The 47,039-nt window shown below is 71.5% G+C and carries 42 protein-coding genes and 1 pseudogene; 15 read left to right on the forward strand and 28 right to left on the reverse strand.

The window, feature by feature from the left end:
* Positions 1-61 precede the first annotated feature (61 nt).
* Positions 62-553, forward strand: coding sequence for a MarR family winged helix-turn-helix transcriptional regulator (locus ACIBJG_RS09680; protein WP_399306145.1), 492 nt, complete (start codon positions 62-64; stop codon positions 551-553).
* Positions 554-698: 145 nt separating this feature from the next.
* Positions 699-2,372, forward strand: coding sequence for an alpha-L-fucosidase (locus tag ACIBJG_RS09685; protein ID WP_399306147.1), 1,674 nt, complete (start codon positions 699-701; stop codon positions 2,370-2,372).
* A 241-nt stretch (positions 2,373-2,613) separates the two neighbouring features.
* Here the strand turns inward: ACIBJG_RS09685 and ACIBJG_RS09690 are convergent, their stop codons facing one another.
* Positions 2,614-3,261 carry a response regulator transcription factor gene (locus ACIBJG_RS09690; RefSeq protein WP_359081137.1) on the reverse strand — a complete coding sequence of 216 codons (648 nt, stop codon included), beginning with the start codon at positions 3,259-3,261 and terminating at the stop codon, positions 2,614-2,616.
* A complete protein-coding gene (locus ACIBJG_RS09695) occupies positions 3,246-4,514 on the reverse strand; it encodes a sensor histidine kinase (protein WP_399306150.1) in 1,269 nt (422 codons plus the stop codon). The genes ACIBJG_RS09690 and ACIBJG_RS09695 overlap by 16 nt, the downstream gene beginning before the upstream one ends.
* A gap of 229 nt (positions 4,515-4,743) precedes the next feature.
* Here ACIBJG_RS09695 and ACIBJG_RS09700 point away from each other — a divergent pair, with 229 nt between their 5' ends.
* Entirely contained in the window at positions 4,744-6,873 is a 2,130-nt protein-coding gene (locus ACIBJG_RS09700; protein WP_399306153.1) for an MMPL family transporter, read from the forward strand.
* 17 nt (positions 6,874-6,890) lie between these two features.
* Here ACIBJG_RS09700 and ACIBJG_RS09705 read toward each other — a convergent pair.
* The 3 genes and pseudogenes from ACIBJG_RS09705 to glnII form a co-directional block, all read right to left on the reverse strand.
* Positions 6,891-7,496: pseudogene (locus ACIBJG_RS09705) on the reverse strand (winged helix-turn-helix domain-containing protein); the annotation flags it as partial.
* Between the two features lie 302 nt (positions 7,497-7,798).
* Positions 7,799-8,710: a DUF6891 domain-containing protein gene (locus tag ACIBJG_RS09710; RefSeq protein WP_399306156.1), complete on the reverse strand. Its 912-nt coding sequence runs from the start codon at positions 8,708-8,710 to the stop codon at positions 7,799-7,801.
* Positions 8,711-8,817: 107 nt separating this feature from the next.
* On the reverse strand, positions 8,818-9,852 hold the full coding sequence (glnII, locus tag ACIBJG_RS09715; protein WP_399306159.1) for a glutamine synthetase: 1,035 nt from the start codon (positions 9,850-9,852) through the stop codon (positions 8,818-8,820).
* A 247-nt stretch (positions 9,853-10,099) separates the two neighbouring features.
* Between glnII and ACIBJG_RS09720 the strand changes: the two genes are divergently transcribed.
* Positions 10,100-11,014, forward strand: coding sequence for a Gfo/Idh/MocA family protein (locus tag ACIBJG_RS09720; RefSeq protein WP_399306162.1), 915 nt, complete (start codon positions 10,100-10,102; stop codon positions 11,012-11,014).
* Entirely contained in the window at positions 11,011-11,898 is an 888-nt protein-coding gene (locus ACIBJG_RS09725; RefSeq protein ID WP_399306165.1) for an alpha/beta fold hydrolase, read from the forward strand. Before ACIBJG_RS09720 ends, ACIBJG_RS09725 begins: the two co-directional genes overlap by 4 nt.
* A gap of 20 nt (positions 11,899-11,918) precedes the next feature.
* Here the strand turns inward: ACIBJG_RS09725 and ACIBJG_RS09730 are convergent, their stop codons facing one another.
* A complete protein-coding gene (locus ACIBJG_RS09730; protein WP_399306168.1) occupies positions 11,919-12,278 on the reverse strand; it encodes an arsenate reductase family protein in 360 nt (119 codons plus the stop codon).
* 120 nt (positions 12,279-12,398) lie between these two features.
* Here ACIBJG_RS09730 and ACIBJG_RS09735 point away from each other — a divergent pair, with 120 nt between their 5' ends.
* On the forward strand, positions 12,399-12,668 hold the full coding sequence (locus ACIBJG_RS09735; protein ID WP_399306169.1) for a hypothetical protein: 270 nt from the start codon (positions 12,399-12,401) through the stop codon (positions 12,666-12,668).
* A gap of 52 nt (positions 12,669-12,720) precedes the next feature.
* Here ACIBJG_RS09735 and ACIBJG_RS09740 read toward each other — a convergent pair whose 3' ends face one another.
* Positions 12,721-13,161, reverse strand: a complete 441-nt coding sequence (locus ACIBJG_RS09740) for a hypothetical protein (RefSeq protein ID WP_399306171.1) — start codon at positions 13,159-13,161, stop codon at positions 12,721-12,723.
* 135 nt (positions 13,162-13,296) lie between these two features.
* Between ACIBJG_RS09740 and ACIBJG_RS09745 the strand changes: the two genes are divergently transcribed.
* Positions 13,297-13,782, forward strand: coding sequence for a hypothetical protein (locus ACIBJG_RS09745; RefSeq protein ID WP_399306173.1), 486 nt, complete (start codon positions 13,297-13,299; stop codon positions 13,780-13,782).
* Positions 13,783-13,908: 126 nt separating this feature from the next.
* Positions 13,909-14,295 (forward strand): VOC family protein, encoded by a 387-nt coding sequence (locus ACIBJG_RS09750; RefSeq protein ID WP_399306176.1) that lies wholly within the window; start codon positions 13,909-13,911, stop codon positions 14,293-14,295.
* A 33-nt stretch (positions 14,296-14,328) separates the two neighbouring features.
* On the opposite strand, the gene ACIBJG_RS09755 is transcribed toward ACIBJG_RS09750, so the two are convergent.
* Complete coding sequence (locus tag ACIBJG_RS09755) at positions 14,329-14,889, reverse strand: TetR/AcrR family transcriptional regulator (protein ID WP_399306179.1); 561 nt, start codon at positions 14,887-14,889, stop codon at positions 14,329-14,331.
* A 154-nt stretch (positions 14,890-15,043) separates the two neighbouring features.
* On the opposite strand from ACIBJG_RS09755, the gene ACIBJG_RS09760 reads away from it, so the two are divergent.
* Positions 15,044-16,645, forward strand: coding sequence for a carboxylesterase/lipase family protein (locus ACIBJG_RS09760; RefSeq protein WP_399306181.1), 1,602 nt, complete (start codon positions 15,044-15,046; stop codon positions 16,643-16,645).
* A 168-nt stretch (positions 16,646-16,813) separates the two neighbouring features.
* Here ACIBJG_RS09760 and glnA read toward each other — a convergent pair whose 3' ends face one another.
* Positions 16,814-18,223, reverse strand: coding sequence for a type I glutamate--ammonia ligase (gene glnA / locus ACIBJG_RS09765; protein WP_399306184.1), 1,410 nt, complete (start codon positions 18,221-18,223; stop codon positions 16,814-16,816).
* A gap of 276 nt (positions 18,224-18,499) precedes the next feature.
* Between glnA and ACIBJG_RS09770 the strand changes: the two genes are divergently transcribed.
* Positions 18,500-18,967 (forward strand): RDD family protein, encoded by a 468-nt coding sequence (locus ACIBJG_RS09770; RefSeq protein ID WP_399306186.1) that lies wholly within the window; start codon positions 18,500-18,502, stop codon positions 18,965-18,967.
* A gap of 92 nt (positions 18,968-19,059) precedes the next feature.
* Here ACIBJG_RS09770 and ACIBJG_RS09775 read toward each other — a convergent pair whose 3' ends face one another.
* The 4 genes from ACIBJG_RS09775 to lipB form a co-directional block, all read right to left on the reverse strand.
* Positions 19,060-19,770, reverse strand: coding sequence for a DUF4191 domain-containing protein (locus ACIBJG_RS09775; protein ID WP_399306189.1), 711 nt, complete (start codon positions 19,768-19,770; stop codon positions 19,060-19,062).
* Positions 19,771-19,789: 19 nt separating this feature from the next.
* Positions 19,790-19,990 carry a hypothetical protein gene (locus ACIBJG_RS09780; protein WP_399306192.1) on the reverse strand — a complete coding sequence of 67 codons (201 nt, stop codon included), beginning with the start codon at positions 19,988-19,990 and terminating at the stop codon, positions 19,790-19,792.
* 306 nt (positions 19,991-20,296) lie between these two features.
* Positions 20,297-21,262 (reverse strand): lipoyl synthase, encoded by a 966-nt coding sequence (gene lipA / locus ACIBJG_RS09785; RefSeq protein WP_399306195.1) that lies wholly within the window; start codon positions 21,260-21,262, stop codon positions 20,297-20,299.
* A 132-nt stretch (positions 21,263-21,394) separates the two neighbouring features.
* Positions 21,395-22,207 carry a lipoyl(octanoyl) transferase LipB gene (gene lipB / locus ACIBJG_RS09790; protein WP_399306198.1) on the reverse strand — a complete coding sequence of 271 codons (813 nt, stop codon included), beginning with the start codon at positions 22,205-22,207 and terminating at the stop codon, positions 21,395-21,397.
* A 310-nt stretch (positions 22,208-22,517) separates the two neighbouring features.
* Here lipB and ACIBJG_RS09795 point away from each other — a divergent pair, with 310 nt between their 5' ends.
* Positions 22,518-24,176, forward strand: a complete 1,659-nt coding sequence (locus tag ACIBJG_RS09795) for a regulator (protein ID WP_399306201.1) — start codon at positions 22,518-22,520, stop codon at positions 24,174-24,176.
* 11 nt (positions 24,177-24,187) lie between these two features.
* Here ACIBJG_RS09795 and ACIBJG_RS09800 read toward each other — a convergent pair whose 3' ends face one another.
* Positions 24,188-25,537: an NAD(P)/FAD-dependent oxidoreductase gene (locus tag ACIBJG_RS09800; protein ID WP_399306204.1), complete on the reverse strand. Its 1,350-nt coding sequence runs from the start codon at positions 25,535-25,537 to the stop codon at positions 24,188-24,190.
* Positions 25,538-25,726: 189 nt separating this feature from the next.
* Positions 25,727-26,626, reverse strand: a complete 900-nt coding sequence (locus ACIBJG_RS09805; protein WP_399306208.1) for a TIGR01777 family oxidoreductase — start codon at positions 26,624-26,626, stop codon at positions 25,727-25,729.
* 51 nt (positions 26,627-26,677) lie between these two features.
* Here ACIBJG_RS09805 and ACIBJG_RS09810 point away from each other — a divergent pair, with 51 nt between their 5' ends.
* Positions 26,678-27,205, forward strand: a complete 528-nt coding sequence (locus ACIBJG_RS09810; RefSeq protein ID WP_399306211.1) for a GNAT family N-acetyltransferase — start codon at positions 26,678-26,680, stop codon at positions 27,203-27,205.
* A gap of 22 nt (positions 27,206-27,227) precedes the next feature.
* On the opposite strand, the gene ACIBJG_RS09815 is transcribed toward ACIBJG_RS09810, so the two are convergent.
* The 7 genes from ACIBJG_RS09815 to ACIBJG_RS09845 all read right to left on the reverse strand — a co-directional run bounded on the left by ACIBJG_RS09815 (position 27,228) and on the right by ACIBJG_RS09845 (position 37,894).
* Positions 27,228-27,749, reverse strand: coding sequence for a DUF4240 domain-containing protein (locus tag ACIBJG_RS09815; protein ID WP_399306214.1), 522 nt, complete (start codon positions 27,747-27,749; stop codon positions 27,228-27,230).
* Positions 27,750-27,825: 76 nt separating this feature from the next.
* Positions 27,826-28,797 carry a helix-turn-helix transcriptional regulator gene (locus ACIBJG_RS09820; protein ID WP_399306218.1) on the reverse strand — a complete coding sequence of 324 codons (972 nt, stop codon included), beginning with the start codon at positions 28,795-28,797 and terminating at the stop codon, positions 27,826-27,828.
* Positions 28,798-29,038: 241 nt separating this feature from the next.
* The gene (gene aceE / locus ACIBJG_RS09825; protein ID WP_399306221.1) at positions 29,039-31,708 is read right to left on the reverse strand and encodes a pyruvate dehydrogenase (acetyl-transferring), homodimeric type; all 2,670 of its coding nucleotides are present in this window, start codon (positions 31,706-31,708) and stop codon (positions 29,039-29,041) included.
* Between the two features lie 313 nt (positions 31,709-32,021).
* On the reverse strand, positions 32,022-32,645 hold the full coding sequence (locus ACIBJG_RS09830) for a GntR family transcriptional regulator (protein ID WP_136330089.1): 624 nt from the start codon (positions 32,643-32,645) through the stop codon (positions 32,022-32,024).
* 147 nt (positions 32,646-32,792) lie between these two features.
* Complete coding sequence (gene sucB / locus ACIBJG_RS09835) at positions 32,793-34,565, reverse strand: 2-oxoglutarate dehydrogenase, E2 component, dihydrolipoamide succinyltransferase (protein WP_399306224.1); 1,773 nt, start codon at positions 34,563-34,565, stop codon at positions 32,793-32,795.
* A gap of 60 nt (positions 34,566-34,625) precedes the next feature.
* Positions 34,626-36,014 carry a dihydrolipoyl dehydrogenase gene (lpdA, locus tag ACIBJG_RS09840; RefSeq protein WP_399306227.1) on the reverse strand — a complete coding sequence of 463 codons (1,389 nt, stop codon included), beginning with the start codon at positions 36,012-36,014 and terminating at the stop codon, positions 34,626-34,628.
* Positions 36,015-36,343: 329 nt separating this feature from the next.
* The gene (locus ACIBJG_RS09845) at positions 36,344-37,894 is read right to left on the reverse strand and encodes a leucyl aminopeptidase (RefSeq protein ID WP_399306229.1); all 1,551 of its coding nucleotides are present in this window, start codon (positions 37,892-37,894) and stop codon (positions 36,344-36,346) included.
* Between the two features lie 257 nt (positions 37,895-38,151).
* Here ACIBJG_RS09845 and ACIBJG_RS09850 point away from each other — a divergent pair, with 257 nt between their 5' ends.
* Complete coding sequence (locus ACIBJG_RS09850) at positions 38,152-39,009, forward strand: endo alpha-1,4 polygalactosaminidase (protein ID WP_399306231.1); 858 nt, start codon at positions 38,152-38,154, stop codon at positions 39,007-39,009.
* Positions 39,010-39,028: 19 nt separating this feature from the next.
* Here ACIBJG_RS09850 and ACIBJG_RS09855 read toward each other — a convergent pair whose 3' ends face one another.
* On the reverse strand, positions 39,029-39,808 hold the full coding sequence (locus ACIBJG_RS09855) for an adenosylcobinamide-GDP ribazoletransferase (RefSeq protein ID WP_399306234.1): 780 nt from the start codon (positions 39,806-39,808) through the stop codon (positions 39,029-39,031).
* Between the two features lie 88 nt (positions 39,809-39,896).
* Here ACIBJG_RS09855 and ACIBJG_RS09860 point away from each other — a divergent pair, with 88 nt between their 5' ends.
* Positions 39,897-40,658 (forward strand): hypothetical protein, encoded by a 762-nt coding sequence (locus ACIBJG_RS09860; RefSeq protein ID WP_399306236.1) that lies wholly within the window; start codon positions 39,897-39,899, stop codon positions 40,656-40,658.
* On the opposite strand, the gene ACIBJG_RS09865 is transcribed toward ACIBJG_RS09860, so the two are convergent.
* The 5 genes from ACIBJG_RS09865 to ACIBJG_RS09885 form a co-directional block, all read right to left on the reverse strand.
* Positions 40,601-41,320 carry a hypothetical protein gene (locus ACIBJG_RS09865; protein ID WP_399306239.1) on the reverse strand — a complete coding sequence of 240 codons (720 nt, stop codon included), beginning with the start codon at positions 41,318-41,320 and terminating at the stop codon, positions 40,601-40,603. The genes ACIBJG_RS09860 and ACIBJG_RS09865 overlap by 58 nt on opposite strands.
* Positions 41,317-43,116: a phosphatidylglycerol lysyltransferase domain-containing protein gene (locus tag ACIBJG_RS09870; RefSeq protein WP_399306242.1), complete on the reverse strand. Its 1,800-nt coding sequence runs from the start codon at positions 43,114-43,116 to the stop codon at positions 41,317-41,319. The genes ACIBJG_RS09865 and ACIBJG_RS09870 overlap by 4 nt, the downstream gene beginning before the upstream one ends.
* Before the next feature lie 95 nt (positions 43,117-43,211).
* Complete coding sequence (cobT, locus tag ACIBJG_RS09875; protein ID WP_399306245.1) at positions 43,212-44,312, reverse strand: nicotinate-nucleotide--dimethylbenzimidazole phosphoribosyltransferase; 1,101 nt, start codon at positions 44,310-44,312, stop codon at positions 43,212-43,214.
* Positions 44,313-44,399: 87 nt separating this feature from the next.
* Positions 44,400-45,239 carry a class I SAM-dependent methyltransferase gene (locus ACIBJG_RS09880; protein WP_399306248.1) on the reverse strand — a complete coding sequence of 280 codons (840 nt, stop codon included), beginning with the start codon at positions 45,237-45,239 and terminating at the stop codon, positions 44,400-44,402.
* Between the two features lie 46 nt (positions 45,240-45,285).
* The gene (locus ACIBJG_RS09885; RefSeq protein WP_399306250.1) at positions 45,286-46,488 is read right to left on the reverse strand and encodes a bifunctional adenosylcobinamide kinase/adenosylcobinamide-phosphate guanylyltransferase; all 1,203 of its coding nucleotides are present in this window, start codon (positions 46,486-46,488) and stop codon (positions 45,286-45,288) included.
* Positions 46,489-46,615: 127 nt separating this feature from the next.
* On the opposite strand from ACIBJG_RS09885, the gene ACIBJG_RS09890 reads away from it, so the two are divergent.
* Positions 46,616-46,825: a hypothetical protein gene (locus ACIBJG_RS09890; protein WP_356323161.1), complete on the forward strand. Its 210-nt coding sequence runs from the start codon at positions 46,616-46,618 to the stop codon at positions 46,823-46,825.
* The last annotated feature ends 214 nt before the right edge of the window (positions 46,826-47,039 follow it).

Consider the following 47,039-nt stretch of genomic DNA (forward strand, 5'->3'; position numbering starts at 1 on the left):
TCTCGCGGTAAACTCGACAACGTGATTGACGAAAAGGTAAACCAGGTTGTCGAGTTTCGCAATGGCTGAGCGGGCGGACGGTGCCCCCGGCGAGTCCGGGACGGGCTTTGAGCTGCCCGTTCTGCTCTTCGCCGGATTCCGTTCGATCATCGACGCGCTGCATCGCGAACTGGCCGAGCACGGGCACCCCGACATGGGGCCCGCGTACGGATACGCGCTTCAGGCGGTGGGTCGCGGCGGGTCGACAGCCAGCGAGATCGGCCGGCGGCTGGGAGTCTCCAAGCAGGCCGCCGGCAAGACCGTCGAGAAGCTAGAAGGCCTCGGGTACGTCGAACGCGTCGACGATCCGCAGGACGGCCGCCGGAAGCTGGTCCGGCTGTCCCCGCGCGGGATCGACATGCTGGTGCGGTCCGCCGAGGGCTTCGACCGGCTGCGGGCGGAGTGGATGCGGGTGCTCGGGGCCGAGCGGGTCCGCGCCATGGAGGCGGACCTGCGCACCATGGCTGCCGCGGACGCCTTCCGGCTCGATATGGCGGCCTGGTTCAACGGCTGATCCTGCGGGCGAGGGCTTGGACTTTATGGACGAGAGATAGGACGTATCAAGCGCGCACCCTTCCCGGGAGCCTCGCTGTGCGGCAACATGCACGCGTCGGCACCCGAAAGACCCGACCACTTGTGGTCGTGAATGGGAGGGAACCATGGCACGACGCACCCATGTGCTCAGCGCACTCGCACTGGCGGCGGCCGCCGCGCTCATCCCCGTACAGGCCACGGCGCAGCAGCCCGCGCCCCAGCGGTCGTCATCGCCCGCTGCCCCGTGTGGTGCGCCGGTGCGCCCCGCGTCGCAGATGACGGTCGAGGCGTGCGACAGCCCCGAGCGGATCATCGAGAAGGCGGCGAACGTCGTCCCCACCACGGGGCAGCTGGCCTGGCAGCAGCGGGAGGTCACCGCCTTCACGCACTTCGGTATGAACACCTTCACCGACCGTGAATGGGGTTCCGGTACGGAGGACGAGAAGCTCTTCGCGCCGAAGAGCATCGACGCCGACCAGTGGATGCGCGTCTACAAGGCGGCCGGTGTCGAGCAGGTCATGCTCACCGTCAAGCACCACGACGGGTTCGTCCTCTACCCGAGCCGCTACACCGACCACTCGGTCGCCCTCAGCCCCGGCAGCCCCGACGTCGTCGCCGCCTATGTGAAGGCGGCCCGCAAGGCGGGCCTGAAGGTCGGCCTCTACCTCTCGCCCTCCGACGGCGCCGAACTCCCGCACGCCTGGCACGCCGAATGGGTCGAGAAGATCCGCGCCAAGCAGGCCGAGGGCAAGCCGCTGAGCCTGCCCGAGCGGATGGCACTGGCGGACGGTGACCGCGCCCCCGCCGGCCAGGGCCGCTTCGGCAACGGCAGCGCCGTCACCGAGCGCACGATTCCCACCCTCGTCCCCGGCGACGACCGAGCCGCCCGCGTGAAGAGCGGCAAGCTGCCCACCTTCGAGGTGAAGGCCGACGACTACGACGCGTACTACCTCAACCAGCTGTACGAGATCTTCACCCAGTACGGTCCGGTCGAGGAGCTCTGGCTCGACGGCGCCAACCCGTGGTCGGGCTCCGGCATCACCCAGAAGTACGACGTCAAGCAGTGGTTCGACATGGTCAAGGCACTGTCGCCGAACACCGTCGTCTTCCAGGGCCCGCAGGGCGTCCGATGGGTCGGTAACGAGTCCGGAGTCGCCCGGGAGACCGAGTGGAGCGTCACCCCGCATGCCACCGACCCGTGGACGGGACTCGGCAGCCTCCCCAACGACTCGACCGACCCCGACATCGGCTCCCGGACCAAGCTCCTCGGCCCGGACGTCAACTACCTCCAGTGGTACCCGGCCGAGGCAGACGTCTCCAACCGGCCCGGCTGGTTCTACCATGAGAACGAAAAGCCCAAGACCGCTGCCCAGTTGATGAACCTGTACGAGAAGAGCGTCGGCCGCAACGCCTCGCTCCTGCTCAACGTCCCGCCCACGCCCGACGGCCGGATCGCCGAGGCGGACGTCTCGTCCCTGACCGCCTTCGGCAACGACGTGCGCCGGATCTACGGCACCGACGTACGCACCCAGGGCCCGGCCCCGTACACCTTCGACCGCGTGGCGGTCCGCGAGGACATCCGGCACGGCCAGCGGGTCGAGAAGTTCGCCGTGGAGGCCCGGATCGACGGGGCCTGGCAGCGGATCGCCGACGGCACCACCATCGGCCACGAGCGCATCCTGCCGCTCCCCGCGGCCGTCACCGCCACCGCGGTCCGCGTCAAGGTGCTGGAATCCAGGGCGAAGCCGCACCTGGGAGCCACGACGCTGCATCTGACCACCACGCCGGCCGGCTCCTGACCGGCCCCTGGGGCCTGTCGTGAAACTGTCGTCTGCCGTGCGACGCCATGCACGCACTCTCGCCGCACCGGCCCCGGACCCCGGTACGTCCAGTACAGGGGCCCGGGGCCGGCAGGCCGAGAGCACGCACCTGACGCCGCGCGGCCGCCCTCCGGGCGACGACGGCAGTCCGACGACCGGCCCCAGCCCGCGCATCCGGCCGGCCCTGACCCGGCCCGGATGCGCGACCCGGCACCACGCCCTACCCCTGGTCCAGGTACGCGAGGACCGCGAGAACGCGGCGGTTGTCGTCGTCGGACGGCGGCAGGCCGAGCTTCCCGAAGATGTTCGAGGTGTGCTTGGCCACCGCCCGCTCCGTGATCACCATCTGTGAGGCGATCGCCGCGTTCGAACGGCCCTGGGCCATCAGCTCCATGACCTCACGCTCCCGCGGCGTCAGCCCGCCCATCGGCTTGTCCTGCGCGCGCCGCGACAGCAACTGCGAGATCACCTGCGGGTCCATCGCCGTCCCGCCCGCCGCGACCCGGCGCACCGCGTCGATGAACTGGTCGGCGTCGAAGACCCGGTCCTTGAGCAGATACCCGATCGCCCCGTTGCCGTCCGCCAGCAGCTCGCGCGCGTACAACTGCTCGACGTGCTGGGAGAGTACGAGCACCGGAAGACCTGGCCTGGCCCGCCGTGCCGCGAGGGCGCACTGCAACCCCTCGTCCGTGTGGGACGGCGGAAGCCGGACGTCGACCACGGCGACGTCCGGCTTCAACTCGGCAAGGGCCCGGGTGAGTTCGGGCCCCGTCTCGACGGCGGCCGCGATCTCGAAATCGTACGCCTCCAGCATGCGCACCAGGCCGTCGCGCAACAGGAAGAGATCTTCGGCTAGGACAACTCGCAAGGGATCTCCATGGTCACCATGGTGGGGCCGCCCGCGGGGCTGCTGACGGCCATGATGCCGTCGAATGTACCGAGTCGGCGTTCGATACCGCTCAGGCCCGAGCCCTCTCCGGCCGCCGCTCCGCCCTTCCCGTTGTCCGTGACCGAGATCCTCAGCATCCCGTCGACATGGTTCAGGTCCACCCAGATCCGGTCCGCGCCCGAGTGCTTCGCCGCGTTCGTCAGGGCCTCGCTGACCGCGAAGTACGCCGCCGACTCCACCGGGGCATCGGCCCGGCCGGCCATCTCCACGTCCACCTCGGACGGAATCGGTATCCGTAGCGCCAGCGCCCTGACCGCATCCCCGAGACCGCGCTCGGCGAGGACCGGCGGGTGGATGCCCCGTACGAGATCGCGCAGCTCGGTCAGCGCCTCGGCCGAGGACTCGCGCGCCATCGACAGGAGCTTCTTCGCCTGCTGCGGGTCCTTCTCGATCAGCGCCTCGATGGTGCCGAGGTTCATGCCCATGGCGACCAGTCGGGCCTGCGCCCCGTCGTGCAGGTCCCGCTCGATCCGCCGCAGCTCAGAGGCGGCGGTGTCGACCGCCTCGTGCCGGGTCTCGGTCAACCGGTCGATGCGCCGGGCCAGTTCCTGCTCATGGGTGGGGGCCAGCACCGAGCGGGCGAGCATGAAGTGGACCCGCAGCAGCCGCTCGCTCAGCAGCACACCGGTCGCGAAGAGCGCCACTCCGAGCGCGGCGGCAGCCAGCCCCGAAGCCTGGCTGTCGACGGGCACGAACGCGTACCAGTACCGGTCGTCCGTGTAGACCCGCCACAGACCCGCCGCCAGGACGAAACCCTCCACCGGGTAGAGCACAAGTGCCGCCGCCAGGGTCGCCACCACGTAGCCGGCGGTCATGTCGACCATCAGCCACTGGATGTCCCGCCAGGTCGCCGGGTCCTTCAGCATCAGCGTGGTCCGCTCCACCTGCCCGGTGAACCCGCTGCGCACATCCTTCGGCAGCGGCCGGTACGGGACCGGGATACGGACGTCCGACCAGGTGATGGCCAGCAGCCGGCGCTGATTGGCGTGCTTGCGGACCGCCGTCAGCACCCAGGGGGTGGTGACGAGGCCGACTCCCAGCAGGATGAAGGCGATGGAGAGCACCGTCAGGACGAACAGCGTGAGTGACCCCGCCAGCGAGACGACCGACAGCACCAGCCCCCGCCCGGCGGCCAGCAGCGTGGCCCGTACCCGTCCCCGTTTCGCGTCCATCGTGATCCCTCATCTCGTCGTGCCGGCCCCGGTCCGCACACAGTCTGACCCGTCGGAGGCCGTGGGTGTCAGCCGTCCCGCCACCCGGTGGGGGTGTACCTACCACCACCCCCGTGACCTCGCCCTACGTCGCTCCGAGTGGGGGCTCCGACGGCTGGGGCGGCGGGCCCGGAATTCCTAGATTCATGGGTGTCCGGTCCGACGTCTACATCAGGGGGCGAACAACGCCATGAGGCGTAATCTCGCGGCACGTATCGGTGTGTGGAGCGCGCATCATCGCAAGACGGCCATTCTCGGCTGGCTGCTCTTCGTCATACTCGCCGCGGGCATCGGCGGCGCGTCGGGAATGGTCGAGATGACCAACGCGGAGAACGGCGCCGGCGACTCGGCACGCGCGGAACAGATCCTCTCCGACGCCGGCCTCGGCCACCGGGCGGGCGAACTCGTCATGGTGTCGTCGGCCGAGCCCAACGGCTGGCGGACCGCGGCACAGGAGCTGACCGCGGCCCTCGGGAAGACCGGTGAGGTGACCGGCCTCGCCGAACCGGTCGCGTCCAAGGACGGCAAGGACGCGCTGATCACCTTCGAGATGAAGGGCGACGCGGCCACCTCCGCCGACCGGGTGCAGCCCGTCCTGGACGCAGTGGCCGGGGTCCAGGAGGACCGTAAGGACGTCACGGTCCACCAGTTCGGCGAGGCCAGCGCCGGGAAGTGGCTCGGTGACCTGCTCTCCGAGGACTTCAAGAAGGCCGAGTTCACCGCCGTACCCCTGGCGCTCGGCATCCTGCTGGTTGCCTTCGGGGCCGTCGTCGCGGCCCTGCTGCCCGTCGGACTCGCGCTGACCGCGTGCATGGCCGCCTTCGGACTGCTCTCGCTCGCCAGCCACCAGCTGCACCTCTTCCAGACCACGTACTCCGTGATGTTCCTGATGGGCTTCGCCGTCGGTGTCGACTACTGCCTCTTCTACCTGCGCCGCGAGCGCGACGAGCGGGCCGCGGGGCGCGACGCCGAGACGGCGCTGCGGATCGCCGCGGCGACCAGCGGCCGGTCGGTACTCGTGTCGGGGCTGACCGTGATGGTCGCGATGGCCGGCATGTTCCTGTCCGGACTGCTGCTGTTCAAGGGCTTCGCCCTCGCCACGATCATCGTGGTCTTCATCGCCATGATGGGCTCCGTGACGGTCCTGCCCGCACTGCTCTCCTGGCTGGGTGACCGGATCGACGCCGGACGGGTACCGCTGCTGAACCGGCGCAACAAGCGCGGCAAGAAGGAGAGCGGCAGGATCGCCGGGAAGCTGCTGCGGCCCGTTCTGTCCAAGCCGAAGTTCTTCGCCGCCGCCTCGGTCGTCGTCCTGCTGGTGCTCGCCGCGCCCGCCCTCGGCATGAAGACCGAGTCGCTGGGCCTGGAGAAGCAGTTCGGATCGGACTCCCAGCTGTCGGTCGCCTACCGCCACATCAGCGAGACGTTCCCCGGCGGCCCCGCCCCCGCCCAGGTGGTCGTCGAGGCCGACAACATCGAGGCCCCCGCCGTACGCAAGGCACTGGCCGGCTTCGACAAGGTGACCGTCCACCGGGCGCAGAACGTCGCGGAGATCGAGGTACCGCTGCCAGGCGGCGAGGCCGGCCTGACCGAACTGCGGGAGAAGCGGCTGCCTGCCGCGTTCGACGGCACGGGCGCCCACGTCTACGTCACCGGCGAGGTGGCCGGGTCCGTGGACTTCAACGACCAGCTGAAGCACGGCATCGCGCCCGTCTTCCTCTTCATCACCGCGGTCACCTTCCTGCTGATGCTGTTCTGCTTCCGCAGTTACGTCATCGCCGTGACCTCGATCCTGCTCAACCTGCTCTCCGTGGCCGCCGCCTACGGTGTGATGACCGCCGTGTTCCAGCACGGCTGGGGTGCCTCGCTGATCGGATCGGAGGGGGTCGGCGCGATCGAGTCCTGGATGCCGCTGTTCGTCCTCGTCGTCCTGTTCGGGCTCTCGATGGACTACCACGTCTTCGTGGTCTCCCGGATCCGCGAGGCCCACGGCCGCGGTCTCTCCACCCGGGCCGCGATCGACGAGGGCATCCGGCGCACGGCCGGCGCGGTGACCGGTGCGGCCGTGATCATGGTCGCGGTGTTCTCGGTCTTCGGGACGCTGTCGATGCAGGACATGCAGCAGATGGGCGTTGGCCTGGCCGTCGCGGTGCTGCTGGACGCCACGATCGTACGGATGGTCCTGCTGCCCTCCGTGATGGCGCTGCTGGGCGAGCGGAACTGGCGCACCCCGCGCGCCCTGCGCCGCCTGCCGGAGCCGGCCCACGGCGAGCCGGAGACGGAGCCCGCCCGCGCGGTGGCCCCGGTGATGCACGGCTGAGCCCGGACGGACGGAGGGGGCGTGTACTTGTAGCCGACGCGCCGCACCGTCTGGATCGACCGGCGGTGCTCGGCGCCCAGCTTGCGGCGCAGCCGGGCGATGTGGACGTCGACGGTGCGCCCGTCGCCCACGTGCCCGTAACCCCAGACCGTGGTCACCAACTGGTCGCGGGTGTGCACCCGGTGGGGGTGCGCCACCAGATGGGCGAGGAGCTCGAACTCCAGGTACGTGAGGTCGAGCGTGTTCCCGTTCACCGCGGCGGTGCGCTGGACGGAGTCGATCCGCACCGGCCCGGCCCCCGAGTCCTCCAGCACCTCCGGCACCACGTACTGGGCGGCCGCGGCCGCGATGGCCGGCTGCTGGTCGGCGGGGACGAGCACCAGGTAACCGACCATCGCCGGCCGGCCGGGCAGCTCGGGCACGGTGTGCTGGGGCGCGGGCAGCCAGGTGGCGCCCGGAGTCAGGAACGCGGAGACGTCGGCGGGCCGGACGACCTCGTCGGGGGCCACGGCGCGCAGCCGGGGCCGGTTGGGGGAGAGGGGACGGGCGGAAGCGGTCGCAGCGGTCGTCGACGGCGCTGCGGTGGCAGCGACTGCGGCGGAGAAGGTACGGGCGTTCGCCATGAGGGTCAGCTCTTTCGCGCGAGGGAGTCGTCTGTGGACGGACTTGCTTCGTGCGCGCGGACCGAAGACCGGGGTGAGCGGTGTTAGAGGGCCTGCGCGTTCAACGCGCGGCAACACACCCGGTCGAAGTCGTGATGCTGACGGGAGGGCCAGAACGGCTCGAGGTCGCTGCGACCTGACGAGGTGTGCTGGATGCTGGCCATGTCCCCATTGAACCAGAGAACAGGGCGCGGCAGCAGGCTTCTCTCACCCGTCGATACGGGCCGTCCGCGTTACCTTCCTCACCTCGCGCCCACCTTCCCTCAGCCCACCAGCCGCTTGCGCCAGTCCAGACCCGTCAGTTCGATCGCTTGGTCCGGTGAACCGTCCCACTCCACGGTCAGTCCGGCTTCCCCCAGCACGGCCGCCACTTCCCGGCCCACCGCCGCCGTCGTCTCCGCGGACTTGTCGAACCCGCCGTAATACAGCATCAGTCTGTGTCCGGTCACCGCACTGTCCGTACCCTGGACGTGGAAAAAGACGAACCCCCGGGCGTCCTTTCGCCCTTCCCCGCCGATCTCACCGGTTCCGCACGACCGGCAGCACGCGAAATTCTCCCGTGCGGTGATTCCCCGCTCGTCCAGGACGGCGAAGGCCCGCTCCAGCCGGTCCGGATCGGTCACGTCCGTCCACCGCAGCTGCTCCTCGACCCGCTCCAGCCACACCCGCTCCACCAACTGCCGTGACTGCGCGAGTGTCACCGGATGCACGTCGTCGCACACCAGGTAGTCCTCGGCCGACTCGGTGATATCCGCCACCGTGCCGTATCCGCCGTGGACCAACTCGCGCACGCGCTCCTCCAACTCCTCGCGGATGTCGGCCGCGATCTCCGGTACGGGCTCCGGCTCCGGGAGTCCGGCGCTCTCCCAGCCGATTCCCGTGTCCCACCCGGGCTCCCGGCGGGCCCAGCGCGCCATCAGTGCGGCGACCTGCTCGGGTGTCCCGACGAGGGCGCGGACATGGGTGGCGGCTCCGCCGGTGCGGTGCTCCACGTCGTACGCCCCGCCGGCCTCGTGCCACACCTGGATGAACGTGCCCGGGATGTCCGGTATCCGCTGCACGACCAGGAAGCGGTCACCGGTCAGGCCGATCCGGTGCACCAGCTCGCTGAACTCCTGGCCCGAAGGGCGGGTGTGTGTCTGCTGGTTCTCGGTCGCGATCTTGATTTCGAGCATGCGACCAGCCTGGCACACCGCACTGACAGCGCCCCCGGGTACGCGAAGGGGCGCCCACCGGACCAACCGGTGGGCGCCCCTTCGTGCGGACGGTTGCTGCGGCGGGATCAGACCTGGCCGGCCTTCTCCAGCGCGGCGCAGCAGGTGTCGGTGATCAGCCGCGTGACGACGTACGGGTCGACGTTGGCGTTCGGGCGGCGGTCCTCGATGTAGCCCTTCCGGTCCTGCTCGACCTGCCACGGGATACGGACCGAGGCGCCGCGGTCGGAGACGCCGTAGCTGTACTCGTTCCACGGGGCGGTCTCGTGCAGGCCCGTCAGCCGGTCGTCGATGCCCGCGCCGTAGTTCTTGACGTGGTCCATCGGCTTCGAGCCCTCGCCCAGCGACTCGCAGGCGGTGATGATCGCGTCGTAACCCTCGCGCATCGCCTTGGTGGAGAAGTTGGTGTGCGCACCCGCGCCGTTCCAGTCGCCCTTGACCGGCTTCGGGTCGAGGGTCGCGGAGACGTTGAAGTCCTCGGCGGTGCGGTAGAGCAGCCAGCGGGCGATCCACAGCTGGTCGGAGACCTCCAGCGGAGAGACCGGACCGACCTGGAACTCCCACTGGCCGGGCATGACCTCGGCGTTGATGCCGGAGATGGCGAGGCCCGCCTTCAGACAGTTGTCGAGGTGCTTCTCGACGATGTCGCGGCCGAAGATCTCGTCCGCGCCGACGCCGCAGTAGTAGCCGCCCTGCGCGGCCGGGAAGCCGCCCTCGGGGAAGCCGAGAGGCCGGTGGCCGTCGAAGAACGTGTACTCCTGCTCGATGCCGAAGATCGGCTCCTGGGCGCCGAACTGCTCGGCGACCGGGCGCAGCGAGGCCCGCGTGTTGGACTCGTGCGGGGTCATGTCGATGTGGAAGACCTCGCACAGGACCAGGACGTCGTCGCCGCCGCGGATCGGGTCCGGGCACGTGAAGACCGGCTTCAGCACCCGGTCGGAGGCGTGGCCCTCGGCCTGGTTGGTGCTCGACCCGTCGAAGCCCCAGATGGGCAGCTCCGCCACGTCGGACGAGGGGGTACCGGGCATGATCTTGGTCTTGGAACGGAGCTTGGCGGTCGGCTCGGTGCCGTCGATCCAGATGTACTCAGCCTTGAACGTCACGGAAGCCCATCCTTTGCGCGGGTGCTGCGGTCTATGCAGCGCAGCTTCGCAAGGCGCGATTTCCCGACCGTTGCCCTCATGTGAACCCCGTGTTACCGAGGTTTCCTGTGCAAGGCCTACCGGCCGTGGGCGCCGCCGGACGCCGAATATTCGCCCCGTCGTATACAGGGCCCGGGGCTCCGGCCTCCTCCCCGTTCCGGAGGGCCGGACCTCCCGGGCGGTCGGGCGTACCGGGCACACTGGTCCCATGACGACACCCGTGACCCCCCTGCGTATCGGCCTGGTCGGTACGGGCCCCTGGGCCCGCATCACCCACGCCCCCGCCCTCGCCGCCCACCCCGGCGTCGTACTCAGCGGGGTGTGGGGCCGGAGGGCCGAGGCCGCCGAGGAGCTCGCCGCCGCGCACGGCGCGACGGCGTACACGGGTGACGCGGGGCTCGACGAGCTCTTCGCCGCGAGCGACGCCGTCGCCTTCGCCCTGCCGCCCGACGTCCAGGCGCCCCTGGCCGCCCGGGCCGCGGCGGCCGGCTGCCATCTGCTGATGGACAAGCCGGTGGCCACGACCGTCGAGGGCGCACGCGCGGTGGCCGAGGCCGCCGAACAGGCACGGGTCGCCTCGATCGTCTTCTGCACGCTGCGGTTCGCCCCGGAGACCGCGGACTGGATCGCCGAACAGGGCGCGGCCGGCGGCTGGTTCACCGCGCACGCCGAGTGGATCGGCGCCCTGTGGGCACCTGGCGCGGACAGCGAGTACGCCGTGTCCCCCTGGCGCCGCGAGAAGGGCGGCCTGTGGGACGTCGGCCCGCACGCGCTCTCGGTCCTCATCCCGGTACTCGGCGACATCACCGCCCTGACCGCGGTCCGAGGCCCCGCCGGCACCCACCACCTCGTCCTGCGCCACACCTCCGGCGCCTCCAGCACGGTGACGCTCACGCTGGCCGCGCCGGTGGCGGCGGCCGGGGTGGGGATCGAGCTCAGGGGCGAGCACGGCGTCGTCGGCCTGCCCCGGTGGGAGGGCGCCGCCGGGGCGTTCGGCGCAGCGGTCGACGCGCTGATCGAATCGGTGCGTACGGGGGAGCCGCACCCCTGCGACGTACGGTTCGGGCTCCGGCTGACGGAACTGCTCGCGGACGCCGAGGCGCAGGCCGGGAGCACCTCATGACTTCCAGCCCACGGCCCGCAACCGGCGACGCCGCCTTCCTCGCGGCGTACGACGAGGTCATCACGGCCAAGTGGCCCGCCGGAACGGCGCAGACAGACATCCCCACCCCGTACGGCACCACCCACCTCAACAGCTACGGGCCCAAGGACGCACCGCCCCTGCTCCTGCTGCCCGGCGGCGGTTCGACTTCGACGGTCTGGTACGCCCAGGCCGTCGAACTGGGCCGCAGCCACCGGGTGCACGCCGTGGACCTCGTGGGCGAACCGGGCCGCAGCGTGGCGGGGGAGCGCGGGACGCGGGCCATCCGCACCGTGGACGACCTGAACGCCTGGCTCGACGCGGTACTGAACGGCCTGGGTGCCGAGTCCACCGCCCTGTGCGGCCATTCGTACGGCGGCTGGATCGCCCTGCAGTACGCCCTGCACGCACCTCACCGGGTACACAAACTGGTCCTCGTCGACCCGACCGGCTGCTTCTCCGGCTTCCGCCCCGGCTATCTCCTCCACGCGCTCCCGATGCTGCTGCGCCCGAGCCCAGCACGGACGCGCGCCTTCCTGGCATGGGAGACGGGCGGCGCCGCACTCGACCCGGCCTGGCTGCGGCTGCGCGAGGCGGCGGCCGGATTCCCCGCGGCCCGGCCGGTCACCGGACCGCGCCCGTCCCCCGAGGCGCTGCGGGTACTCGACGTACCGGCCCTGATCCTGCTCGCCGAGCACAGCCGGGCCCATGACGCGGCCCGGGTGGCGGCCACCGCGCGCCGGCTGCTGCCGCACGCGGAGACAATCGTCCTGCCCAGCGTCTCCCACCATGCGCTGCCGCTCCACGAGCCGACGGCGGCCGAACTGAACCGCGAGCTGGCTCAGTTCCTCGACGGCCTGGGCTGAGGAGGACCGGACAGACCGCCTCAGCGCCCCATCGCGTCCCGTACCGCCTCATCCGTGCGCGCGACCACGGCCGTGCCGTCCTCAGCCGTGATGATCGGCCGCTGGATGAGCTTCGGATGCTCGGAGAGGGCCGTGATCCAGCGCTCCCGCGCATCCGCGTCACGAGGCCACTCCTTGAGCCCCAGCTCCTTCGCGTCCGCCTCCTGCGTCCGCGTGATGTCCCACGGCTCCAGCCCCAGCCGGTCGAGTACGGCCCGGATCTCGTCCGTCGACGGGACGTCCTCCAGGTAGCGGCGGACGGTGTAGTCGGCACCCTCCGCGTCGAGCAGCGTCAGCGCACTGCGGCACTTGGAACAGGCAGGATTGATCCAGATCTCCATGGGGCCAAAGGTACGCGATGGACCCTGCGAAAACCCCTCTGGCCAGGGGTGATTGTCAGTGGTGGGCAGTAAAATGGGGGTAGTTCGTGAGGGTTCCACCACCGCGCCAGGAGGTTGCCAATGGCCGTAGCCGCAGTCACGACCAAGCCGCTCGACACACCCCTGAAGAAGAAGCCGCTCCCCGCCGGCCGTCCCCGTGAGTGGTACGTCTCCCACAATCGCCGCCTGAAGGCGATGCGCCTGGCGATCGCCCTGCTCGACGTGGGCGTTTACCACCCGTCGAGCGCGAGCAACGCCCGGATACGCACGGCCGCTGAGCGCCTCGCCATCCACCCGCCGTCCGACACCACCTGCCGCATGGTCCGCGCACTCATCCGCTACGGCCGCTGACCGGTCGCCCGGCCGACCGTCAGGGACTGTGCCCCAGGGGCACAGTCCCTGCTCAGTACCCGCTGCACGTGGCGGTGGCGAAGGCGCCCGAAGCCCTGTCGGTGCGGCGGATGCCGTCGTCCACCGTCACCGAACAGGCCACGTCACCACCCGACTTCCCGAGACTGACGACGAACGAACCGCCACGCATGAAGCTCTTGGTGTCGAGCTCCCCGGTCCACGGCAGGCTCCGCAGCCTCAGCCGCGCGGTCGACAGCTCCTCGCCCTTCCACGTGCTGTACGTCAGCGTCACGTCCTCGGCGGCGCCGGTGACCTCGTACCGGATGTGTACGGTGCGCGAGCTCTCCGCCGAGACCTCACGGGCCAGCACGGCGGAGACCGCACCGGCCCCGAGCGCGAGCAGCACGGCGATCAACAGCAGCACCCACGGCCACAGCCGCCGCCTCCTCGGGGGCGGCGGCGCTGGTGCACCGGGGGCGGCCTGCTCGCTCATCACCCCAGCCTCGGTGGTCCGCACCCCGCCCGCGACCCCACCGCCGCGACCCCCTCACCCGTCCGGCCTACACCGCATGCGCCCCCACCTGCGGCCGCCTTGACTTGGGCCGACGGACAAGTCCTGGGAGGCGTGATGACGAGGCGAGGCGTACGGGGCGCGAGCGCGGTACTGGTGGCGATGACGGTGGCGTTCACGGCATCGGCATGCTCGGACGACGGGGACAGCGCGTCCAGCACGGTGTCCAAGGCGGCATCGGCCGCATCGTCCGTCGCCTCCCGGGGCGCCGACGTGGTCGCCTCGGCGACGGCCGCCGCCGAGGACAAGCTGAACAGCTTCAAGGACGGCGTGAACGCGAGCGGCGACGTCAGGGCGGGCGCCCCCGCCACCGACAAGGACGGCCACGCCACCTCGAAGATCACCGTGACGAACGGCACCGGTTCCACGCAGTCCTACGCCGTGCAGGTCAACTTCAAGGCCCCGGACGGCAAGCTGCAGGACACGGTCGTGGTGACGGTCGACGACGTGCCCTCGAAGGGGACCAAGGACGCCACGGCCCGCAGCAACCGCAAACTCGACGGCGACACCAAAGCCGAGGTGGGCAGGGCACTGCGGCACTGACCGTCGACAGGGGCGGTTACCGATCGTGCTGATCGGGGCCGCAGCGACCGCGTACCGTGCCGTCATGAGTGACGCCCACGCCCCGGACGCGGACCGACCGACCGGGCCCGACGACGGGAGAGCCCCATGAGGATCCATCTGACCAGCGTCTTCGTCGACGACCAGGACAAGGCCCTGCGCTTCTACACGGACGTGCTGGGCTTCGTGAAGAAGGCCGAGGTCCCGGTCGGCAAGGACCGCTGGCTGACCGTGGTCTCGCCGGACGACCCCGACGGCACCGAACTCCTCCTGGAGCCGGACGGCCATCCCGCGGTGAAGCCCTACAAGACGGCCCTGGTCCGCGACGGCATCCCGGCCGCCTCCTTCGCCGTGGACGACGTCCCCGCGGAGTTCGCCCGGCTGCGCGGCCTCGGAGTGCGCTTCACCCAGGAGCCGCTGGAGGCGGGGCCGGTGACGGTCGCGGTGCTGGACGACACGTGCGGCAACCTGATCCAGATCGTGGACAGCAAGTGATGGTGGGAGGCGCGTAGTCCCGGACGACGGGACTCACGCCTCCTCGGGAAGGTACGTGGCCAGCGCCCGCAGACCCGCCAGCACCTCGTCGGCGGTGGGCGCGGACCCGGGGTCGGTGAGGTGCTGCATCATCAGGCCGCTGACGAGGGCGAGCTGCACCGAGCCGAGGGCGCGGACCGTGGCTTCGGGGAGCTCGGCCTCGGCGATTCCGGTGACCTCGCGCGCCATGCCGCTGCGCCCCTGCCGCAGCCCGGCGGCCACCTGTTCACGCAGTTCCGGATCGCGCTGCGCACGCAGGACGGTCTCCAGATTGGCGATCCAGAACGTCTGGTTGGCCGAGAACGCCTCGATCAGCCGCCGCCACAGGGCGCCGAGGCCGGCGTCACCTGCTGACGGCCCGAAGGCATGGTCTCCCGAGTCGAGCGCCTCGAAGAGCGCCTGATTGAGCAGCGCCTCCTTCGAGCCGAAGTGATAGCCGATCGCCGCCATGCTGACGCCTGCCGTGGAGGAGAGGTCGCGGACCGTCGTGCGCTCGTAGCCCTTTTCGAAGAGGCACTGCCTGGCGGCCTCCAGCAGCTTTTCCCGGTTTCCCATGCGGCGGAGCCTAACAATGATCTGCGCGTTTGTGCCAGACGATTGACTCAGGCGATCGACTCATACAAACGTATTGGGCGACCGTCTTGCGCAGTTGCCCAAAGCCTGGCTACCGTTCCCGGCGTCGAAGGTCACGCCGATCCCAGGAGCACGGATGAGAACCAGGAAGTTCCGCGTCACAGCCCTTGCCGCGGTCGCTGTCTCCGCGACGCTCGCCGCCACGGTGTACACGGGCGGCCGTGCTTCCGCGGACCGTCGAAACGAGGACACCCCCACCCGGGTGACGACCGCCGAGGGCCCGGTGCAGGGCGTGGTCGCCGGTGCGGTGCGTACGTTCCAGGGCATCCCCTACGCCGCCCCACCCACCGAAGAGCGCAGGTGGAAGGAGCCGCAGCCGGTGCGTCACTGGTCGACGCCGCTGGACGCCCGCACCCCGAAGAACGCCTGCGCGCAGCCGACCGACCAGCCCATCTCGATCGAGGGCGGCGGCAGTGAGGACTGCCTCTACCTGAACGTCACGACCCCGGCCGGCCGGACGAAGGGGCGGCTGCCGGTCATCGTCTGGATTCACGGCGGCAGCTTCACCTACGGCGACGGCGCCACCTACCGCGCGGCCAAGCTGGCCGCCGCGCGGCAGGGCGCGGTGGTCGTGACGATCAACTACCGGCTCGGGGCGTTCGGCTTCCTCGCCGCGCCCGGTCTGCGCGCCCCGGCCAACCTCGGTCTTCTCGACCAGCAGGCCGCACTGAAATGGGTCAGCCGCAATGCCAGTGCCTTCGGCGGCGACTCCCGCAATGTCACGATCATGGGGCAGTCCGGCGGCGGTTACAGCGTCTGCGCCCAGCTGGTATCGCCCGGAGCCCGTGGGCTCTTCAGCAAGGCCATCGTGCAGAGTGCGGGCTGCGTCGGGCCGGACGGCTCGTTCACCCGCACGCAGGCGGAGGTGAACGGTCGCGCTGTCGCCAAAGCCGCAGGCTGCGACGGTGCGCGCACCCTTGACTCCTGTCTGCGGCGAAGGTCCACCGCCGAGCTGATCGAGGCATCCGCCTCAGGACACGACGGCTATCGACCCGTGGTGGACGGCAAGGTGCTGCCCGAGCCCCCGGCGCAGGCGATCGCCGCCGGGCGGTTCGCCCGCGTACCTGTGCTGCACGGCTCCACGCACGACGAGATGAGCGGTCTGGCCGGACTCGACGAGACCATGACGGGGAAGCCGCTGACCGCCGACGGGTACGCCGAGAAGGTCGCCGAGCAGTTCGGGAAGGACGCTGCCGCGGTCCTGGCCGAGTACCCGGTGGCGGACCACCCGGCCCCCGGAGCGGCACTGTCGGCCGTGCTGACCGACTCGGAGTGGTCGACCGCGGCGCTCGACACCCAGCGCGCGCTGGCCCGCTACACCCCCGTTTACGCCTACGACTTCGCGGAGGCCGCGTCACCGTACTTCAGGGGAGTGCCGCGACCGACGAGCTTTTCGCTCGGCACCGGCCACATGGTCGACCTGGCCTACCTGTTGGAGAACGACCTGTATGAGCCGCTCGACACCGTGCAGGCAGGGCTGTCGGACACGGTGACCGCCTACTGGAGCCGGTTCGCGTCCACCGGGCAGATGAACAGAGACGGCCTGCCCACGTGGAAGCGGTTCACGACCCGCGGTCCCTATGTGCAGCGGCTCGCGTCCGACCGCATGGGACGCACCGACTTCGCAGGCGACCACCACTACGCCTTCTGGAAGGCACTCGCCCCCACCGTGGGATGAAGGGGGCCTGACGGAGCACGCGACAGCCGGTAAAAGCCGACGAGGGCCGCCGCCCCGACCAGGGGGCAGCGGCCCTCGCAGCGTTTCCGGCATCGGGCCGGAGCATCGGCCGGGTGGTGGTCACATCCTGTTTCCAGGACGTCGGACCAGGTCACCCGGGACTGCGGCCTAGAGGTCGAAGTACAGCTCGAACTCGTGCGGGTGCGGGCGCAGCTGGATCGGGGCGATCTCCTGCGTGCGCTTGAAGTCGATCCACGTCTCGATCAGGTCGGACGTGAAGACGCCGCCCGCCAGGAGGTACTCGTGGTCCGCCTCCAGGGCGTCGAGCACGGCCGGGAGGGAGGTCGGGACCTGCTGGACGTTGGCGTGCTCCTCGGGAGCCAGCTCGTACAGGTCCTTGTCGATCGGCTCCGGCGGCTCGATCTTGTTCTTGACGCCGTCCAGGCCGGCCATCAGGAGGGCCGAGAAGGCGAGGTACGGGTTGGACGACGGGTCCGGGGCGCGGAACTCGACGCGCTTGGCCTTCGGGTTGGAGCCCGTGATCGGGATGCGCATCGCGGCGGAGCGGTTGCGCTGCGAGTACACCATGTTGACCGGGGCCTCGAAGCCGGGGACCAGGCGGTGGTACGAGTTCACCGTCGGGTTGGTGAACGCCAGAAGCGACGGGGCGTGCTTCAGGATGCCGCCGATGTAGTAGCGCGCCATGTCCGAGAGGCCCGCGTAGCCCTGCTCGTCGTAGAACAGCGGGTCGCCGCCGGCCCACAGGGACTGGTGGACGTGCATGCCCGAGCCGTTGTCACCGAAGATCGGCTTCGGCATGAAGGTCGCGGTCTTGCCGTTGCGCCAGGCGACGTTCTTCACGATGTACTTGAAGAGCATCAGGTCGTCGGCCGCGGCGAGCAGCGTGTTGAACTTGTAGTTGATCTCGGCCTGGCCGGCGGTGCCGACCTCGTGGTGCTGGCGCTCGACCTGGAGGCCGTTCTTGTCCAGCTCCATGGAGATCTCGGCACGCAGGTCGGCGAAGTGGTCGACCGGCGGGGTCGGGAAGTAGCCGCCCTTGTAGCGGACCTTGTAGCCGCGGTTGTTGTCCTCCGACCCGGTGTTCCAGGCGCCGGCCTCGGAGTCGATGTGGTAGAAGGACTCGTTCGCCGAGGTCTGGAAGCGGACGTTGTCGAACACGTAGAACTCGGCCTCGGGGCCGAAGTACGCGGTGTCGGCGATGCCGGTCGAGGCGAGGTACGCCTCGGCCTTCTTGGCGATGTTCCGCGGGTCACGGCTGTACTGCTCGCCGGTGATCGGGTCGTGGATGAAGAAGTTGATGTTGACGGTCTTGTCGCGGCGGAACGGGTCGACACGGGCCGTCGACAGGTCGGCGCGCAGCGCCATGTCGGACTCGTGGATGGCCTGGAAGCCGCGGATCGAGGAGCCGTCGAAGGCGAGCTCCTCGGTCGGGTCGAAGACCGCCGCCGGGATGGTGAAGTGCTGCATCACACCGGGCAGGTCGCAGAACCGGACGTCGATGAACTTGACGTCTTCGTCGGCGATGTACTTCTTCACGTCGTCGGCGTTCTGGAACATCCAACTCCTCCTACTCCCGGCCCGGGAGGGACGGGGTTGCAGCTCGTTGTGCGGCCAGTGCGGTGGCACACGCTGGACCCGACCATAGGCAGACCGGATTTCTCAAGCATGACCCATTTGTTTCGCCGAAGTTAACCGAGCCGGGTGTGAGTGGCACCTCATGAGCGCGGGGACGGCCGGTTCCCGGCGCGTTCCGGACCGGTTTCGGCCGGGTGTCCGGGGCGGCCCCGGGCCCCGCCCCGCCGGGGCCGGAGGCGGGCGCAGTACCGTGGTCGGGTGGACAACAGGCAAGCAATCGGATCGTGGCTCTCCGGGCCGCGTGCGGCCGCCGAGGAGATGGGCGCCGACTTCGGGTACCGGGGCAAGCGGCTCGGGCTTCCCGAGCAGGGACCGGGCGCCGTGGCCCCGCTCGGGCGGCGCTTCGGCGCGATCTTCGTCGACTGGGCCCTGTGCCTGCTGATCGCATACGGGCTGTTCGCTCGCGGTGACCAGCAGGCGACGGGCAACTGGGCGCTCGGCGTCTTCCTCGTACTGAGCGTGCTCACCGTCGGGACCATCGGCTGCACGCCCGGCAAGCGCCTGCTGGGCATCAAGGTCGTCGCCGAGGACGGCGGGCGCCTGGGGTTCGGGCGGGTGCTGGTGCGCAGCCTGCTGCTGTGCCTGGTGATCCCGGCCCTGGTCTGGGACCGCGACGGCCGCGGACTGCACGACCGGCTGGCCCGCGCCGTTCAGGTCCGCATCTGAGACCGGGAGACCGGAACGAAGCGAAACGAAGAGGGCGGGTCGCGAACCACTGGTTGGCGACCCGCCCTCTTCGTTTCGGTCTCTCAGTCCGCTCAGCGCATCTTTCCGCCGCGCGGCATCCGCATGCCCTTAGGCATGGGGCCCTTCGGCAGCGGCATGTTGCTCATCAGGTCGCCCATCGCGCGCAGCCGGTCGTTGGCCGCCGTCACCTGCGGGCCGGTCAGGACGCGCGGCAGCTTGAGCATCTTGGTGCGCACCTTCTTGAGCGGCACCTGACCCTCGTCGTTGCCGACGATGATGTCGTGCACGGGTACGTCGACCACGATGCGCGCCATCTTCTTCTTCTCGGCCGCGAGCAGGCCCTTCACCCGGTTCGGGTTGCCCTCGGCCACCAGCACGATGCCCGCCTTGCCCACGGCACGGTGGACGACGTCCTGGCTGCGGTTCATCGCGACCGCAGGCGTCGTCGTCCAGCCGCGGCCCACGCGGTCCAGTACGGCCGCCGCGGCACCCGGCTGTCCCTCCATCTGCCCGAAGGCCGCCCGCTCGGCACGCCGTCCGAAGACGATAGCCATCGCGAGGAGGGCGAGCACGAAGCCCAGGATGCCCAGGTAGATCGGGTGGTCGATCAAGAAACCGATCGCGAGGAGGACACCGAAGGTGACGATTCCCACACCCGCGACGACAAGACCGATCTTGGTGTCGGTCCGCCTGGTCATCTTGTAGGTCAGGGCGATCTGCTTGAGCCGCCCCGCGTTCTCGGCGCTGTCCGCGCCTTCAGTGGTTTTTGCCTTCCTCGCCATGCAAGGAAGTTTACGTGGCCTAGGAACGGTGGTCGGCCACGGCCTCCAGTACGTACTCGGACTCGACCCGGTCCTTGGCCCGGCGGCGGTCTTCGAGGACCGCCGTCCAGGCGTTGCGGCGGGCGGTGCGCTGGCCGCTGCTCAGCAGCAGCGACTCGACGGCGCGGAGGGCATCGGTGACGGACGGAAGGGCGGTGGCGCGTACCGGCGCGGCCTGCATCGTGGAATTCCCCTCGGAACGAATGCGCTCACCGGTGGTGCCCGGCGGGCGGAGTGTGCTGCGCGGACTGGATACGGGGCGCAGGGCGGCAGTGGCCCCGAAACCACTGCGCTGCGTGCATCCAGGGTCACTGCTTGGTGTTACCAGCGCATGACCGGTCGGTCAAACACCAATGAAACCTTGATATCGGCGCCGCGCACGCCGACGCGGCCCATCCGCGCCTCCGGCCTGCGAGGAGCGTGTGGGCCGCGTCGATTCAGCCGTTACTGTTCAGTAGCTTCTTGTGCCCGGATTCACACGGTGCCGTTACGCGGTCGGCGCCGCGGCCACCGCGCCGCGCCGCTCCATCGCCTGCTGGAACAGCCGGCCCGCGCGGTACGAGGAGCGGACCAGCGGTCCGGACATCACGCCGGAGTAGCCGATCTCGTCGGCCTCCTCCTTGAGCTCCACGAACTCGTGCGGCTTGACCCAGCGCTCCACCGGGTGGTGGCGCGGCGTCGGCCGCAGGTACTGCGTGATCGTGATGAGCTCGCAACCCGCGTCGTGCAGGTCCTGGAGTGCCTGGCTGACTTCCTCGCGGGTCTCGCCCATGCCGAGGATCAGGTTGGACTTCGTCACCAGACCGGCCTCGCGGGCGCGGGTGATGACCTCCAGGGAACGCTCGTAGCGGAAGCCGGGGCGGATCCGCTTGAAGATCCGCGGCACCGTCTCCACGTTGTGCCCCAGTACCTCGGGGCGCGAGGAGAAGACCTCGGCGAGCTGCTCGGGCTCCGCGTTGAAGTCGGGGATCAGCAGCTCGACCTTGGTGTGGCCGCCCTCCCGATCCGCCGTCAGCGCGTGGATCTGGCGCACGGTCTCCGCGTACAGCCAGGCACCGCCGTCCTCCAGGTCGTCGCGCGCGACGCCCGTGATGGTGGCGTAGTTCAGGTCCATCGTGACGACCGACTCGCCGACGCGGCGGGGCTCGTCCCGGTCCAGCGCCTGCGGCTTGCCCGTGTCGATCTGGCAGAAGTCACAGCGCCGGGTGCACTGGTCGCCGCCGATGAGGAACGTGGCCTCGCGGTCCTCCCAGCACTCGAAGATGTTGGGGCAGCCGGCCTCCTGGCACACCGTGTGCAGACCCTCGCTCTTCACGAGCTTCTGCAACTGGTTGTACTCGGGGCCCATCTTCGCCCGGGTTTTGATCCACTCGGGCTTGCGCTCGATGGGGGTCTGGCTGTTCCGGACCTCGAGGCGCAGCATCTTGCGCCCGTCGGGTGCGACAGCGGACACTCCGGCACTCCCCTTTGCTCTCGCTGCATTGGATTCTTCGGCGAACACCAGGGTACGCCCGTAGTTCAAACGGCTTTACGTCTGCCCAACCTGTGGCCGGCAGGGCCTATTCCCGGAGAGGTGCTCCGAGGGTCAGGCCGTGGCCACGGCATCGGCCGTGCGCTCGATGGTGCGCGGGGCGAGCTCGGCGTTCTCCAGGATGTCCCGCAGGTGCTTCTCGACGACCGGGAGCACCTGGGCGATCGTGAGGTCGCGGCCCAGTTCGTACGCGAGCGAGGTGACGCCCGCGTCCCTGATGCCGCACGGCACGATCCGGTCGAACGAGGTGTTGTCCGGGTTCACGTTGAGGGCGAAGCCGTGCATGGTCACGCCCTTGGCGACCCGGATGCCGATCGCGGCGAGCTTGCGGTCCTCGCGGCGCTGGCCGGCGTTGGACGGGGCGTACTCGGGGCCGTTCAGCCGGGCGTCGAACTCCTCGTCCTGCAGCCGGGGGTCGAAGTCGAGGGACAGCCCGCCGATCGCCGGGCGCTGATCGACCGGGTCGCCGAGGACCCAGACGCCGCTGCGGCCCTCGACCCGGCTGGTCTCCACGCCGAACTCGGCGGCCGTACGGATCAGCGCCTCCTCCAGCCGGCGGACGTGCGCGACGACGTCCACGGGGCGCGGCAGCTTCTGGATCGGGTAGCCGACCAGCTGGCCCGGGCCGTGCCAGGTGATCTTGCCGCCACGGTCCACGTCGATGACCGGGGTGCCGTCCAGCGGCCGCTCGCTGTCGGCGGTGCGCCGGCCCGCGGTGTAGACGGGCGGGTGCTCCAGCAGCAGGCAGGTGTCGGGGACGGTGTCCTCGAACCGTGCCGCGTGCACCTCGCGCTGCTTCTGCCAGGCCTCCTGGTAGTCGACGGCATCCTCGCCGAATCCCAGACGGACGAACCGAAGCTCAGTCACGACAGCAGCCTCTCTATTTGCGGTGCCGGGGCCGGGGTGTCCCGTCGTCACGTCACCATGCACCGAATCGCGCCTCCGGCCACTGTACGACCGGCGTCGGAGCGGAGGCCCGGCAGGTGGTTCCCGTCAGCGCCGCCCTCAATCCTCACACGATCGGATGAATGTGGAGCGAAGGCGGCCGGGGCTGCCCCGAGGGCCGCTAAATTCGCGCCGTTCCCTAGGGCCCAGCACCGCGACGCCGCGGGGAGAACGCAGAACAGTCCCTGAGGGGCTGCCCGCCCGGCCCCGAAGGCAGGAGACCCTACAGCTGATGTCGGAACGACCTCCGCAGCGCACCCCCAACCGCCGACTCGCCTCGCTCATCACCGAAGCCGGATTCTCGAACGCCGGCCTCGCCCGCCGGGTGGACCAGCTCGGCCTCGAACACGGCCTCGACCTGCGGTACGACAAGACCTCCGTGACCCGCTGGCTGCGCGGGCAGCAGCCGCGCGGCACCACCCCCGCGCTGATCGCCGAGGTCTTCACCAGGCGGCTCGGCCGCCGGCTCTCCGCGCAGGACCTCGGCCTGGACGCCTGCGCGCCCGTCTACGCGGGCCTGGAGTTCGCGGCCACCCCCACCGAGGCGGTCGATATCGTCAGCGGACTGTGGCGCAAGGACTCGGGCAGCCATGCGGAGCTGCGGAAGATCGCCTTCACCCCGGCGGGGCTGGTCGTCCCCAGCCGGGACTGGCTGATCGGGCGCGCGGACGAGTGGGTGGGGCGGGCCGGTGAGGCCGCCGCCGTCGCGGGCGGGGCCGGCAGGGCGCACGGCGCCGTCCAGGCGCACACCGGGCCGCGCACGGTGCCGGGAGCGCACGGTGGTGCGTACGGTGCCGGGAGTGGCCTCACAGGGCCCGTGCCCGGAGTGCCCGAACAGGGCGGCCCCGGGCCCGGCGTCCGGCACGGCCTGCGCGGGCCCACCCCGTCCCGGCCCGCCGGACCGTACGGGCCGGGCGGCTCCCCGGCCGTCCTCGGCTCCGGGCCCCCAGGCGTCCCCCGGCAGCGGCAGACCGAGCGGGGCTCCGGGCAGAAGGTCAGCAGCGGTGACGTCGCCGCCCTGCGCTCGGTCGCCGAGCTCTTCCGCACCCTGGACAACGCCTACGGCGGCGGCCACGCCAGGCAGGCCCTCGTCCGGTACCTGGAGCACGAGACCGAGCCGATGCTGCGCGGCACGTACGGGGAGGCCACCGGGCGGCGGCTCTTCGCCGCCGCCGCCGATCTCACCCGGCTCGCCGGCTGGACGTCCTACGACATCGCCGCCCACGGGCTCGCCCAGCGCTACTTCGTCCAGGCGCTCCGGCTGGCCCAGGCCGCCGGTGACCGGGCCTACGGCAGCTTCGTCCTGATCACCATGAGCCGCCAGGCCGTCTACCTCGGGCACGGCCGGGAGGCGGTGCAACTCGCGCGGGTGGCCCAGCAGGGCGTCGGCTCGTCCGCGCCGCAGGCCGTACTGGCCCTGCTGCACGCGGTCGAGGCGCGCGGACACGGCGTCCTCGGCGACGCCAAGGCGTGCGCGGCCTCCCTCGCTCGGGCGGAACGGGCACTGGAGTCCTCCCGCCCCGGCGACGAGGTGCTGCACTGGGCGCGCTACTTCGACGAGGCCCAGCTCGCCGACGAGTTCGGGCACTGCTACCGGGACCTCCAGCAGTACCGGGTCGCCGCGCAGCACGCGGAGCGCTCGCTCCAGCTGCGCGCCCCCGCCTACGCCCGCAGCCGGCTCTTCTGCCGGGTGGTACTGGCCTCCGCCCGGCTCGGACTCGGTGAGCTCGACCAGGCCTGCCGGCTGGGCGCGGAAGCCGCGCAGCAGGCCGCCGAGATGCGGTCGGTGCGCGCCACGGAGTACGTACGGGACTTCGAACGGCGCCTCGAACCCTTCCGCGACGCCGCCGCGGTCCGTGGCTACCGGGAGCGGGTGGCCGCGCTGGGATGAGGGCAGGAGGCTCAGGCCGCCTCCGGGAGTGTCGCGATGCCCGCCTGGGCGGGCCGCACACCCAGGTCGGTGAGGATCGCCCCGGCCGCGCGACGGCCCGAGGACAGTGCCCCCTGGACCGAGCCGGTGTCGCGGTGGTCACCGCACACGTACAGACCCGCGAGCAGCCGCACCGGGCGCCGCGGGTCGTGCGGGGGCGGCATCGCGGGCACCGCCTCCGGATCGTGGTGGGCCGCCAGCAGCTCCCAGTCGTCGGTGGGCGTGCCGTAGAGCGCCGCGAGGTGCGCGCGGACGGTGCGGTCCAGATCGGGCGGCGGGGTGCCGAGGACCGTCGAGCTGATCAGGACCCGGCCGTGCGGGGCGCGTGCCGGGTCGACCTCGCTCATCACCGCGGTGTGCGCGACCGGACCCGAACGGTCGGCGTCCAGGAGCAGCGAGGCGCCGGTCGGCGGGGGAGCGGGGGCGGTGTGGTGGACCACCGTCACCTGGTGGAACGGCGGCACGCGCAGACCGGGCAGCAGCTCGGCGGCGGCGCCCGCGCCGGTTGCCAGCAGCAGCGAGCGGCAGCCCAGTTCGCCGTGCTCCTTGGTGCGCACCGAGGTGATGTCCGCCGACGTGACGTGCACGCCGGTGCGTACGGTGCCGGGCGGCAGCGTGGCCGCGAGCAGCTCGGGCAGCGTGGCCGAACCCCCCGACGGCACACAGAGCCTGCCGCTCGCGTAGCCGCGCAGCGCGAGGTCGGCGCACCGGCTCGACGTGGTGAGCGCGGGGTCGCTGAGCAGCGCGGTGAGCAGGGGACGTACGAAGCCGTTGAGCGTCCGGGCGGACAGGCCGCGGCCGGACAGGGCGTCGAGCGCGGCCCGTTCGGGCCGGGCCAGGATACGGGCCCGGGGGGTGGCCGCGAGCCGGGCCAGCGCCACGCCGAGCCGGGCCTGGTCGATCGCCCCGCCCATCGCCCCGGTGAGACTCCCGCCCAGGGGCGCCCGGGGGGCGCTTGCGAGGGCGCGCGCCGCCTTGAATGCGCCCCGCGCGCTTCGTGAGCCCCGGGGGCTGCGTATCTCCCCGGTCCGGTACCGGCGGCCCTCGCTGTGGACGAGCACGCCCGGATCGAAGTTCCGCAGGACGAGTCCGTCGAGTCCGGGCGTCTCGTACAGCTCCGGATACGAGGTGGTGAGAAGCGGTCCTATGTGGTCGAGCCGGAACCCGTCCACCTCGTCGGTCATCATCCGGCCGCCGACGCGGGGGCCGGCCTCCAGGACGCTGACGCTGACTCCCGCACTGGTCAGTCGGTGGGCCGCTGACAGGCCGGCGATCCCGGCCCCGATGATGACGACGTCCGCGTGGTGTGCCGTGCTGAGCACGTGCCCCTCCCCGAGTCGGCGCAACTGGTGGGAGGCTCTTGCCCTCAACAGGCCACCGGAATGCGCGAGTTCGGCATGAGGCTAGGAGGGTGGCGGGGTTGCGCGCAGTCGCGCGCGGGCCGGAGCACCGGGGCACGGGGTCGCACGTCCGTCTGAATTCGGGGACGGTGGGCGGTTCTTGGCGCAGGGTCAGCGCAGAGCCGCCCTGATGGCGGCGTCGATTCCGGGGAAGGCGAAGGCGAACCCGGAGTCCAGCAGCTGTCCCGGCAGCACCCGCTGACTGCCCAGCACGTCCTCGGCGAAGTCACCCAGGGCGATCCGCAGCGCCGGCGCGGGAGCGGTGAACAGGGTGGGCCGGCGCAGCACCCGGCCCATCGCCGCGGTGACCTCGCCGTTGGTGACCGGGGCCGGTCCGGTCAGGTTCACCGGCCCGGACAGCTCAGGGGTGTCCAGGACGTGCCGCAGCGCCGCGATGTGGTCGTGCAGCGCGATGAAGCTCCAGTACTGCCGGCCGTTGCCGAGCCGGCCGCCGAGCCCCGCCCGGAACAGCGGGAAGAGCCGGCCCCAGGCGCCGCCCTCCCTGGCGACGACCAGCCCGGTGCGCGCGTGCACCGTCCGCACCCCGGCCTCCTCCGCGGCGGCCGTGGCCTCCTCCCACTCCACGCACACCGACGGCAGGAACCCGTCGCCGGGCGGAGCGCCCTCGTCGACCGCGCGGTCCCCGGTGTCACCGTAGAAGCCGATCGCGGACCCGGACAGCAGCACCTTCGGCCGTACGTCCAGTGAGGCGACCGCCTCCGCGATCGCGGCCGTGCCCAGCACCCGGCTGTCCCGGATCTCCCGCTTGTACGCCTCGGTCCAGCGGTGGTCGCCGACCCCGGCCCCGGCGAGATGGACGACGGCGTCGCAGCCCACGAGACCGGCCACGTCCACGTAACCGCGGTTGGGGTCCCACTCCACCTCGTCCCCCGACCGCGCCGGGCGCCGGACCAGCCGGACCACCTCGTGCCCGTCGGCCCGCAGCGAGCGCACCAGCGCCGCTCCGATGAGTCCGGTCGATCCGGTGACGGCGATACGGGAGTGCGGCATGGACCCATCCTGCCCCATGGGCCGCCCACGACGCGTGGCACAGTGACGCCCATGGCCGAGTCCTTCACCCCTCCCGCACCGTCCGTCCGACCCGCCGTCCTCGACGACGGCCCCGCCCTCGCCGAGCTCGACCGGAGCACCTGGTCGACGCTGCACGCCGTGACCCCGCGGCCGCAGCCGCCGTACGAGCCGTTCTTCGACGACCGGCACCGGCCGGAGGACATCCTGGTGGCCGAGGCGGTGAACACGGCGGGCGAGACGGCCATCGCCGGGTACGTCCGCATCGTGCCGCCCACCCCCCTGGCCTGCAACGCGCACGTCCGGCAGATACAGGGCCTCGCCGTGGCCGGCTGGGCGCGGGGCCGCGGCATGGGCCGCACGCTGATACGCGCCGCGTGCGGAGCCGCACGCGGCCAGGGGGCGAACCGGATCACCCTGCGGGTGCTGAGTCACAACGCGCCCGCCCGCGCGCTGTACGAGGCGGAGGGATTCACCGTCGAGGGCGTCCTGCCCGGTGAGTTCTTCCTCGGCGGCCGCTACGTGGACGACGTGATGATGGGCCGGACGCTCAGCCCGTGACCGGAGCCCGGCCGGTCGCGCCTCACCCGGCGCCGAACCGCCGCCACAGCTCGGGCAGCCGCGCCGCCAGGACCGCGTCGTCCTCGAAGCCGAACGGGGTGCCCTCCGGCTCGGCCGCCTGCGGCGGCAGCCCGAGATCCGGCGCGACCACCCCGGTGAGCTGCTCGTACGCCTCGTCGGCGGCGTAGCCCAGCTCCTCGGCGTCCCCGTCCAGCTCCTCGTCGAAGTCGTCGAGGAGCTCGGCCAGGCTGTCCGGGTCGTGCACCGCACCCTCGAAGACCTCCCGGCCCTGGCCGATCAGCCAGCAGCGGAAGTAGTCGAAGGCGTCGTCGCTCGCCCCGCCGAGCAGCACGGCGGCGGCAGCCCACAGGTCCCAGCGGTACGCCCGGTTGTAGCGGGCCTCGAAGTGCCGCGCGAAGTCCAGCACGGAATCGGGATCGAGCTGCACCAGCCGTTCGACGAGCAGGTCCGCGTGGTCCTCGGGGTCGCCGTCGGCGGCCTCGCGGGTGCTGTCGACGATCTCCCAGAATTCCGTCTCGTCCATCACGGGTCCAGCATCTGCCCCGGAGACGGCCGATGCACGCTCAGAGGCCGAAATGAAGCCTTACGGCCTCAGGATGTCACCGGTAGAGGGCGTGCAACGCTTCCGCGGCCGCCGCGAACCTGCCGCGCAGGGCGGCCGGCTCCAGGACCTCCAACTCCGGCCCCAGGGCCAGCAGCTGGCCGTACGCGACGTCCAGGGACTCGACCGGCAGCCTGACCGTGACCCACCCGTCGGGCCCGGGCGGCCCGGCCGCGTCCAGGGCGTCCCGGGCAGCGACCCGGTCCACGGCGTGCGGCAGCCGGCGCACGGCCGTCGCCGAGAGCCGCAGCGTCACCTGGGTCCGCAGGATCGACCGGGCGAACTGGGCCGCGCGTTCGTCCCAGAACGCGGGCAGGTCGAAGCTCTCGTCGCGGACGAACCGGGTGTCCGACACGGTCACGGCCGTGAAGCGGTCGATCCGGTACACCCGGAAGTCGTCCTCCGCGCGGGCACAGAGGTACCAGACCCCGGCCTTCAGGACGAGCCCGTACGGTGCCAGCTCGCGCTCCACCTCGGCGTCCTGGCCGGCCCGGCGGTAGCGGGCGTGCACCGTGCGGTCGTCCCACACCGCCTCCGCCACGGCGGGCAGGAGCCCCGGGGTGGCGGGTTCCTGGTACCAGCCGGGTGCGTCCAGGTGGAAGCGCTGGGAGGCGCTGGCGGAGGCGTCCCGGAAGGAGGGGATGAGGGCCGCTGACACCTTCAGCCGGGCGGTGGAGGCGGCGTCCTCCAGGCCCATCTCGCGCAGGGCGGAGGGCAGGCCGGAGAGGAAGAGGGCCTCGGCCTCGTCACGGGCGAGGCCGGTGAGCCGCGTGCGGTACCCGCCCACGAGCCGGTACCCGCCCGCCCGTCCCCGGTCCGCGTAGACCGGGACCCCGGCCTCGGACAGCGCCTGGGCGTCCCGGGTGACGGTCCGCTCGGACACCTCCAGCTCACGGGCGAGCTCGGCGGCGGTCATGGCGGGTCGGGACTGCAGGAGCAGCACCATTCTGATGAGCCGGGCAGCACGCATGCGGCCATTGTGGCCGCGGTACGGGGTGCGTGTGGCCGCGGCCCGGGAGCGGCGGCCACACGCGCCGGCCGGGCCGGGTGTGGCCTCTAACGCCGGCCGGGCTCAAAAGGATGTCCTCAAACGCCGGACAGGCTTGATTTCAAGCCCGTCCGGCGATTGAGGACGAAGCCCGCGCCGGAGCGGGGCGGAAGCAGGCGGAGGACGGGGAGCGGGGTGGGCCCGCGCCCCGTCCTCCGGGCTGTCAGAGCCCGTACCGCTCGCGCGCTTCCTTGACCGCGGACGCCTGCACCTCGCCGCGGCGGGCCAGCTGGGCCAGGGCCGCGACCGTGATCGACTGGGGGTCGACGCCGAAGTGGCGGCGGGCCGCGTCACGGGTGTCGGAGAGGCCGAAGCCGTCCGTACCGAGCGAGGTCCAGTCCTGCTCCACCCACTGGCTGATCTGGTCCGGCACCTGGCGCATCCAGTCGCTGACCGCGAGGACCGGACCCGGTGCGCCTTCCAGCGCCTGGGTCACGAACGGCACCCGCAGCTCACCGCGGAGCAGCGCCTCGTCGCACTCCAGCGCGTCGCGGCGCAGCTCGCCCCACGAGGTCGCGGACCAGACGTCGGCCGTGACACCCCAGTCGGCGGCCAGCAGCTCCTGGGCCTCCAGGATCCAGTGGATCGCCGTACCGGAGGCCATCAGCTGCACGCGCGGGCTGTCCGCCTTCGCGGGCGTGCCCTCCTTGAACCGGTAGAGGCCCTTGAGGATGCCCTCCTCGATGCCCTCCGGCATCGCGGGCTGCGGCTTCGGCTCGTTGTAGACCGTCAGGTAGTAGAAGACGTTCTCGGCGTCGGGGCCGTACATCCGGCGCAGACCGTCCTGGACGATCACGGCTATCTCGTACGCGAACGCGGGGTCGTAGTTGAGCGACGCCGGGTTCGTGGAAGCGATCAGGTGCGAGTGGCCGTCCGCGTGCTGGAGACCCTCACCCGTCAGCGTCGTACGGCCCGCCGTGGCGCCGACCACGAAGCCGCGGCCGAGCTGGTCGCCGAGCTGCCAGAACTGGTCGCCCGTACGCTGCCAGCCGAACATCGAGTAGAAGATGTAGAACGGGATCATCGGCTCGCCGTGCGTCGCGTACGACGTGGACGCGGCGATGAAGTCGGCCATCGCGCCGGCCTCGGTGATGCCCTCGTTGAGGACCTGGCCGTCCTTGGCTTCCTTGTAGTACATCAGCTGGTCGCGGTCGACCGGGTCGTACGTCTGCCCCAGCGGCGAGTAGATGCCGGCCGAGGGGAACAGCGCCTCCATGCCGAAGGTGCGGGCCTCGTCGGGGACGATCGGAACCCAGCGCTTGCCGGTCTCCTTGTCCCGCATCAGGTCCTTGGCCAGACGGACGAACGCCATCGTGGTGGCCAGCTCCTGCTTGCCGGAGCCCTTCTTCAGCGCGCTGAACGCACGCTCCTCGGGCTGCGGCAGCGCCACCGCGTGCACCCGGCGGGCCGGGGCGGGACCGCCGAGGGCGGCACGGCGCTCCTGGAGGTAGCGGACCTCGGGGGAGTCGGCGCCCGGGTGACCGTAGGGCACCAGGTGCTCGTCCAGCTTCGAGTCCGGGATCGGCAGGTCCAGCAGGTCGCGCATCGCGCGGAACTGCTTGCCGTCCAGCTTCTTCATCTGGTGGTTGGCGTTGCGCGACTCGAAGCCCGGGCCGAGCGTGTAGCCCTTCACCGTCTGCGCCAGGATCACCGTCGGAGCACCCTTGTGCTCCAGCGCCGCCCGGTAGGCCGCGTACACCTTGCGGGCCTCGTGGCCACCGCGCGAGGTGTGGAAGCACTCCGCGATCTTCGCGTCGGTGAGCAGCTTCGCCAGTTCGGCGAGCGCGGGCTCGGCGCCGAAGAAGTGCTGGCGGATGTAGGCGACGTCGCGGGTGGCGTACGTCTGGAACTGCGCGTCCGGGACCTCACGGAGCCGGCGCACCAGCGCGCCCGTGGTGTCGAGCTGGAAGAGCTCGTCCCAGGCGGTGCCCCAGAGCGTCTTGACGACGTTCCAGCCGGCGCCGCGGAAGGCGCCCTCCAGCTCCTGGACCACACGGAAGTTGGCGCGGACCGGACCGTCGAGGCGCTGCAGGTTGCAGTTGATGACGAAGGTCAGGTTGTCGAGCTGCTCACGCGCCGCGAGGGCGAGGGCGGCGGTCGACTCGGGCTCGTCCATCTCGCCGTCGCCCAGGAAGGCCCAGACGTGCGAGTTCGACGTGTCCTTGATGTTGCGGTTGGCCAGGTAGCGGTTGAAGCGCGCCTGGTAGATCGCCGAGAGCGGGCCGAGGCCCATCGACACGGTGGGGAACTCCCACAGCCAGGGCAGCCGCCGCGGGTGCGGGTAGGACGGCAGACCGTCGCCGCCCGCCTCCTGGCGGAAGTTGTCGAGCTGCTGCTCGCTCAGCCGGCCGTCGAGGAAGGCGCGGGCGTAGATGCCGGGGGAGGCGTGGCCCTGGATGTAGAGCTGGTCGCCGGAGCCGTCCCCCTCCTTGCCGCGGAAGAAGTGGTTGAAGCCGGTCTCGTACAGCCAGGCGGCCGAGGCGAAGGTGGCGATGTGGCCGCCGACGCCGAAGCGGGAGCCGCGGGTGACCATCGCGGCCGCGTTCCAGCGGTTCCACGCGGTGATCCGCGATTCCATCGCCAGGTCGCCGTCGAAGGCGGGCTCCGCGGCGGTGGGGATGGAGTTGACGTAATCGGTCTCCAGCAGCTTGGGCAGCGCGAGACCGGCGCCCTCGGCGTGCTGGAGCGAGCGCCGCATCAGATACGCGGCGCGGTGCGGGCCCGCGGCCTTGGTGACGGCATCCAGGGAGGCCGCCCATTCAGCGGTCTCCTCCGGGTCGCGGTCCGGGAGCTGGTCGAGCTCGCTCGGAAGCTTTCCTACGGGGTCGGTCATGATCGCCGCCTTCCGGTGAGGAGGGGGGTGGAGAAGTCCCTGACTGGCAGGACAGGGCGATGGGGCCGGTGGGCCCGCGGAGTGAACTGTAAGGCTCCGATCGATGATCGATCAAAGGATGAAAGGCAAAACTTCTCGATATCGAGAAAAGTGGCATGGGGTGCCGCGAAATGGGGCACGGAGTGACGGGACTTACCCGGCAAAAGGGGTGCTCACCTGCACAGGAGAGCGCCCCTCACGACACATGCGCACCGCGCCGCGCGATGGCCTCAGGCGTGCCTGCGCCCGCCTCAGGCGCGGTCCCGCGCCCGCCTCAGGCGCGCGGCGCGCAGCCGAGCACGTGGGCCTTGACCAGCACCCCTATGTCCGGGTCCTTCCGCAGGAACGCCTCGATGAGCGCCTCGTGCTCCTCGGCGTACGACTTCTGCACCGTGCCCAGCCAGCGGATCGAGAGCGCCGTGAACACCTCGATGCCCAGCCCCTCCCAGGTGTGCAGCAGGACCGCGTTGCCGGCCGCCCGGACCATCTCCCGGTGGAACCCGACCGTGTGGCGCACCTGCGCCTCGCCGTCGGCCAGCCGGTCGGCCTCGTACAGTGCCGCCACGTGCGGGGCGAGCAGCGAGCAGTCCTCGCCGAGGCCGGGGGCCGCCAGCTCGGCGGCGATCTGCTCCAGGCCGGCCCGTACCGGGTAGCTCTCCTCCAGGTCGGCTGCGGTGAGGTTGCGGACCCGGACGCCCTTGTTGGGTGCCGACTCGATCAGCCGGAGCGTCTCCAGCTCGCGCAGCGCCTCGCGCACGGGCGTCTGGCTGACCTCCAGCTCGGTGGCGATGCGCCGCTCGACGATCCGCTCGCCCGGCTTCCAGCGCCCGCTGACGATCCCGTCCACGATGTGCTCGCGGATCTGCTCGCGCAGCGAGTGGACGACGGGCGGGGTCATGAGGGGCTCCTTCGGGGCAAACCGGTGCTGCCTGCACCAACACGGCGGCCGGAGCGACCGGTGGTGTCTAGACAATACGGCGGCGCCCCCGTCCGGGAGTGTTCCGGACGGGGGCGCCGCTGGTGAGGCTGATTACAGCCGTGGTGCTCAGAGGCCGAGCTCGACCTCGAACTCACCGGCCTCCAGGATCGCCTTGACCGAGGTCAGGTAACGGGCGGCGTCCGCGCCGTCCACCAGACGGTGGTCGTAGGAGAGCGAGAGGTACGTCATGTCGCGGACACCGATGACGGTGCCCTCCTCGGTCTCGATGACCGCCGGACGCTTGACGGTGGCACCGATGCCCAGGATGGCTGCCTGGTTCGGCGGCACGATGACGGTGTCGAACAGCGCACCGCGCGAACCGGTGTTGCTGATGGTGAAGGTGGCACCGGACATGTCGTCCGGCGTCAGGCCGCCACCGCGGGCCTTGCCGGCCAGCTCGGCGGTCTTCTTCGAGATACCGGCGATGTTGAGGTCGCCCGCACCCTTGATGACCGGGGTCATAAGACCCTTCTCGGCGTCCACGGCGATGCCGATGTTCTCCGAGTCGAAGTACGTGATCGTGCCTTCGTCCTCGTTGATCCGGGCGTTGACGACCGGGTGGGCCTTCAGCGCCTGGGCGGCGGCCTTGACGTAGAACGGCATCGGCGAGAGCTTGACGCCCTCACGGGCCGCGAACGCGTCCTTCGCCTTGTTGCGCAGCTTCATCAGCTTCGTGACGTCGACCTCGACGACCGAGGTCAGCTGGGCCTGCGAGTGCAGCGCCTTCATCATGTTGTCGCCGATGACCTTGCGCATGCGGGTCATCTTGACCGTCTGACCGCGCAGCGGGGACACCTCGAGCTTCGGCGCGGTCTTCGCTGCCGGGGCAGCGGCGGCCGGAGCCGGAGCGGCAGCGGCGGCCTTGGCGGCCTCCGCGGCGGCGATGACGTCCTGCTTGCGGATACGGCCACCGACGCCGGTGCCCTTGACCGCGCCCAGGTCGACGCCGTTCTCGGCGGCGAGCTTGCGGACCAGCGGCGTGACGTACGCGCCGTCGTCACCGGAGGTCGCGGCCGGAGCGGCCGGGGCCACCGGAGCCGGAGCGGCAGCCACGGGCGCCGGAGCAGCCGGAGCCGGAGCGGCGACGGGCGCGGCGGGAGCCACCGGAGACGGCGCCGGAGCGGCCGGTGCGGGGGCGGCCGGAGCCGGAGCCGGAGCAGCGGCGGGCGCCGGGGCAGCGGCCGGGGCCGGAGCGGCAGCAGCCGGAGCGGCGGCCGGGGCGGCACCGGGAGCACCGATGACGGCCAGCTTGGCGCCGACCTCGGCGGTCTCGTCCTCGGCGACGACGATCTCCAGCAGCACGCCGGAGACCGGGGCCGGGATCTCGGTGTCGACCTTGTCCGTGGAGACCTCGAGGAGGGGCTCGTCCTCAGTGACCTCCTCGCCGACCTCCTTCAGCCAGCGGGTGACGGTGCCCTCGGTGACGCTCTCGCCGAGCGCCGGAAGGGTGACGTCGGTGCCGGAGGCACCACCGGCCGGTGCGGCGGCCGGAGCCTCGGCCGCGGGGGCCGGAGCGGCGGCGGGGGCCTCGGCGGCCGGAGCCGGGGCCGGGGCGGCCTCGGGCTCGGCGGCCGGAGCCGCGGCGGCCGCGGGGGCCCCGGTGCCGTCGTCGATGACGGCCAGTTCGGCGCCGACCTCGACGGTCTCGTCCTCGGCGACCTTGATGGAGGCCAGGATGCCGGAGGCGGGGGCCGGGATCTCGGTGTCGACCTTGTCGGTCGACACCTCGAGCAGCGGCTCGTCGGCCTCGACGCGCTCGCCCTCGGCCTTCAGCCAGCGGGTGACAGTGCCCTCGGTGACGCTCTCGCCGAGCGCCGGAAGGGTTACGGAAACCGACATGGTTTCAGTTGCTCCTAACGAAAATGCGGAAGTGGTCGGTCGTCGCGCCCGGTCGACTGATCAGTCGTGGGAGTGCAGCGGCTTGCCGGCGAGGGCCAGGTGCGCCTCGCCCATCGCCTCGTTCTGCGTCGGGTGCGCGTGGATGAGCTGCGCGACCTCGGCCGGCAGCGCCTCCCAGTTGTAGATCAGCTGGGCTTCGCCGACCTGCTCGCCCATACGGTCACCCACCATGTGGACGCCGACCACGGCACCGTCCTTGACCTGGACGAGCTTGATCTCGCCCGCGGTCTTCAGGATCTTGCTCTTGCCGTTGCCCGCGAGGTTGTACTTCAGCGCGACGACCTTGTCCGCGCCGTAGAGCTCCTTGGCCTTGGCCTCGGTGATGCCGACGGAGGCGACCTCGGGGTGGCAGTACGTCACCTTGGGGACACCGTCGTAGTCGATCGGGACGGTCTTCATGCCGGCCAGCCGCTCCGCGACGAGGATGCCCTCGGCGAAGCCGACGTGCGCCAGCTGAAGGGTCGGGGCCAGGTCGCCCACGGCCGAGATCGTCGGGACGTTGGTCTGCATGTACTCGTCGACGAGGACGTAGCCGCGGTCCATCGCGACGCCGGCCTCCTCGTAACCGAGGCCCTGCGAGACGGGGCCGCGGCCGATGGCGACGAGCAGCAGCTCGGCCTCGAACGTCTTGCCGTCGGCGAGGGTCACGCGGACGCCGTCCTGGGTGTACTCGACACCCTGGAAGAACGTGCCGAGGTTGAACTTGATGCCGCGCTTGCGGAACGCGCGCTCAAGAAGCTTCGAGCTGTTCTCGTCCTCGACCGGGACCAGGTGCTTCAGGCCCTCGACGATGGTGACGTCGGTGCCGAAGGACTTCCACGCCGAGGCGAACTCGACGCCGATGACGCCGCCGCCCAGCACGATCGCCGACTTCGGCACGCGGTCCAGCTTCAGCGCGTGGTCCGACGAGATGACGCGGTTGCCGTCGATCTCCAGGCCCGGGAGCGACTTCGGCACGGAGCCGGTCGCCAGGAGCACGTGGCGGCCCTGGATGCGCTGGCCGTTCACATCCACCGAGGTGGCGGAGGAGAGACGTCCCTCACCCTCGATGTAGTGCACCTTGCGGGAGGCGATGAGACCCTGCAGACCCTTGTACAGGCCCGAGATCACGTCGTCCTTGTACTTGTGGACGGCCGCCATGTCGATGCCCTCGAAGGTGGCCTTGACACCGAACTGGTCGGCCTCGCGCGCCTGGTCCGCGATCTCACCGGCGTGCAGCAGGGCCTTCGTGGGGATACAGCCGTTGTGCAGGCAGGTGCCGCCGACCTTGCCCTTTTCGATCAGAGCGACGTCCAGGCCCAGCTGCGCTCCGCGCAGGGCCGCGGCATAACCGCCGCTACCACCGCCGAGGATCACTAGGTCGAAAACGGTGCTGGCGTCGTTCGCCACGTCACGTCCTCCATGCATGTGCGCCGGATGCCGGGCCCCGTCATCGGGGTGTGACCGGCCGGTCGGCTGGTGTTCGGCCGCTTTTGTCATTCGGCCCTGTGGTGGGGGCCCTGTCCTGCCGAGAACCCATCTTCGCACTTGTTGACGGTGGGCGGGACGCGGGGCCCGTGTATGGGACGGATGATCGTCCGTCCCAGTGGGTTACCGCTGCGTAGGGAGGTGCCGATTTCGTCGAGAGCGAAACCAGCCCGGACCTGGCCGCGGTGCCGTGGGTGCAACACGTACGGCCCCGGACGTATGCCCGGGGCCGTACGACATCAGCGGCGAGCTCAGCCGAGGTCTCCGGCCGCGGTGCGCTCCGCCAGCTTCACCAGGGTGCGGACCGCGGATCCGGTGCCGCCCTTCGGCGTGTAGCCGTACGGCGCGCCCTCGTGGAAGGCCGGGCCCGCGATGTCCAGGTGCGCCCAGGCGATGCCCTCGCCCACGAACTCCTGCAGGAACAGACCGGCCACCAGGCCGCCGCCCATCCGCTCGCCCATGTTGGCGATGTCGGCGGTCGGGGAGTCCATGCCCTTGCGCAGGTCCGCCGGGAGCGGCATCGGCCAGGAGGGCTCGCCGACCTCGTCCGCGATCTCGTGGATCGAGGTACGGAAGGCGTCGTCGTTCGCCATGATGCCGAAGGTGCGGTTGCCCAGGGCCAGCACCATCGCACCGGTCAGGGTCGCCACGTCGACGATCGCGTCCGGGTTCTCCTCGGAGGCGCGGGTCAGCGCGTCGGCGAGGACGAGCCGGCCCTCGGCGTCCGTGTTGAGGACCTCGACGGTCTTGCCGCTGTACATGCGGAGCACGTCACCGGGGCGGGTGGCGTTGCCCGACGGCATGTTCTCGGCGAGGGCCAGCCAGCCGGTGACGTTGACCCGCAGGCCCAGACGGGCGGCCGCGACGACGGTCGCGAACACGGCGGCGGCGCCGGCCATGTCGCACTTCATCGTCTCGTTGTGGCCCGCCGGCTTCAGCGAGATGCCGCCCGAGTCGTAGGTGATGCCCTTGCCCACAAGGGCCAGGGTCTTCTCCGCCTTCGGGTGCGTGTAGGCGAGCTTCACCAGGCGCGGGCCGCGGGCCGCGCCCTGGCCGACGCCGAGCAGACCGCCGAAGCCGCCCTTGACGAGCGCCTTCTCGTCGAGGACCTGCACCTTGATGCCGTGCTCCTTGCCGGCGGCGGTGGCCACGGCGGCAAAGGACTCGGGGTACAGGTCGTTCGGCGGGGTGTTGACCAGGTCGCGGGCGCGGTTGATCTCCTCGGCCAGCGCGAGCGCGCGCTCGGCGGCGGCCTTGAAGGCCTTGTCGCGCGGCTTGGCGCCGAGGATGGCGACCTCGGCGAGCGGCAGCTTCGGGCCGGCCGCCTTGGCGTCCTTGGGCGCGACCTTGTTCTCGCCGCCCTGGTAGGCGGTGAAGGCGTACGCGCCGAGCAGCGCGCCCTCCGCGATGGCCTCGGCGTCCTCGACGGAGCCGACGGGCAGGGCGAAGCCGGCCTTCTTCGAGCCGGTGAGCGAGCGGGCGGCGGAGCCGGCGGCCCGGCGCAGCGCCTCGGCGTCGTACGCGCCGTCCTCCGGGACCGGGCCGAGTCCGGCCGCGATGACGACCGGGACCTTCAGGCCGTCGGGCGCGGGGAGCTTGGTCAGCTCGCCCTCGGCACCGGAGGCGCCCAGGGTCGCCAGGACGGTGGCGAGCTTCCCGCCGAACGCCTTGTCCACGGCCTCGGCGCCCGGCGCGAGGACCAGGTCCCCGGGCTTGGAGCCGGTGCCCTTGGCGACGCCGACGACGAGCGCGTCGGCGCGCAGCGTCGCGGCACCGGCAGTGCTGAGAGTGAGAGCAGTCACGGTGGTGAAATCTCGCTTCCGTTGAGTTCTGTTCCGTCTGAGTTGGTCGAGGGGGTGGCCGACCGTGCCCGGCGCATCGTAGACGCCGCCGCGATGTGCCGGGAATGAGCCTACGCGCGCCTTTGCTGCCCGATTACGGCGGCGGGGCGTCAGTGCGCCGCGGCGGTCGTACGGTTGTCATGCCGGGGTGATCATTCCGGCGGAACGTACCGCGACCGCACAGGCGTTGACGGACGTCCTGCGGACAGGGGAGAACGATGGACGACCGGATGGCCGCCCGGGTGACGGGCCGGCCGGCGGCGCTGCCCGTCACCGTACTGATTCTGTTGGTGATGCTCGCCGGTTGCACGTCGGCGCCCCGGTCCGCCCCGTCGCCGGCCCCGTCCGGGCGGTCGGCCGCGGCGCGCTGGCAGCCCGGGCCGGGCACCGACTGGCAGTGGCAGCTCTCCGGGCGGCTGGACACGACGGTGGACGCCCCGGTGTACGACATCGACGGCTTCGACCACGAGGCGGACCAGGTGGCGGAGCTGCACCGCAAGGGGCGCAAGGTCATCTGCTACCTGTCCACCGGCGCCTGGGAGGAGTTCCGCCCGGACGCGGCGAGGTTCCCCACCGCGGTCCTCGGCAAGGGCAACGGCTGGAAGGGCGAGCGCTGGCTCGACATCCGGCGCACCGACGTCCTGGAGCCGCTGATGGAGAGCCGGATCTCCATGTGCGCGAAGAAGGGCTTCGACGCGGTCGAGCCCGACAACATGGACGGCTACCGCAACCCGAGCGGCTTCCCGCTGACCGCCGCCGACCAGTTGCGCTACAACCGGCTCATCGCCCGCATCGCCCACCGCCACCACCTCGCCGTCGGCCTGAAGAACGACCTGCCGCAGATCCCCGAACTGGTGGGGGACTTCGACTTCGCGGTCAACGAACAGTGCGCCCAGTACGAGGAGTGCGCGGAGCTCTCCCCGTTCGTCGAGGCGGGCAAGGCGGTCTTCCACGTGGAGTACGAGCTGCCGGTGGCGCGGTTCTGCGCACAGTCCCGGCGGCTCGGGCTGAGCTCGCTGCTCAAGAAGTACGAGCTCGGCGTCTGGCGGGAGCAGTGCCCGGCGGCGGGGGCCTGACGGGGCGGCGGAGGGGAACTCAGCCGAGGGCCAGCCCCACCAGCGTCACCGTCGCCGCCGTCTCCGCCAGGGCGCCGAACACATCGCCGGTCACCCCGCCGAAGCGCCGCACGCAGTGCCGCAGCAGCAGTTGGGCCACCGCGAGCGCGGCCAGGGCGGCGAGGGCGTGGCGCAGCGCCCCGTACCCGCCCAGCAGCGCACCGGCACCCGCGCAGACCGCCACCGTCACGGCTGCGACCGCCACCGCGCCGGCACCCGGGACGGTGCCCGCGACCGCGGCGCCCAGCCCCTCCGGGCGGGCCGCCGGCACGCCGCGGCGGGAGGCCAGCGTGAGGGCGAGCCGGGCGACGACACCGGACGTGGCGGCCGCCACCGCGCCCTGCGCCCAGCCCTGCGCGTACAACTGCTGGAGGACCGCCACCTGGGCGAGCAGGACGAACAGCAGGGTGATCACACCGAACGGCCCAATGTCCGACTGCTTCATGATGCGTAGCGCGTCGTCGGCCGGCTTGCCGCTGCCCAGGCCGTCGGCGGTGTCCGCGAGACCGTCCAGGTGCAGCCCCCGGGTGAGGGCCGCCGGGACCGCGGCGGAGGCGACCGCCGCGAGCAGCGGCCCCGAGCCCAGCAGCAGCAACAGGCTGCCGGGCACCGCCGCGAGCACCCCCACGACGAGGCCGGCCAGCGGGGCGCACAGCATCCCGGCCCGGGCGGTGTCGCGGTCCCAGCGGGTGACGCGGACGGGGAGCACGGTGAGGGTGCCGAAGGCGAAACGCAGGCCGTGGCTGTTCAGGGAGGTCACGGCGCGCAGGCTAATGGGTGGGCGCAGCCGATAGATTGTCCGCAACGGTACAGAGCGGGGCAGAAGCGGCTTATCGGGAGTGGGTGGGATGGGTCACTGGTTCGATCGGAACATCGTCGAGCCGGGGAAGCTGCCCCTGCTCCTGGCCCTGGCCGCCTTCGTGCTGACGTTCGCCATCACGCGGGTCATCACCCGGATGATCCGGGCCGGCAAGGGGCCGTTCCGCAACATCACGCCGGGTGGGGTCCATGTCCACCATGTGGTGCCGGGCGTGGTGCTGAGCGTGGTCGGCGGGTTCGGCGCGGTGGTCAGCGGCACGCACGGCTTCACGGCCGGGGCATGCGCGGTCGTCTTCGGGATGGGTGCGGGGCTGGTGCTCGACGAGTTCGCCCTGATCCTGCACATGGACGACGTGTACTGGACCGAGCAGGGCCGCCAGAGCGTGGAGGTCGTGATCCTCACCGCCGCCCTCGTCCTGTTGGTGCTCGGTGGCTTCTCGCCGCTCGGTGTCGACGATCTGAGCGACGATCAGCAACAGGGCCGGCTCGGTGTCGTCCTCACCCTCGTCGTCAACTTCTGTTTCGTGCTGATCGCGCTGTTCAAGGGCAAGGCGCGGATGGCGGTGGTCGGCACGCTGGTCCCGTTCGTCGCCCTGGTCGGGGCGGTCCGGCTGGCCCGGCCGACCTCGATGTGGGCCAAGCGGTTCTACCGCAACCGGCACCGCGCCCGGTCCCGCTCGGTGCTGCGGGCCTACCACCACGACGTTCGCTGGGCCGGACCGCGCCGCAAGTTTCAGGACCTGATCGGCGGCGCACCCGACCGTGTTCCGGCCCCCTCGCCCAAGCCCTGACGGCGCCGCCCGCGTCGCACGGCCGGGACCGCGCACAGCACGAGCGCCGCCGCGATGGCCGCCAGGTGCTCCTTGCCCGCCAGGTTGTCCTTCACCACGATCTCCACCGCCATCGCCACGACCACCAGCCCCGCGGTGAACCAGGCCCGGTAGGCACAGCAGACGCAGACGGCCAGGGCGACCACGGCCGCCGAGGGGCCGGTGTCGACGATCTGAGCGTCGGAACCCGGCAGGCCCAGGAACCCGTCGGGGCCGACGGCGACGCCGATCCGCGCGTACAGCGTTCCGGCCAGCGTCGCGACGTACGCGATGAGCAGCGTCCGCCACCGGCCGAGGCACATCTCCGCGACCCCGAACACCAGCAGCACCTGTGCCAGCGCGCCCCACACCGGCAGGTCGAGCGCGGGGACGAACAGGGACAGCGGGGTACGCAGCAGAGCCGCCCAGAGCGGATCCTCGGCCCGCACCGCCCCCAGCGCCTGCACCGGCCCGTAGCCCCAGGACCGGTTCTGCACCACCTGGAGCAGCGCCGTCAGGCAGACCGCGGCCAGGGTCATCGGGACGGCCCGCAGCCGCTCGGTGACGAGTGCCGTGCGTACGGCTCTCCACAGCGGACCCCACTCCCGGCGGGCCGCCCGGCCGAGCGTGCGCAGCGGGGTCATGCACGCGGTCCGAGCTTCGAGCGGTGCAGCCACTTGGGCAGTCCGGGTGCCTCCAGGAACCCTTCGGCGCGGCCCGCCGCGATGCCGATGCGCGGCAGGTCCGCGCTCTTCTCGAAGAGCAGGTAGCGCGGCTCCCAGATCGGCCGGTACTTCGCGTTGGCGCGGTACAGCGACTCGATCTGCCACCAGCGTGAGAAGAAGCTGAGCAGCGAGCGCCACAGCCTGAGCACCGGTCCTGCGCCGAGCCGTGATCCGCGCTCGAAGACGGAGCGGAACATCGCGAAGTTCAGCGACACCTGGGTGACACCGATCTTCTCGGCCCGCTGCAGGAGTTCGATGACCATGAACTCCATCAGGCCGTTCTCGGCGTCCCGGTCACGGCGCATCAGATCCAGCGAGAGGCCGTTCGGACCCCAGGGGACGAAGCTGAGTACGGCGCGCAGCTCACCGTTCCCGCCGTCCTCGACGGCGTCACGGCATTCGAGCATCACGCACTGTCCGTCGGCCGGGTCGCCGAGCCGGCCCAGCGCCATCGAGAAGCCGCGCTCGGTCGCGCCGTCGCGCCAGTCGTCGGCCCTGCGCACCAGTTCGGCCATCTCGGCCCCGGGGATGTCCGCGTGCCGGCGTACCGTCACCTCGTAACCCGCCCGCTTGACCCGGTTGTACGCCTGGCGGACCGTCCGCATCGCCCGCCCCTCCAGGGTGAACTCGGCGGTCTCCACGATCGCCTCGTCGCCCAGCTCCAGGGCGTCGAGACCGTGCCGGGCGTAGATCGTGCCGCCCTCCTCGCTCACCCCCATCGCCGCCGGGATCCAGCCGTGCGCGCGTGCCTCGGCCAGCCAGGGGGTGATCGCCCCGGGCCAGGCCTCGGGGTCGCCGATCGGGTCGCCGGAGGCCAGCGAGACCCCGCCGACCACCCGGTAGGCGACGGCGGCCTTCCCGGTCGGCGACCAGACGACGCTCTTCTCGCGGCGCAGCGCGAAGTAGCCGAGGGAGTCCCGCTCGCCGTGCTTGTCGAGCAGGGCGCGCAGCGCCGCCTCGTCCTCGGGAGTGATCGGGTCGACCGCGCGCCGGGCCCGGAAGGCCGCGTACACGACGGCGACGAGGAGCAGGGTGGACAGGACGTTGATGGCGACGTTCACCCAGCCCGGCGTCGTGATGCCGGGGAAGTGTGAGTCGTCGGCGTCGACGGAGACCAGGTGCAGCGCGCCGTAGCGCCAGCGGTCCAGGAACGTCGAACGGTATGCGTCGTGCGCGGTGTTGGTGAGCGAGACCAGAGCGGTGGCGATCAGCGAGGTGACCAGCAGGCCGCCGACGGCCACCAGTGCGGCCAGCTTGGGATTGGACCGGTCACCCTTCGCGTAGAACTCCCGCCGTCCGAGGGTGAGCGCGAGGACGAAGGCGGCGGTCAGCGCCAGCGAGATCCAGTTCTGCGGGTACCGGCGGATCTCGGGGAAGCCGATCACCGCCGCGAAGAGCAGCAGCGTGAGGCCGCTCAGCACCATGTTGACGATCCACGCGGCCCGTTTGCGCCGCCGCATCGTGACCGCGAGGAACAGGGCGACGACCCCGGAGGAGAAGCCGGCGGTGAGCAGGTACGGCGTGAAGTAGTTCTCCGTGTTGTGGCGTCGGAGGTCCTGGCCGAAGGTGACCCAGACGGCGCTCAGGAAATTGATGAACGACACGACGCGCAGGTACCAGATGGCGAAGGCCGCGCTGCGTCGCGAGCGGTCGGTGCTCTGTGGCCGGACGGCGGACCGCCCGGATTCCTCGCTGGACAATCGGACCTCTCCCATGAAAAGCGATCATATGGGGCATCGCGCTTCATGAAAGGGGCCGCGCTGCGGCCGGTGTCCGGACGGCCGCAGCCCGGTGGGTCAGGCGCCGCTCGTCACTCCCCGGCCGGGTCGGTCCCTTCGTCGGCGGACTTCTCCCCGTCGTCCTCGTCGGCTTCCGGTGCACGTTCGGGCAGCTCCGCCGCCAGGGCGGCCGCGGCCTGGACGAACGGAAGCGCGAGCAACGCCCCGCTTCCCTCACCGACGATGACGCCGTGGTCCAGCAGCGGGTTGAGCGCCATCCGGTCCAGCGCCTTCGCCTGTGCCGGTTCACCGCTCACCTGGCCCGCGAGCCACCAGTCCGGCGCCCGGAACGCGGCCCGCTGGCCGACCAGCGCACACGCCGCGGAGACCACACCGTCCAGGATCACCGGCAGCCGGCGCACCGCGCACTGCAGCAGGAAGCCGGTCATCGCCGCCATGTCCGGCCCGCCCACTGTGGCCAGCAGCTCCAACTGGTCGCCCAGCACCGGCCGGGCCCGGCGCAGCGCGTCACGGATCGCCGCGCACTTGCGCATCCAGGCCAGGTCGTCGATCCCCGCACCGCCGCGCCCGGTGACCACCGAGGCGTCGGTGCCGCACAGCGCCGCGATCAGCGTGGCCGCAGCCGTCGTACCGCCGACGCTCAGATCACCGAGCACCACCAGATCGGTGCCCGAGTCGGCCTCCTCGTCGGCGATCGCCATGCCGAGGCGCACCGCCTGCTCGGCCTCCTCGACCGTCATGGCGTCCTCGACGTCGATCCGGCCGCTGCCGCGCCGCACTCGGGTCCGCACGATCGCTTCCGGCAGCAGCTCCGGCTCGCAGTCCAGACCGGCGTCGACGATCCGAACCGGTACGGAGAACCGGCGGGCCAGCACGGCGAGCGGCGTCGAACCGTCCAGCGTGGCGCGCACCAGCTCGTGCGCGCTGCCGGCGGCGCGACCGGAGACGTCCAGCTCCGCCACCCCGTGATCACCGGCGAACAGCACCACGCGGGCCTGCTCGATCGGCCTGACCGGCACGGCCTGCTGGGCGGCCGAGAGCCATTCGCCCAGCTCGTCGAGGCGGCCGAGGGCGCCCGGCGGCACGATGAACCGCTCCCGGCGTTCCTCGGCATCTCGCCGTACACCCCCGTCGGGGCGTTCGATCAGGTCGGAGAAGTCGTCCAGATTCACGGGGGTCTGCCTCGCGGGTCGATACGGGGTGTGGGCCGGGAGCCGGGCTCCCCGCCGAACAGTACCCGCCGCGATTTCCGGCTCCCCTCAGTGCGCCGTCCGGTCCCCGAACCTCAGTCGGGTGATCGCGGGCGTGAGGGTCCGCAGCCCGGGGAGCAGGTTCTGGATCCGGATCAGCTCACCCATCGCACCCCGCCCGCGCGGCAGGTGCAGCGCACGCACCTCCGTGATCCCCGGATGGGCGCTGCGCAGCCTCCCGCGCTCGCCCGGGTCCATCGCCCAGCGCATCGGCGGGATCGTCATGTCACCGACCTTCGAGGTACCCGCCACCGTGCCCTTCGCGAGCCACCGCGCCATCGAGTCCAGGACGAGGATCCCGCCCGGCAGCCGTTCGGCGCAGGCCGCCAGGACCGCGCGCACCTCGGCGGGCCGCAGATACATGAACAGCCCCTGCGCCGTGACGACCACGCCCCGGCCCTCCGGGTCCTCGATCTCGTCCAGCCAGGACAGACCCGTCGCCGACCCGGACAGCGTCCGCAGCCGGTCCGAGGGCGGCAGCAGGGACCGGCGCAGCGTGGCGACCTCGGGCAGCTCCACGCTCAGCCAGTTCAGCCGCCCGTTGTCGACCCGCCAGAAGCCGGTCTCCAGACCGTCGCCGAGCGCCACCACCGTGGCCTCCGGGCGGTCCGCGAGATACTCCCGCACAGCCAGGTCGAAGCAGCGCGACCGCAGGCCCTGCGCCTGCGAGTGGAACGGGTTGGGGAGCCCGAACCGCTCCTCGAACGGATAGTCCAGATCCGCCAGCAGCCGGAGCGCCATCGGATCATCCAGCACGGGATAGCGCCGGCCTGCCTCGTACGCCCGGTTGTACAACGTCCACAACAGGGTCTCCGGCACCCCGTCCAGCATCGGCCGCACACGCGCCATGTCCGCTCCTCCTGTTCCGTTTCGTCGTGCCCGTGCACGGGCCCCGTCAGCCGCGCAGCGTCAGCGCCTGCCCGGCCACTACCAGCAGCACCTGCTCGCACTCGTCGGCGACCGCGGCGTTCAGCCGGCCCAGCTCGTCCCGGAAGCGCCGCCCGGCGGCGGTCGCGGGCACCACGCCGGAACCGGTCTCGTTGGTCACCGCGACCACGGTGCGACGCGTCCCGCGGACCGCGGCGACGAGGGCGGCGGTCCGCTCCCGCAGCGCCCTCTCGCCGCCGCCGTCCCAGGCGGCGTCGTCCCAGGCGTCCACCCGGTCCATCGCGTCGGTCAGCCAGAGCGAGAGGCAGTCGATCAGCAGCGGCGGCCCGTCCGAGGCCAGCAGCTCCACCAGCTCGCAGGTCTCCTCGGTGCGCCAGGCCGCGGGTCTGCGCTCCCGGTGCAGCCCGATCCGGGCCGCCCACTCCGTGTCACCCTCCCGGCCGCCGCCGGTCGCCACGTACACGACCTCGGGGTACGTCTCCAGCCGGCGCTCGGCCTCGACCGACTTCCCGGACCGCGCACCGCCGGTGACCAGCGTGCGCCGCGGGACCTCCGGGGCCGGGTGGTACGCGCCGACCGTCAGCGTCGTGCCGTCCGGCACGGCCCGGGCCCCGGCCGCGGCGAGCCGGCGGTCGAGTTCGGGGCCGGGCGGCGCGTCGTGGTCCAGATGGACGGCGATCACCTCGGTGGCCGGCCCGATCGCCTCGACAGCCCGCAGCCGGGCCACCGCGTCGGGCCGCCCGACGACGTCACCCACGACCATGTCGTACGGCTCCGCCATCCGGTCGGCGAGACCGGCCGGTGCGGCACCCGGCGGCAGGTAGAGCAGCCGCTCGCCGTCCGGCGACGTGACCTCGTACCCGGTACCGGGCGCGTCCATCGGCACGGCCCGGACCCGGTGTCCGCTGATCAGCGTCAGCTCCCGCCCGTCCGGTACCCGGCCTGCCGGGGGCAGCCCGGCGGGCAGTTCGACGGCGGGACCGTCGTGCGGATGGGTGAGCAGCACCTGCCGTACGCCGGTGAGCGAGTGCCCCGCGCGGGCGGCGGCGAACACAGCCCCGGGGGTGAGGTCGAGCAGCAGCGCGTCGTCGACCAGCAGAGCGGTCGCGGCCCGCGCCCGCGCCCCGCGGGCGGTGGCGCAGGAGGCGCAGGGGCAGTCGGGCCGCGGCAGCCCGTCGGGGGCTCCGGTGCCGAGCAGAGTCAGTTCCACGCTCCGATCCTCCCGCGTCCCCGCACCGGGTGCGCGACGTGGGGGTGAACGGGGGTGCCCGGGCCCCTCCCGCCCCGGTCCGGAGCCACTAGGCTGCGGACCGTAACAAGTGACCCAGGAGGCGGACATGGCGTGGACGTGGCGGTTCGAGAAGTCCGACGGTACGGAGACGGAGCCGGCCCTGCAGCCGGAGGAATTCACGACGCAGGGCGACGCGGAGTCCTGGATCGGTGAGTACTGGAAGGAACTCCTCGACGGCGGGGCGGACCAGGTGACGCTGTTCGACGACACGACGAAGATCTACGGCCCGATGAGCCTCCAGGCCGAGCAGAGCTGAGCGGAACGACCGCCGGGCGGGCCCGTGAGGACCCGCCCGGCGTACCCCTGACCGCGCTTTCCGGTGCCGCGACTGACCGCGCTTTCCGGTGCCGCGACGGGGCAAGCCTGCCGGGAGGGGCTAGGGCGTGTTTCGAAAGTCCCGCCTGCCGGGCGGCGTCTGGCACTTCCCCGAGCTCTCGGCTTCGCTCGAGCAGGGGAGACCCCATTGCTCG

This window comes from Streptomyces sp. NPDC050422 (genome assembly GCF_044458665.1).
Classification (GTDB): domain Bacteria; phylum Actinomycetota; class Actinomycetes; order Streptomycetales; family Streptomycetaceae; genus Streptomyces.

What these genes read in the sequence shown, in the direction of transcription:
- ACIBJG_RS09740 (WP_399306171.1), bottom strand. Translation starts at nt 13,161, where the DNA reads ATGAGCGAGCAGGCCGCCCCCGGTGCACCAGCGCCGCCGCCCCCGAGG.
- ACIBJG_RS09830 (WP_136330089.1), bottom strand. Translation starts at nt 32,645, where the DNA reads ATGACCCCGCCCGTCGTCCACTCGCTGCGCGAGCAGATCCGCGAGCAC.
- ACIBJG_RS09850 (WP_399306231.1), top strand. Translation starts at nt 38,152, where the DNA reads ATGGACGACCGGATGGCCGCCCGGGTGACGGGCCGGCCGGCGGCGCTG.
- ACIBJG_RS09720 (WP_399306162.1), top strand. Translation starts at nt 10,100, where the DNA reads ATGACGACACCCGTGACCCCCCTGCGTATCGGCCTGGTCGGTACGGGC.
- ACIBJG_RS09680 (WP_399306145.1), top strand. Translation starts at nt 62, where the DNA reads ATGGCTGAGCGGGCGGACGGTGCCCCCGGCGAGTCCGGGACGGGCTTT.
- ACIBJG_RS09745 (WP_399306173.1), top strand. Translation starts at nt 13,297, where the DNA reads ATGACGAGGCGAGGCGTACGGGGCGCGAGCGCGGTACTGGTGGCGATG.
- ACIBJG_RS09870 (WP_399306242.1), bottom strand. Translation starts at nt 43,116, where the DNA reads ATGGGAGAGGTCCGATTGTCCAGCGAGGAATCCGGGCGGTCCGCCGTC.
- ACIBJG_RS09810 (WP_399306211.1), top strand. Translation starts at nt 26,678, where the DNA reads ATGGCCGAGTCCTTCACCCCTCCCGCACCGTCCGTCCGACCCGCCGTC.
- sucB (WP_399306224.1), bottom strand. Translation starts at nt 34,565, where the DNA reads ATGTCGGTTTCCGTAACCCTTCCGGCGCTCGGCGAGAGCGTCACCGAG.
- ACIBJG_RS09880 (WP_399306248.1), bottom strand. Translation starts at nt 45,239, where the DNA reads ATGGCGCGTGTGCGGCCGATGCTGGACGGGGTGCCGGAGACCCTGTTG.
- ACIBJG_RS09735 (WP_399306169.1), top strand. Translation starts at nt 12,399, where the DNA reads ATGGCCGTAGCCGCAGTCACGACCAAGCCGCTCGACACACCCCTGAAG.
- ACIBJG_RS09820 (WP_399306218.1), bottom strand. Translation starts at nt 28,797, where the DNA reads ATGCGTGCTGCCCGGCTCATCAGAATGGTGCTGCTCCTGCAGTCCCGA.
- ACIBJG_RS09860 (WP_399306236.1), top strand. Translation starts at nt 39,897, where the DNA reads ATGGGTCACTGGTTCGATCGGAACATCGTCGAGCCGGGGAAGCTGCCC.
- ACIBJG_RS09730 (WP_399306168.1), bottom strand. Translation starts at nt 12,278, where the DNA reads ATGGAGATCTGGATCAATCCTGCCTGTTCCAAGTGCCGCAGTGCGCTG.
- ACIBJG_RS09725 (WP_399306165.1), top strand. Translation starts at nt 11,011, where the DNA reads ATGACTTCCAGCCCACGGCCCGCAACCGGCGACGCCGCCTTCCTCGCG.
- ACIBJG_RS09760 (WP_399306181.1), top strand. Translation starts at nt 15,044, where the DNA reads ATGAGAACCAGGAAGTTCCGCGTCACAGCCCTTGCCGCGGTCGCTGTC.
- ACIBJG_RS09775 (WP_399306189.1), bottom strand. Translation starts at nt 19,770, where the DNA reads ATGGCGAGGAAGGCAAAAACCACTGAAGGCGCGGACAGCGCCGAGAAC.
- ACIBJG_RS09685 (WP_399306147.1), top strand. Translation starts at nt 699, where the DNA reads ATGGCACGACGCACCCATGTGCTCAGCGCACTCGCACTGGCGGCGGCC.
- ACIBJG_RS09755 (WP_399306179.1), bottom strand. Translation starts at nt 14,889, where the DNA reads ATGGGAAACCGGGAAAAGCTGCTGGAGGCCGCCAGGCAGTGCCTCTTC.
- ACIBJG_RS09890 (WP_356323161.1), top strand. Translation starts at nt 46,616, where the DNA reads ATGGCGTGGACGTGGCGGTTCGAGAAGTCCGACGGTACGGAGACGGAG.
- glnA (WP_399306184.1), bottom strand. Translation starts at nt 18,223, where the DNA reads ATGTTCCAGAACGCCGACGACGTGAAGAAGTACATCGCCGACGAAGAC.
- ACIBJG_RS09710 (WP_399306156.1), bottom strand. Translation starts at nt 8,710, where the DNA reads ATGCTCGAAATCAAGATCGCGACCGAGAACCAGCAGACACACACCCGC.
- ACIBJG_RS09695 (WP_399306150.1), bottom strand. Translation starts at nt 4,514, where the DNA reads ATGGACGCGAAACGGGGACGGGTACGGGCCACGCTGCTGGCCGCCGGG.
- ACIBJG_RS09750 (WP_399306176.1), top strand. Translation starts at nt 13,909, where the DNA reads ATGAGGATCCATCTGACCAGCGTCTTCGTCGACGACCAGGACAAGGCC.
- ACIBJG_RS09795 (WP_399306201.1), top strand. Translation starts at nt 22,518, where the DNA reads ATGTCGGAACGACCTCCGCAGCGCACCCCCAACCGCCGACTCGCCTCG.
- ACIBJG_RS09780 (WP_399306192.1), bottom strand. Translation starts at nt 19,990, where the DNA reads ATGCAGGCCGCGCCGGTACGCGCCACCGCCCTTCCGTCCGTCACCGAT.
- ACIBJG_RS09865 (WP_399306239.1), bottom strand. Translation starts at nt 41,320, where the DNA reads ATGACCCCGCTGCGCACGCTCGGCCGGGCGGCCCGCCGGGAGTGGGGT.
- ACIBJG_RS09700 (WP_399306153.1), top strand. Translation starts at nt 4,744, where the DNA reads ATGAGGCGTAATCTCGCGGCACGTATCGGTGTGTGGAGCGCGCATCAT.
- ACIBJG_RS09815 (WP_399306214.1), bottom strand. Translation starts at nt 27,749, where the DNA reads ATGGACGAGACGGAATTCTGGGAGATCGTCGACAGCACCCGCGAGGCC.
- ACIBJG_RS09805 (WP_399306208.1), bottom strand. Translation starts at nt 26,626, where the DNA reads ATGCCGCACTCCCGTATCGCCGTCACCGGATCGACCGGACTCATCGGA.
- aceE (WP_399306221.1), bottom strand. Translation starts at nt 31,708, where the DNA reads ATGACCGACCCCGTAGGAAAGCTTCCGAGCGAGCTCGACCAGCTCCCG.